This window comes from Rhodanobacter sp. sgz306013 (assembly GCF_057031145.1).
Genome location: NZ_JBXCIJ010000006.1, coordinates 57,672 through 115,342, shown reverse-complemented (window position 1 = coordinate 115,342; position 57,671 = coordinate 57,672). Strand labels below are relative to the sequence as shown.

Below are 57,671 nucleotides of genomic sequence, written 5' to 3'. Positions count from 1 at the left end.
GTACCGCAGGAGGCGCTGGTCACCACCATGGAGACCAATCAGAAATTCGTGCCGGTGTTCGACGCGGACGGCAAGCTCACCGAACATTTCATCGGCCTCGCCAACGTCGAGTCGAAGCAACCCGCCGAGATCCGCAAGGGTTATGAGCGGGTGATCCGTCCGCGCTTCGCCGACGCGAAATTCTTCTGGGACGAAGACCTGAAGGTGCCGTTGGCGAGCTACCAGGAACAACTCAAGAGCGTCACCTACCAGCAGGCGCTGGGCAGCCTGTGGGACAAGAGCGTCCGCGTCGCCGAGCTGGCGCGCATCATCGCCAGCCGCGTCGGTGTCGATGCGGGTGCCGCCACCCGTGCGGCCAGCTTGGGCAAGTGCGATCTGCTCACCCGCATGGTGGGTGAGTTTCCCGAACTGCAGGGGGTAATGGGCCGCTATTACGCCAGTCACGACGGGGAGCCCGCAGAAGTGGCTATGGCGCTGGACAGCTACTACCAGCCGCGCTTCGCGCGCGATGGCATCGCGGCCGACCGGCTGGGTCAGGTGCTGGCCGTGGCCGAGCGCCTCGACACGCTCGCCGGCATCTTCGCGGTGGGCATGAAGCCCAGCGGCAACAAGGATCCGTTCGCCCTGCGCCGCGCTGCGCTGGGCCTGGCGCGAACCCTCATCGAGGGCGGCCTGGAGCTGGATCTGCGTGGCATGTTCGTCGAGGCACTGGAGCTGCTGCCCGAGGCGGCCCTGGTGGCCGGCGTGAAGCCCGGCAGGGACGGCACGCCGCCCGTGGTCGATGTCGGCCTGCGGCGCGCGGGTTTGGCCATCGAGCTGGTCGACTTCGTGCTGGATCGACTGCGCGGCTATTACGCGGAGCAGGGCTGCCCGGCCGAGGCCTACGAGGCCGTGCTCGCGGTGCGGCCGGACACGCTGCCAGACTTCGACCACCGCCTGCGCGCCGTGGTCGAGTTCGGCCACTTGCCGGAAGCGGCCAGCCTGGCCGCGGCGAACAAGCGAGTGGCGAACATCCTGCGCAAGCGGGCCGAGGAGGAGGGCGGCGAGTCGATGCCGATGCACGACGTGGTGGATCCGGCCCATTTCGAGGGCGATGCGGAACGTTCCCTGGCTGATGCGCTCGCGGCGGCGGGCACGGAGACCAGCGAGGCACTGGCGCGCGGCGATTACACCAGTGTGTTGAAGCGGCTGGCGCAGCTGCAGGCGCCAGTGGACGCGTTCTTCGAGCAAGTGCTGGTAAATGCCGAAGACCCGGTGGTTCGGCGCAACCGGCTCGCGTTGCTGGGGCGGCTGAAGGCTGCGTTCGGTGCGGTGGCCGACATCGCGCTGCTGCGCGGGTGATTCCGCGACCACCCTCGAGCGGGCGATCAGGCGATCAGTCGCCGATGGCCGCACTCTTTCTCCAGGGACAAAAAACGCGGCGATCCGTGCGGATCGCCGCGTCGTGATGCGCGCCGGGACACTCAGGCGGTTTCGCGCGTCCTCGCTTGGCGGATGCGCTCGGTCAGCTGACGGTTGAACTTCAGCATGGCAGTGGCGTCCACGCTCGATCCGTCGACGCCCAGGATCTCGTAGAGGTGGCTGAGCATGTCGGTGTTCTCGGCCAGCGTCAGCGGGCTGTTCGCCAGCTCCAGTTCCGATTGCAGGATCTGCATGGCGGTATTCAGCCGATTCGGATCGACCGCGGCATCGGCATGAGTTGCCATGCGCTGGGGGGCGTGGCCGACACGGCCCCGTGCACGTTGTGGCGAGATGGTCTCGGAGCTGTATTGCGGGTCGTCCCCGCCGCCGGCCTTCGGGTCGACCTGCAGGGCACCTTCACCGGCGACGAGCCAGACCAGCGAGATGCCCAGCGTGCGGGCCAGGGTGACGCAACGTGCGCGGGAGGGGTCGGTATGGCCGTCGCGCCAGCTGCGCACCACGCCTTCGGAGAAGCCGCACATCCGTGCGATCTCGGTGGCGCTGCCCACGCGCTGGATCAGCAATTTGATGCGATCGGCGAAAGTCGACTGGAGTGGATCGTGCGGAAGTTTCTGCGTATTCATGCTGATGCCCGTGTTGCAGGGAGGGTTGATCGCGAGTTTGCGCACTTTCTTGTCGAAAGAGCGTGGCGATGGCGTGAAGGAGACGTCTGGCTGCGGTGGATTCTTGCGATCACGGTCTGCCCCTGCATGCCCGACCAAGCGCTTCCGAACGACGGCTCGGGACGAACGCTCCCGTGGAAAATGATAAGCGCCGCCAAGAAGTTTCGGTTGACGGGTACCATTCAGCCGTTTCGTATACGTTCACGCAAAATTGTGGGTAGACCGGCTTGACTTTCCCGCGGCCCCGCCTTTTGGGCTATGCTCGGCGTTTCCCCCGCGATGAAACCGAGGCGCCCCACGCTGTCCGGTTTCCGTGTTCGATCCAACTCAGTAACGAGGCTTACCCCCATGCGCAAGATGGTTTTGTCGGTGATGTCGTTGGCCGCGCTGGCCTTGGCCGGCTGCGGTTCTTCGACGTCGTCGCAGACGGAGAATGGCGCCGCCAGCGCCAGTTCGACAGCGGTCGCCACCGCGAGTTCCGTGAGCGGCACGATCACGGTGCGCGGCCCCATCCAGCCGTCGCCGAACGCGCAGCTGGTGATCAACCTGGTCGACGTGTCCTCCACCCAGGCAGGCTCCGCTCCGTTGGCCAGCAAGACCGTGTCTTCGGGTGCCACCTTCCCCTATTCGTTTGAACTGAACTTCAAGCCGGGCGAGATCAACCCGGCGGACCTGTACGTGGTGAAGGCCACTCTTACCGACGGTGCCCGCCACTACTCGATGCCGATCCAGGCGCCGGTGCTGACCAAGGGCAACAAGAACCAGGCCACGATCGAACTGGTCGCCGAGCAGACTCCGGCCGAAAAGGACCTGGCCGACTTCAACACGCTGATCAAGCAGATCGGCGGCATGAAGGTATCCACCGGCACCAAGCTGGATCCGAACGCCTCGCGCGGCTGGCAGGTATTCCGCCAGAACGGCGAGACGAAGGTCATCCGCGAACTGGTGGATTACGGCGACAAGGGCTTCACCAGCACCGATTTTGCCTACCGGAACGGTGCGCCGTGGGTGGCCGTGCAGCAAAAGAAGGCAAGCAAGGACGCCGCGCCCACTTCGATCGAGCGCGCCAGCTGGACCGAGAACGGCATGGTGGTGCTGCACGAGCAGCAGACCGGCAGCAAGAGCGGCGAGCTGGATGCCGACGCGGCAGGCAGCCTGCGCCAGCAGGCGCTGACGATCTACAACCTCGCCGGCGGCAACAGGAAGAAGTAAGCCGCCGCATCCGCGACACGAAAAAGGCCGGCATTGCCGGCCTTTTTCGTGGGTGACTCGCTGGTTGCGATCATCCGGATCGAGAGGATCGGACGAACGGTCATCCATGGCCACATTTCTCAGAAGGCGTACTTCAGGCCCAGGTTGACACTGTTGTACTTCTGGCTGTTGTCGCTGAAGCGGCCGCTGTAGCCCACCCAGCCGCTGAAGCGCGAATTGAACTGCGCGGACAGGCCCAGGTCGGCAGTGCCCCAGGTCTTGTCCGGCACGTAGCCGGTCAGCGCGAAGCTGCCGTTCATGCTGTTGAGCCCTGCGGTGATGTCGCGTGCGTCGGCCTTGTTGTCGTGGTTCCAGGCGATCTCGGCGTACGGGGCCAGCACGGTGCTGCCGGCCTGCCAGTGGCCTTGCACACGCCAGCCCAGCGTGCCGATCAGCGCGTCGCGCTGCTGGCGACCGAACCACATCGCGGTGCTGTCGTTGCCGTCTTCGCTGTAGCCGTTGACCTTGATCGTCTGCCATTCGAGGTTGGCGAACGGCCCGGTGCGCACGCTGCCGAGATCGAACCACCAGCCGCCGGTAAGGCCCGCGCCCAAGTGCGAACCGTCGGCCTTGCCGGTCTCGCTGCGCGAGGTGGTGCCGAGCGCGAAGCGGCGATCGATGTTGCTGAAGTTGGACTGGCCGAAGTCCGCGTAACCGCCCACATAGCCGCCGGCCTGGTGCCAGGTGACGTAACCCAGGCCGCTCACGTCCTGCAGCTTGTAGCCGCCGCCGCCGGCGAAGTCGGCATTGTGCTGGCCCACGCCCAGCGCGATGCCGGCGGAGAAGTTGTCGCTGGCGCGCACATCCATGCCGAGGGTGAGGTTGACGTTGTCGCTGGTGGTCTTCGGCGAGTTCGCCTGGCCATCGAAGCGCTGGTGCGCGTAGTCCACGTTGACAAAGGCGCGGGTATCGCTGCCGTTGCCGTCGGCCAGCATCTCGTTGCGGATCGCGCGGGTCTGCGCGGTGCTGGCCGCCAGCGGCGCTTCGCCCAGCAGCGAGACCTGGCCCGGGGCGGCGATCTCGGACAGCACGACCTGGGCCAGCATCGCGTGCGTCGCGGTGGTGGGGTGCACGCCGTCGGCGAACAGGTAGCTCTGGTCGGTGCCCGCTGCGTAGCTGTAGGGCAGTCCCGAACCCTGCGGGCCGCACTGCACCGAGCTGCCGCTGCAGGCGGGAGTGGTGACATTGCTGAAGCCGTAGGCCGAGGGATTGGCGATCACCTCGTTGAGCAGGGCGTAGGTATTCACCGGAATCACGTTCAGGCCTTGGCCGCTGAGCTGCGCCAGGCCCGTGTTCAGGGTGCCGTTGAACAGCACCGACAGCTGGGTGGCGCCTGCCGAGGCGGCAGCGCCGCCGGCCATGGCCTCGGGGGTCTTGCCGATGTTCGGCAGGTTGTAGACCACCACGTACTTGGCGCCGCTGGCCTGCAGCTGGCCGAGCAAGCCGAGCTCAGTCTTCGCCGCGTTGACCGTGCCGGCGGCGAGTGCATTCGGATCGGTGGTGGTGCCGGTCAGGTAGAAGATGTCGTTGGCACCACCCCAAACCTGGTACAGCGTGCTCGAGTCGGCATGCCCGCCATTGGCGGCCAGATACATCTGGAACTGCAGCGGCAGCGTCGGCACGGGGGCCACGCCCTGAACCACGCCAGCACCACCGAAGGCGTAGTCGGTCCCACCCAGCAGGGAGGCCTGGATCGGACTGCCCAATCCCGCGGCGACCAGTTCCGCTGCTGTCTTGCCCGGGTTGGTGGTGAAGCGCAGCGGCACAGGCGAACCCTGCGAAAGCGACAGGTTGCCGGCGTCGCTGAGGCTGTCGCCGAACACGACGACCTTGCTGAAATCCGTGGCGCTGGCCGCGCTGCTGAACAGCAAGGCGGCAGCGATGGCGCCCACCAAGTGACGGGTACGAAGCATGGAAGTACTCCTCGGCCGGGATGGCCTTGTTAGATGGGTGTTACGGTACGGTATTCCATACGGAACCGCATGCTGCAGCGCATCGCTGCCGCATGCGGCCCGGACAGCGGGGGCTTCAACGCTTGATCGCGCGCGCCAGCGCGTCGGCAAAGGCGCTGTTGGCGGGGGCCTGCTTGGGCGTGGCGGCGGGGCGCGGACCGCGGCCATCGCGCTGGCCGGGACGCGCATCGCCGCCGGCCGGCTTGCCGCGTGCCTGGCCCGGCTCGTCGTCAAGGCGCATGGAAAGGCCGATGCGTTGGCGCGGGAGGTCCACCTCCATCACCTTCACCTTGACGATGTCGCCGGCCTTCACCGCGTCGCGCGGATCCTTCACGAAGGTGTGCGACAGCGCGGAGACGTGCACGAGGCCGTCCTGGTGCACCCCGATGTCGACGAAGGCGCCGAACGCGGCGACATTGGTGACGCGGCCTTCGAGGATCATGCCGGGACGCAGGTCCTTCACGTCCTCCACGCCCTCGGCGAAGCTGGGCGCCACGAATTCCGGGCGCGGGTCGCGGCCGGGTTTCTCCAGCTCCTTGAGGATGTCGCGTACCGTGGGCACGCCGAACTTGTCGTCGGTGAACTGCTCGGGCTTGAGACCGCGCAGGAAGCCGGTGTCGCCGATGATGTGGCGCACCTCGCGGCCGCACTGGGCGATGATGCGCTCGACCACCGGATAGGCCTCCGGATGTACCGCGCTGGCGTCCAGCGGGTTGTCGCCACTGGGAACGCGCAGGAAGCCCGCGCACTGCTCGAACGCCTTGTCGCCCAGCCGTGGCACCTTGAGCAGCGCCTTGCGGTTGGCGAACGGCCCATTCGCGTCGCGGTGCTTCACCACGTTCTCGGCGACCGAGGCGGTGAGGCCGGCCACCCGCGAAAGCAGGGCGGCCGAGGCGGTGTTCACGTCCACGCCCACCGCGTTCACGCAGTCCTCGACCCTGGCGTCCAGCGCACGCGCCAGCTTCACCTGGTTCACGTCGTGCTGGTACTGGCCCACACCGATCGCCTTCGGCTCGATCTTCACCAACTCGGCCAGCGGGTCCTGCAGGCGGCGCGCGATGGAGACGGCGCCGCGCAGGCTGACGTCGAGGTCGGGGAATTCCCTGGCCGCGGTTTCCGAGGCCGAGTACACCGAGGCGCCGGCCTCGCTCACCACGACCTTCGACAGCTTGTGCTCCGGATGGCTCTTGGCCAGTCCCTTGATGAGCTCGCCGGCCAGCTTGTCGGTTTCGCGCGAAGCGGTGCCGTTGCCGATGGCGATCAGGTCGACGTGATGCTTTATGCACAGCCGTGCCAGGGCGGCCAGCGATTCGTTCCATTGCCGCCGCGGTTCATGCGGATAGATGGTGTCGGTAGCGAGCAGCTTGCCGGTGGCATCGACCACCGCCACCTTGCAGCCGGTACGGATGCCGGGGTCCAGGCCCAGCACGGTCTTCGCGCCGGCCGGCGCCGCCAGCATCAGATCCTTGAGGTTGTCGCCGAACACGCGGATGGCCTCGTCCTCGGCGCCTTCGCGCACGCGGCCGAACAAGTCCAGCGTGAGGTGCAGGTGCAGCTTCACACGCCAGGTGAGGCGCACCGTCTCGCGCAGCCAGGCGTCGGCGGCGCGACCGCGGTCGTGGATGCCGGCATGCGCCGCGACGCGGCCCTCGCCTTCGGCGTGGCCTTGTTCGGCGTCCAGTGCGGGCTGCAGGTCCAGTTCGATGATGCCTTCGTTGCGTGCGCGCATCAGCGCCAGCAGGCGATGCGAGGGGATCTTGGCAATGGCTTCGACATGATCGAAGTAGTCGCGGAATTTCGCGCCTTCGTTCTCCTTGCCCTCGACTACCTTGGCGCGGATCTGGCCCTTGTCCCACAACCAGTCGCGCAGCTCGCCCACGAGGCGGGCATCCTCGGCGATGGACTCCATCAAGATCGCGCGGGCGCCGTCCAGCGCGGCGCGCACGTCGGCCACGCCCTTGCCCGCATCGACGAAAGCTTCGGCGAAGGCCTCGGGCGAGCGCGTGGGATCTTCGCGCAAGCCGCTGGCCAGCGGTTCCAGGCCAGCCTCGCGGGCGATCTGCGCCTTGGTGCGGCGCTTGGGCTTGTACGGCAGGTAGAGGTCCTCAAGGCGCGCCTTGGTGTCGGCGGCGAGGATCTCGTTCTTCAGCTCGTCGCTCAGCTTGCCCTGTTCCTCGACGCTGGCGAGGATCGCCGCACGCCGTTCCTCCAGCTCGCGCAGGTAGCGCAGGCGCTCCTCCAGCGTGCGCAACTGGGTGTCGTCCAGCCCGCCGGTGACTTCTTTGCGGTAGCGCGCGATGAACGGCACGGTGGCGCCGCCGTCGAGCAATTCCACCGCTGCGCGCACCTGCTCGGTCTTGGCGGCGATGTCGTGGGCAATGCGTTGTTCGATGCTGAGCATGGGTGGATCGTTTTCCTTGCGGCGAAACGGGCCGGCGTTCGCGGCCGGGCCGGCGATAATAGCAAGCCACCCTGATGCTCCGGCCAATCCGGAAATGTCTCGTCCTCCGCGGCGGCGGCAGCGGCATGCAGGTTTCGCGTCCTGCGCTTTTCGCCGGTGGATTCACAGGGACTCGTCAGCCGTTCCGCGCCAAGCTGAGGTCGCGCTGCAAGGCAAGACAGTCGCGGAACCCTTCGTCGATCGCCTGCCTCAGGTCGGCGACGGCTGTCTTGCGATCGCCTGCGAGAGCGGCCGGCCCCGCCTCGGGATAGACCAGCGATGGCGTCGCCACGCCGCTTTCATGCAGGCGCGCATATTCCAGGCCCAGTACTGAGTGGGTGGCCATGGCGCTGCGTGTCGCCAGGCGGCAGCAACGCCGCCCAGTTGGTGAGCTGGCCCAGGCATGCCTGCAGGTCGATGAAGTTCAGGAACGGGCTGCCGTCGGCGAAGCGGCTGCGATGGGGAGGCTGCGCGGCCTCTGATTGTCCGTGAAGGGCCGGTGCCTGGGCGGGCTGCTGTGCTGCGGGTTGCCGGGCGTCGGGCCGGACAAGGCGCGACCGTGCGTTGAACGCGGCGGCCGTCCCGCGCCGCCTGCAGCCACGGCGAAAGGCCGCCCGCCGCGGGCGCGACCGCTTCGCCGGAGCGGTCGGGATCATCCCGGCCGCGCATCCGGCGACCTGCGGCTTGCATGGGCGAACAGGGTGTACTGCGGGAGGGCGGCCGTTGCATCGCCCGGCCGCCCTCCGGGTGGCTCAGGCGCGGAAGGCGCTGCCCGACGCCGCCTGGTTCGACTTGAACTCGCTGGCACGGCCGTTCAGCACCAGAGTGCCGGCGATCAGGTCGTGCAGGCCCTGCTTGCGGCGGGTGAAGGCCACCATGATGAAGCCGATGCAGAGGATGATCGCGCTGAGATACTTCGCGACGTAGCGGCCCAGCGCGCGCGGAAAGCCGATGCGCGCGCCCTGCTGGTCGGTGACGCGGATGCCCAGCGCCAGCTTGCCCACGGTGGCCTGCCAGGCCGAGCTTTCGCAGCAGGCGAAATAGAGCCAGGTGAGCGCCGTGGTCAGCAGGGTGTAGACCCACATGCCGCTGTAGAAATGCTGGTAAGCCTGCATGAAGGGTGTGCCGGCGAGCATCTCCTGCTTCATCGCCTCCTCGGCTGCCGACACACCGAAGAAGGTGCCGATCACCCGGAACACGATATACAGCAGGATGGCATCGAGGATGTAGGCCGCCACGCGCTTCCAGAAGCCGGCATGGTCCTCCAGCGCCGCGGCCGTGGTCTGCGGCAGGTTCTCCATCGGCGCGGCAGGTGCCGAGTAGGGGTTGCCGGGGGGAGGCACTGCGTTGCGCACCTCATCGGGGAACAGCGCCGACAGCGGCTGCCAGTCGGCCAGGCCTTCGTGCCATGCGAGGTCGTCGCGGCTCACCTGGCCGCTACGCAGCCAGGCGCGCACGTCTTCTTCCTTGTACGGGCCATGGCGTTCACCGTCCCGTCCGATCCATATTTCCATCGTGCCCACTCCTCGTGCTGGTGAATGCGGGCATCATGCCACGGCGCGCGGCGGTGGGGCGCGCCACGGCGCCGTTCGCCGCTCAGGCGGCGTGGCGCTTCAGGTGCACCAGCAGCAGCGAGATCGCGGCGGGGGTGACGCCGCTGATGCGCGCGGCCTGGCCGAGCGTGGCCGGTCGGCTGCGCTTGAGCTTGAGCAGCACCTCCGCGGAGAGGCCGCGCACGGTGTCGTAATCGAAGCCGGCAGGGATCACGGTCTGCTCGTGGCGACGCTGGCGGGTGATCTCGTCGCGCTGGCGTTCGAGATAACCTGCGTACTTGGTTTGCACTTCGACCTGGGCGGCCACGTCCTCGCGTGCTACCGCAGGGCCGAGTCCGGGCACGGCAGCGAGGCCGGCGTAATCCAGCTCGGGACGACGCAACAGGTCCAGCGCGTTCGTTTCCCGGCTCAACGTGATGCCGAGCCGACGTTCGATCGCCGCGCCCAGCGCATTGGTCGGCGCGGCCCACAGCCCGCCGAGACGCTGCGTCTCGCGTTCCACCGCCTCGCGCTTGACGCGCAGTGCGTCAACGCGCGCCTGTGGCACCACGCCCAGCGCATGGCCCTGCTCGGTAAGGCGCAGGTCGGCGTTGTCCTCGCGCAGATGCAACCGGTACTCGGCGCGCGAGGTGAACATACGGTAGGGCTCGATCGTGCCGTTGCTGGTCAGGTCGTCGATCAGCACGCCGATGTAGGCCTCGTCGCGGCGCGGGTACCACGGTGCCTTGCCCTGCGTGGCCAGCGCCGCGTTGAGGCCCGCGATCAGGCCTTGCGCGCCGGCCTCTTCGTAGCCGGTGGTGCCGTTGATCTGGCCGGCGAAATACAGGCCGGGGATGGCCTTCGTTTCCAGCCAGGGGTTCAAGCCGCGCGGGTCGAAGTAGTCGTACTCGATCGCGTAGCCGGGGCGGGTGACGTGGGCCTGCTCGAAGCCCTTGATCGATCGCACCAGCGCCAGCTGCACGTCGAACGGCAGCGAGGTGGAGATGCCGTTCGGATAGATCTCGAATGTGTCCAGGCCTTCGGGCTCGATGAAGATCTGGTGCGAGGCCTTGTCGGCGAAGCGCACCACCTTGTCCTCGATCGACGGGCAGTAGCGCGGGCCCACGCCCTCGATCTGGCCGGTGTACAGCGGCGAGCGATCCAACGCGCCGCGGATGATCTCGTGGGTGTGCCCGCTGGTGTGGGTGATCCAGCAGCTGACCTGGCGCGGATGCTCGTCGCGCGCGCCGAGGTAGGAGAACACCGGTGCCGGTTCGTCGCCGCGCTGCTCTTCCAGGCCGCTGAAGTCGATGCTGCGGCGATCGATGCGCGGCGGCGTGCCGGTCTTCAGGCGGTCGGCTGCCAACGGCAGCTCCCGGAGCCGCGAAGCCAGCGCGCTGGCCGGCGGATCGCCCGCGCGGCCGCCGGCGTACTGGGCGGGTCCGACATGGATCTTGCCGGCGAGGAAGGTGCCCGCCGTGAGCACTATGGACCCGGCACGGAAGGAAACGCCCATTTGCGTCATCACGCCCACTGCACGGCCGCCTTCGAGGATCAGGTCGTCCACCGCCTGCTGGAACAGGTCCAGGTTCGGCTGGCTTTCCACGATGTGACGTATGGCGGCACGGTACAGCGCCCGGTCGGCCTGGCAGCGGGTGGCCCGCACCGCGGGCCCCTTGGAAGCGTTGAGCGTGCGCCACTGGATGCCGGCCAGGTCCGCCGCGTGGGCCATGGCGCCACCCAGCGCGTCGATTTCCTTCACCAGGTGGCCCTTTCCGATGCCGCCGATGGCCGGGTTGCAGCTCATCGCGCCCACCGTCTCGATGCTGTGGGTGAGCAGCAGGGTGCGCGCGCCGGTGCGCGCGGCCGCCAGCGCGGCCTCGGTGCCGGCGTGGCCGCCGCCTATGACAATCACGTCGTAACGAGTGGGGTGGAGCATGGTCGCGGACTGGTCAAAAACCCGGAGTTGCCATGGTACTGCGCGAAGCCGGGGTGAAGTGCTTGGCATGCAACCTGCATCGCCTCCCCTGCACTTTCATGGGCAGCGGCGGTGCGGAAGCGCACGCCGGGATCGGGAGGACAGGGGCCTGATCGCGTGCCGTGGAAGGAAGCAGGACGGCGCCCCTCGGGGCGCCGTCGTTTTTTTGCCCGGCGAAAAGCACGAACCCCCCGCAGTGCGGGGGGTTCGTCGTTCAGATCTGGCGCCCGGCGGTCTCAGGAACAGGGGGAATCCAGGATGACCGTATTGCCGGGCGCCAGAAACCGGGAAGCTGGGAGGCCGTGGCCGTCTTTGCCGCCAGACCGTGGGTTGATATTCACCGCATCCATGTGAACACGCGGTGACTGAAAGGGGACTTTTTGCCGGCCGATGGCAGTTGCTGACGCCGTGCGTCAGTTCGGCAAATCGGGCGGGATTGGCAATGTGATGCAAATCACACTCTGGCACGACCGATGCATCCCCCGGGCAAACAGGACACCGGGAGACAACGCCATGGGCATGAACATCGATTTCGAGAAGTTCTTTCCGCATCACGACCTGCTGATCGAGATCGGCCGGATCGAAATGGCGATGGAGACCCTGCAGGAGCGTGCCGAGAACGAGCGCGCGATGCTGCAGCCGCGGCTGGAATCGCGCATGGTGCGCCTGCGCACCGCGTTGAAAAGCCTGCCGGCGTGAGCGACGGCCGAAAAGGGCGCAATGCCCTTTTCGGGTCGCCGGGTCCGGCACCCTGTCGGACCCGGCTTGGGCGAACCGGCCGCCGGCACGCCTGATCCGCCCGCGGCTTCCGCGCAGATGGCCCTTCGACCGAGGGGTTATGCGGCGCCAGATTAGCCCTTGAGCATGTTGCCCACGATCTCGCCGAGGTTGCGCGACAGCTTGTCCTGGCCGGCCAGTCCGGCGAGTGCGGCGCGGGCCGCCTCGCGGCGCCTAGGTTCCAGCCGCTGCCAGCCGTTGAACGCGGTGGCGAGGCGGGCGGCGATCTGCGGATTCAGCGCATCCAGCGCCAGCAGGCGCTCGGCGTACAGCCGGTAGCCGGCGCCGTCCACGCGGTGGAAGCCGGTGGGATTGCCGCTGGCGTAGCTGCCCAGCAGGGCGCGGGCGCGGTTCGGATTTTTCAGGGTGAAGGCCGGGTCGGATTCCAGCGCCTGCACGCGGGCCAGCGCGCCCTCGCCCGGCAATTGCGCCTGCAGCGCGAACCACTTGTCCAGCGCCAGCGGATCGTCCGCGTAGCGGGTGCGGTATTGCGCCAGTGGCCCGGCGCTGCGTGCAGCGCCGTGGCGTGCCAGCACGGCGAGCGCGCCGAGGCGGTCGGTCATGCCGGGCGCGTCACGGTACTGCGCATCGGCGTGGTCGCAAGCCTGTGCCGGATCGACCAGGGCCAGCAGCTGCAGCACGCGCTGTTTCAGGCGACGGTTGGCTTGGCTGGCGGCGTCGAGCGCGGCGGTGGTCTGCGCGGCGAGCCGGCGGTAACGCGCACCCAGCCGGTCGGCACCCAGCCGTGTGGCCAGGCGCAATTGCAGCTGCTGGCGCAGCGCATGGATGCGCCCCGGGTCGACCACGGATTCGCGCTCGGCCAGTTCGATCTCGCCGGGTGGCGTGAGCAGGTCGGCGAGCAGCGCGGCGTCGAGCCGCGCGTCGTCGAACAGCGCGGCCAGCGCGTCGCACCAGGCCGTGACAGCCTGCGGTCCGCTGCTGTCGCGCAAGGCATCGCACGCGCGCAGGGCGAGCTGCTGGCCGGCCTCCCAGCGGTTGAAGCCGTCGGGGTCGTGGGCGAGCAGCAGGGCGAGTTCGGCCGGCGCGTAATCGCATTCCAGGATCACCGGCGCGGAGTAGCCGCGCAGCAGCGAGGGCACCGGGCGCTCGGCCACGTCGCGGAACACGAAGCGCCGCTCGGCTTCCGCCAGCACCACCACTGCCTCGGTCGTGGGGGCCTGGCCGTCCAGATGCAGCGGCAACATGTGGCCGGCGGCGCCGAACAGCGCCAGCTTCACCGGGATCGGCACGGGCTGCTTGTGGGCCTGCCGCGCGGTGGGCGGGGTGTGCTGCGACAGGGTGAGCGCGTATTCGCGGCGGGTCGCGTCGTATTCGCCGTGTGCCCTGAGCCGCGGCGTGCCGGCCTGGCCATACCAAGCGAGGTAGGGCGAGAGATCCACGCCATTGGCCTCGCCCAGTGCGGCAAGGAAATCCTCGATGGTGGCGGACCGGCCGTCGTTGCGGCTGAAGTACAGGTCGGTGCCGCGGCGGAAGCCGGCCGCGCCCAGCTTGCCGGCCAGCATGCGTACCAGCTCGGCGCCCTTCTCGTACACGGTGGCGGTGTAGAAGTTGTTGATCTCGCGGTATTCGGCGGGGCGTACCGGATGCGCCAGCGGGCCGGCATCTTCCGGGAACTGCGCGCGGCGCAGCAGGGCCACGTCCTCGATGCGCTTCAGCGGCGCCGAGTTCATGTCGGCCGAGAAGCTCTGCTCGCGGAACACGGTGAAGCCTTCCTTGAGGCTGAGCTGGAACCAGTCGCGGCAGGTGACGCGGTTGCCGCTCCAGTTGTGGAAGTACTCGTGCGCGATCACCGCCTCCACGCGGCGGTACTCGTCGTCGGTGCTGGCGTCGGGATCGGCCAGCAGGCACTTCGCGTTGAAGATGTTGAGCCCCTTGTTCTCCATCGCACCCATGTTGAAGTCGTGGGTGGCGACCACGTGGAACACGTCGAGGTCGTAGTTGCGGCCATAGGCCTGCTCGTCCCAGCGCATCGAGCGTTCCAGCGCGTCCATCGCGTAGTGGCAGCGCGCGATCGCGTCGGCCTCGGCCCAGATCTTCAGCTGCACGTCGCGGCCGTCGGCGGTGCGGTAGTCGCGCTCGATCTTCTCCAGCTGGCCGGCGACCAGGGCGAACAGGTAGCTGGGCCTGGGATGCGGGTCGACGAAGCGCGCCCAGTGGCGGCCGCCTTCCAGCTCACCGGTACCGTCGGGGTTGCCGCCGGCGAGCAGCACCGGGAAGCGCGCGCGGTCGGCGCGCAGGGTGACGGTGTAGCTGGACTGCACGTCAGGGCGGTCGGGGAAATACGTGATGTGGCGGAAGCCCTGTGCCTCGCACTGCGTGAGCAGGAAGCCGGTTTCGCGCGAGCCGGAGAGGTACAGGCCCTCCAGCGCGGTGTTCGCGGCGGGATGCACGCGCACCCGCGTTTCAAGCACGCTGCCGTCGCGGGCGCCGTCCACTTCGAGGCCGCCGTCGATCAGGCGGTACGCGTCGACGGGCAACGGCCGGCCGTCGAGCGCGATGGACAGCAGTTCGAGGTTCTCGCCGTCCAGGCGCAGCGGTTCGTCTTGTGCGGGATCACGGCGCAGCCGCAGCTTCGCGGCTACCTCGGTGGCGTCGATGCCCAGTTCGAAGTCCAGCTCCACCTGCTCCACCCGCCAGGCCGGCGCCCGGTAATCGACGAGGCGGATCGGCTGGCGGGCGGCATCGGGGCGGGCGTTCATGCGTGGGTACATCGTGGCGTGGGGATGGATCAGGCTAACATGCGGGATCCCTTGCCCGCCTTCAACTTATCCCTTTCGACTGGAGCTTGCGATGACGCGTTTCCACGCCGCCGAGGCCACGTTGGGCACGCAGCCCGTGGTGCTGCTGGAGGATGCCGTGGGTGGCCGCCGCGTGCGCATCGCCCGGCTCGGCGCCGCACTGCTGAATTTCGAGGCGAACGAGGGCGGCACGTGGCACGACTACGCCGACGGCTACCGCGACGACGCCGAGATCGCCGCGCACTCCGGCTCGCGGTTCGCGATCATGGTGCCGTTCGCCGGCCGCATCGCCGACGCGCGCTACAGCTTCGACGGCGAGGCGCAGGATTTGCAACCCGGTGTGGTCGGCGCCGCGCGCGCCAGCCGCCACGGCTTCGTGCGCGGCACGCTGTTCGAACGCGCAGCGCTTGATGCGGACGAGCGGCAAGCGCAGGTGACGCTGGCCACCACGGCGATCCGCCCACGGCCCGGCTACCTGCACGCGATCGATCTCGCGGTGACGTTCACGCTGGACGCCGCCGGCCTCACGCTGGAAGCCGCGATGCGCAACGTGGGGGACAGCGTGGCGCCGTGCTTCTTCGGCTGGCACCCGTATTTCCGTCTCGCCGACGCCACCCTGGACGGCTGGGAGCTGACGATCCCCGCCGAGACCCTGGTGCGCACCGGCGCCGACCTGATCGCGTTGCCGGGCGAGGCCGCCTACCTGGCGCTGGACGACGCGCCCGCGCTGGACTTTCGCGAGCCGCGCGTGATCGGCGACTGCATCATCGACCAGGGCTATACCGACCTGCAGCCCGGCGCCGACGGCCGCATCCGCACGCAGCTGCGCGATCCGGCGAGCGGCCGCACCCTGCGGGTGTGGCAGGAGCACGGCCTGATGCACGCCTTCACTTCCGACACGATCAGCCGCGACGTACGCCGCGCAATCGCGCTGGAGCCGATGGAGTGCATGGCGAACGCGTTCAACCGGCCCGAATGCGCGGACGCGATCCGGCTGGAACCGGGCGCGGAACGGCGCTACCGCTGCGGCGTGGAGATCATCGCGGCATGAACGCGCTGCCCGACATCGACGCCATCCGCGATGCGGCCGCGCGCATCGCGCCACATGCCGTGGTGACGCCGGTGCTGCGCAGTGCGGTCCTGGACGCGCTGGCCGGTGCCGAGCTGCATTTCAAGTGCGAAAACCTGCAGCGCGGCGGCGCGTTCAAGTTCCGCGGCGCCTGCAACGCGGTGTGGTCGTTGACCGACGACGAAGCCGCGCATGGCGTGGTCACGCACTCCTCCGGCAACCACGGCAATGCGCTGGCGCTGGCCGCCGCCACGCGAGGCATCGCGGCGCACGTGGTGGTGCCCGAAGGCGCGGTGCAGGCCAAGCTCGACGCCATCGCGCGGGCAGGCGGAACGCTCCACCGCTGCGCACCCAGCCAGGCGGCGCGCGAGGCGATGTGCGCCGAGGTGCAGGCGCGGACCGGCGCCGTGCTGGTGCATCCCTATGCCGACGCGCGGGTGATGGCGGGGCAGGGCACGATCGCGCTGGAACTGCTGCGGCAGGCGCCGACGCTGGGCGCGCTCGTCACGCCGGTCGGCGGTGGCGGCCTGGCCGCGGGGGTGGCGATTGCCGCGCATGCACTGCAACCCGGGTTGGCGCTGTTCGCCGCCGAGCCGGCCGGCGCCGACGACGCGGCGCGCTCGCTGGCCGCTGGCTCGCGCACCGCGGCCATGACGCCGGACACCGTATGCGATGGCCTGCGCGCGCTGGTGGGCGAACCCAACCTCGATGCCATGCGCAAGCAACGCGTCGAGGTCGTCACGGTGACCGACGCGGAGACCATCGCCGCGATGCGCCTGCTGTGGGGCGAGCTGAAGCAGGTGGTGGAAGTGTCCAGCGCCACCGTGCTGGCCGCGATCCTCAAGCAGCCGCGGCGTTTCACCGGCAAGCGCGTGGGCGTGGTGCTCACCGGCGGCAACGTCGATCTCGACGCATTGCCGTGGTTCGCCTGATTCAGGCGGTCGCGGATTCCTCGACGGCCACGGTGTCCGCCACCCCATCCGCCGGCGCGGTGCCCAGCCTGCCGGGCTGGTGGTGCGCCAACGCATGCAGGTCGAGCTGGTCTACCGGGACCGGACGCAGGCTCACCGGATCGAACGCCACCTCGCCCGGTTTCCAGCCTTCCGGCCGGAATACCGTGCACAGGAAGCGTTTCGTCGACGCCCAGTGCAGGCCCAGCAGGCCGTGGTTGTTGTCCGCGTCCACCACCGGGTCGCCCACGCCGGTAGGGCGCAACGGTTCGCCGTACAGCGCGGTGCCGAAGATCACGTCCCAGATCGAGAACACCTGGCCATAGTTGCAGTTGTGCAGTTTCGGCCGCTCGGGGTCTACCAGCATGTGGTGCAGGCGGTGGAACTTCGGGTCGACGAAGACACGCTCGAACAGCCGGCCGAAGCCCAGCCGGGTGTTGGTGTGCGACAGGTTCTGCACCAGTTCGCCCAGCAGCATCAGCCACGCGAACTCGTCCGGATCCACGCCCATCACCAGGCCCACCACGGCGAGGATCATCGACTGGATGAAGCCATCGATCAGGTTGCCGCGGTCGTTGGTCCAGCAGCTCATCTGCCGTGTGCTGTGGTGCATGCTGTGCAACGCCCACCACCACGGCAGCGCATGCTGGGTGCGATGCATCCAGTAGTAGGTGAAGTCGTACAGCACGTAATACGCGGCGAACAGCAGCCAGGGATGGCCGTTGAACCACGGCACCAGTGCTGTCAGCGCCAGCGGCGAGCCGGTGCTGGAGGTCGCCGCGTCGGCGCCGCCGAACAGATGGCTGAAAGGCATCAGGATCAGATAGGTGAACAGCGGGAAGATGCCCATCAGCATCATCACCGTGTAGTTGCGGTCCACCAGGGTGAGCTTGCGGTCGGTCCACTTTTCCGCGGGAAAGAAGGTTTCCAGCGGGCGGAACAGCAAGCCGATGATGCCGATCTGCAGTGCCGCGATCAGCAGGGAGGCGGCGATGTCGCGCGGGTCGCCGGACAGCTTGCCCAAGTGCAGCAGGTCGAGTGCGGGCGCCACGGCATGGCTGCTCAGCCAGTCGACGAGGTGGGACCAGAGTTGGGGCAGGGATAACATCGGCGTGTCGGCGGGGAACGGCAGCGCGAATGATACCGCCGCGGTCTTGCCGGCGCGCTGAATGCGCGGCGCGCGAACTTGCGCTCCTACCGGCGGCGCAGCCGCACGCCGCTGACCGAGCACAGGCCGAGCAGGATGAAGCCGATGCCCAGCCATTCCATGGCGCGCGGTTGCTCGTCGAGGATCAGCCACGCCAGCAGCACGCTCATGATGGGTACGCCCAGGCTGCCCACGCTGGCCAGCGTGGTGGGCAGCCGCCGCAGCACGATCGACCACAGCCACCACGCGAGGCTGGATGCCATCAGCACGCTGTAGGCCAGGCCCGCGACGAAGGCGCCGTTCCATGCAATCGCACGCTGTGGCACCGCCAGCGCCACGATGCCCAGCGCCACGCCGCCAGCCAGCATCTGCCATGCAGTGAGGCTCAGCGCGGACACGGCATGCCGGCGGAACAAGCGCTTGCTCAGCACCGCGCCGCCGGCCCAGGCCACGCCGCCCGCGATCGCCAGTTCCGTGCTCGTCGCGTTGCCCAAGCCGCGCCACGGCTCGATGATGCAGACGAGGCCAAGCGCGGCCAGTCCCAGCCCCAGCCAATGCCGGCGAGAGGGCCGTTCGCGCAGGATCAGCCAGGCCAGCAGTACCGCCCAGAACGGCATCGTGTAGGCCAGCAGCGCGACGTGGCCCGCGCCGCCGCTGAGCAGCGCCCACTGTTCCAGTCCCTGGAACGCCGCGGTCTGGCACAGGCCGATCAGGAGGGTGGGCAGCAGCGGCGGCGGTTGCAGCGACTGCCGCGCCAGCAGCATCGCCGCAAACAGCACCGCCGCGCCCAACAGGTAGCGCAGCGCCGCGAAATCGAACGGTCCCGCGTACGCCAGCACCTGCTTCATCACCACCCAGCTGTAGGCCCACAGGACTATCGTGGCGAGCAGCGCCAGCACGGCGCCGCGTTGGAGGTTGGATGACGGGGTCATCGGCGGCGCAAAGGCGGAAAGGCGCGAGTGTAGTCGCTCCGCTCCTCCGCCGGCTTGCGGGAACAGGCCGGGAGGGGGTTCACTACCGCCCTTCGCGCGTACCGCGCCGGACCGGGATCTCCGCATGCATCGTTGCCACTGGGCCAGCGCCGACGACGCGCTGATGTGCGCCTACCACGACACCGAATGGGGTGTACCGCTGCACGACGACAACGGGCTGTTCGAGTTCCTGTGCCTCGAAGGCGCGCAGGCGGGGCTGTCCTGGCGCACCGTGCTGGCCAAGCGCGACAATTACCGCAAGGCCTTCCATGGTTTCGACATCGCGCGCGTGGCGGCGATGAAGGACCGCGAGCTGGAGAAGCTTCTGCTCGACCCCGGCATCATCCGCAACCGGCTCAAGGTGACCGCGGCGCGCGACAACGCTGTCGCCACGCTGAAGGTGGCCGACGAGTTCGGCAGTCTGGACGCCTGGCTGTGGTCCTTCGTCGACGGCAAGCCGTTGCGCAACCGCTGGAAGGGCAAGGGCGAGGTGCCCGCCAGCACGCCGCTGTCCGATCGCATGAGCAAGGAGTTGAAGCGGCGCGGCTTCCGCTTCGTCGGCACCACGATCTGCTACTCGCTGATGCAGGCCACTGGCATGATCAACGACCACCTCGTCGGCTGCTTCCGGTATCGGCAGGTGTGAGTGCGTGACGGCAGGTGCGTGAAACGTGAGCCGCGTCACGCAAGTTCTTGCATCCTGAATGCAACGCACACTTTCCCGGGAATGCCCGCTGAATCCGTCGCATTTCCGCGCTTGCGCAATAACGGAACTTGGCGAAATCTAGCTTCGGCGCTGCGGGGGTTTCTACGCTCTCCCATCCACGCCGGCGAAGGAAGCCGCGGAACGGCGGGGCGGGATGCTCCCAGCGCACATGCCTACAGGGGGCATCACTTTCGGGAGAGATCCATGAACACGCGTCACTTCACGTTCGCGTTGCTGGCCGCCAGCATCGCGACGGCGCTGGCCGCCGTGCCGGCGCTGGCACAGACCAGCGGCACGACGACCACGAGCACCACGACGGTCAGCACCACCACAACGAGCCACGAGTCGACCCGATTGACGACGGAGTTCACACCGTTCGCCGGCTCCGACGCCAACGCGCAGGCGCTAGTGAGCGGACTGCGCAACGGCAGCGTGGTAACGCTGACCGAGACCGTCGCCGGTACCAATGGCGGACCCAGCACCACGACCACGACCACGTTCACGCCGGACACCGGCAAGATGGGCTACGGCAACGTGAAGATCGCACTGTCGCTCGCCGAGGCCAGCTTGGCCAAGGCCGGCATCACCGACCCCACCGCGGCTGAGGTGGCGGCCGCGCTCAACGGCGGCAAGCTGGTGATGACCGACGGCAGCACGGTCGACCTCAAAGGCGTGCTCGCGGCGCGCGCCGCTGGCGAGGGCTGGGGCCAGATCGCCAAGGACGTGGGCTTCAAGCTGGGCGACGTCATGCGTTCGCCGAAGCATGCCGGCGAGCTTGCCGAGCACGACCATCACGACCACGACAAGGTCGCCCGTGTCGAACTGGCGCACGACCACGGCCATGACATGGACAACCATCCGGTCCATCCCGAACACCTGAGCAAGGTCGATCGCCCCGAGCGGCCGGAACGCCCGGATCGCCCGGATCGCCCCGAACATCCGGACCACCCGGACCATGTCGGCCGCCCCGGCGGCTGAGCCGGACCGCATTCTTTCGCGGGCCCGGTTCGCACCGGGCCCGTTGTCTTGCTTCCACACCAGGATTCTCCACACATGAGCAACAAACCCTTCTGGATGCTGGCCGGCGGCCTGCTGCTGGTCGGCGCGCCGGCGGCGCATGCGGCTGGCAACACGGACAACGACCAGTTCAGCGTTTCCGCGGGCGCCAACTACAGCAGCGGCAAGTACGGCAGCACCTCCACCACCGACATCTGGTCGGTGCCGGTCACGGGCGAGTACGACACCGGCAACTGGACCTTCAAGCTGGTCGTGCCCTACGTCAATGTCAGCGGCCCGGGTGACGTGATCCCCGGCGTTGGCCACGTACACAACAAGAATCCGAAGTCACGCGGCCACGGCAACGGGAACGGAGGCACGGGAGGCACGGGTGGCACGACCACCGTCACCAATGGCTCGGCCTCGGGTCTCGGTGACGTGGTGGCCTCGGCCGGCTACCAGGTGTTCACCAGCAGCGACCAGAGCTTCGGCGTCGACCTCACCGGCAAGGTGAAGTTCGGTACCGCCGACGAGAACAAGGGCCTGGGCACCGGCAAGAACGACTACGGCCTCTCGCTGGACACCTACAAGGTAATCGGCAACTGGACCGCGTTCGGCGGCGTGGGCTGGATGAAATACGGCAGCTCGCAGTACATCCAGCTGAAGAACGGCTTCAACGCCACGCTAGGCGCGCAGTACAAGTTGAGCCACGACGACAGCTTCGGCGCCTACTACTACTATCGCGAACGCATCGCCACGGGCGGCGCGCCGCAGAGCGAGCTGACCGGCTACTGGAACCACAAGCTCGGCGACAGCTGGCGGCTGCAAGCCTACGTGATGGGCGGCTTCGCCGACGGCAGCCCGGACTACGGTGCGGGCGCCACGCTGAAGTACACGTTCTGAGCAAGCCCGCGGCGCGGTACATGGCGTCGGCGTACGCAGCAAACGGCCGGCTCGTCCGGCCGTTCTGCTTTGGCGGCGCTGCGGCGGGACGTCGCTTCGTAGCGTAGCGGGCACGGTTCGCCGCAGCGCTGGCGCGCGCGGCGAGGCGCCGGGTGCAGTGGACCTGCCCATCCGCCAGGGAAGTCCATCGAAGAAGACCGGTTTACCCACTCGCCGCCGCTGGCCCGCCTTGCTGCGACACTGTCCAACCGCGACAGCCTGCTGCGCCTGCACGACGGTGCGCCGTTGCGCGCCAGCCGGACCTACGTGGACGCCTTGCGTGCGGCGTTGCTGGCGGCCGGTGCCACTGCCTGAGTGCCGCTGGCCTGCATACGTATTCAAGGGGACGGCGCGACGCCGGCGCGGCAAGAATCGGAGCTTGGCAGGCGGTTACGCCGTGGGGAGGGCAGCGATGAGCGCAACGGGCAGCGTGGCGGAGATGGACGGGCAGCGCGCGACGGCGCGGGTGGTGCTGATTGCTGCGGCGGCGGCGCTGGGCGGTTTCCTGTTCGGCATGGACACGGCGGTGATCAACGGCGCCGTGGACGCGGTGCGCGCGGGCTTCGGGCTGGGCGCGGGCGAGATCGGCTTCGCGGTGTCCTGCGCCCTGCTGGGCTCGGCGCTGGGTGCCTGGTATGCCGGCCTGCTCGCGGACCGCTACGGCCGCGTGCGCACCATGCAGGTGGCGGCCGTGCTGCTGGCGGTGAGCGCGCTGGGTTCGGGCCTCGTGCACGGCGTGTGGGACCTGGTGCTGTGGCGGCTGGTCGGCGGCACCGGCGTGGGCGTGGCCTCGGTGATCGCGCCCGCCTACATCGCCGAGGTGTCGCCCGCGGCGATCCGCGGCCGGCTGGGTTCGATGCAGCAGCTGGCGATTGTGCTGGGCATCTTCGCGGCGCTGCTCAGCGACGCCTGGCTGGCCGGCGCGGCGGGCGGGGCCGGACACAGGCTGTGGCTTGGACTCGAAGCGTGGCGCTGGATGTTCCTCGCCGCGGTGGTGCCCGCGCTGGTCTACGGCACGGTGGTGCTCGGTGTGCCGGAATCACCGCGCTACCTGGTGGCGCGCGGCCGGCTGGCCGAGGCGAAGGTGGTATTGCGCGAAGTGCTCGGCCTCGCCGACGAGGCGGCGCTGGACAGCAAACTCCACGACATCGGGCACAGCCTGCGCACGGAATACCGCCCGCGCCTCGCCGACCTGCGCGGCAAGTGCGCGGGCCTGCTGCCGGTGGTGTGGGTCGGCATCGCGCTGTCGGTGTTCCAGCAGTTCGTGGGCATCAACGTGATCTTCTACTACTCCTCCACCTTGTGGCATTCGGTGGGTTTCAGTGAAGCCGACTCCTTCAGCATCACCGTGGTCACCTCGGTGGTGAACGTGCTGGTGACGCTGGTGGCGATCGCACTGGTGGACCGCATCGGCCGCAAGCCGCTGCTGGTGGTCGGCTCGGCGGGCATGGCGGTCACCCTGGCGCTGATGGCGTGGTGCTTCTCGCAGGCCACCGGCAGCGGCGCCTCGCTGGTGCTGCCGCACGGCGTGGGCCTGCTGGCGCTGGTGGCGGCGAATGCCTACGTGGTGTTCTTCGGGGTGAGCTGGGGGCCGGTGGTGTGGGTGCTCCTGGGCGAGATGTTCCCCAACGGCATCCGTGCGATCGCGCTGGCGGTGGCGGCGGCGGCGCAATGGCTGGCCAACTTCGCGATCACCAGCAGCTTCCCTGCACTGGCCGAGCTGGGCTTGCCGTTCGCCTACGGCCTGTACGCGGCCTTCGCCCTGCTGTCGCTGCTGTTCGTGCTGGGCGCGGTGCGCGAGACGCGCGGCCTTGAGCTTGAAGACATGCATGCGTAAGGTCTTGCGCGACGCGACACGGTAGGATGCCGGGACGGGCGGCATGGCGCCGCCCGCGCCATGCATCGGGTCGCGGATGAAGGGAAAAGCCACATCGTTCGACATCGCGCATCTTGCCGGGGTCTCCCAGTCCACGGTGTCGCGCGCGCTGCGCGGCAGCCCGCTGGTCAGCGAGGAGACGCGCCGACGCATCCAGTCGGCCGCCGACACGCTGAACTACAAGGTGGACAAGAACGCCTCCAACCTGCGCCGCCAGCACACCGGCACGCTGGCGCTGCTGCTGTTCGAGGACCCCACCGCCGACGACTCGCACATCAACCCGTTCTTCCTGTCCATGCTGGGTTCGATCACCCGCGCCAGCGCGCAGCAGGGCTATGACCTGCTGATCTCGTTCCAGCAGTTCTCGCGCGACTGGCATGCCGACTTCGCCGGCTCGCAGAAGGCGGACGGCCTGATCCTGCTCGGCTACGGCGACTATCAGTCGCACCGCGACAAGCTGGAGAAGCTGGTCGCGCAGGGCACCCGCTTCGTGCGCTGGGGTGCGGTGCTGCCGGGCCAGCCCGGCGTGTCGATCGGCTGCGACAATTTCGCCGGCGGCCGGCTGGCCACCGCGCACCTGCTGGAACAGGGCTGCCGCCGCATCGCCTTCCTCGGCGACGCCACTCCGCACTATCCGGAATTCCACGAACGCTACCGCGGCTACGCCGCCGCGCTGCGCGAAGCCGGCCTGGCGGTGGACGAGGCACTGCAGGCCGACGCCGAGACCACCGAGCGCGCCGGCTACGAGGCCGCCGAGCTGCTGCTGGAGAGCGACGTGAGGTTCGACGCGGTGTTCGCCGCCAGCGACCTGATCGCGATCGGCGCCATGCGCGCCCTGGCCGAGCGCGGCCTCGTGGTGCCGCAGGACGTGGCGCTGGTCGGCTTCGACGACATCCCCATGGCCAGCTTCGTCAACCCCGCGCTCACCACCGTGCGACAGGACACCGGCAAGGCCGGCGAGGTGCTGGTCGACGAGTTGTTGCGGCTGATCCGCGGCGAGGGCGGCGACAGCGCGATGCTGCCGGCGGAACTCAAGGTGCGGCGTTCCAGCCTGCGCCGGTAGCGCCAGCGCGCCGCAAGATCATGCGGGTTTCGCCTTCGCATTTTCACATTGCGGGGTATCCGCGGCTGGCATAACCTGCCCCTGCCGTCCACGCAATCGCGCGACAGGATCGCGTAACCCATGGGGCGCAGCCAGTTCGAACAGGGGTCCCTGCACGTCTTCGAACGCGTCACCGACGCGTGCGTGGCGCTGGACCGGAGCTGGCGTTACACCTACCTCAATGCACAGGCCTGCGCGTTGCTCGGCCGTCATGCCGAGGAGCTGGTCGGCAAGCAGATCTGGACGGAATTCCCGGAAAGCGCGGGCCCGTTGTTCCGGCAGGCCTGCGAACAGGCGATGGCCGAGCAGCGGCCACGGACCATCGAGGCCTGGTATCCGCCGCACGAGCGCTGGTTCGAGAACCATATCTATCCGTCGGCCGACGGCCTGACGATCTATTTCCAGGACGTCACCGCGCGCAAGCAGGCCGAGCAGCAGCTGCGGCAACAGCAGCGCCTGCTGGACCAGGCTCAGCAGCTGGCCGGAGTCGGCAGCTGGAGCTGGGAAGTCGCCGCCAATCAGGTCAGCTGGTCGAGCGAGCTGTACCGCATCTACGGCATCGACCCGGCAACCCACGCGGCCACCTTCGAGGCCTATCTGGAACGCGTGCATCCGGACGACCGGGAACGCGTGCGCGGCGTCGTCGAGCACGCGCTGCGTTGCGGCGGAACGTTCGAGTTCGAGGAACGCATCGTGCGACCGGACGGCGACGAGCGCGTCCTCCACAGCCGCGGCGTGGTGGAGGCCGATGCGGCCGGCCGCGCCGTGCGCATGCTCGGTGCCTGCCAGGACATCACCGCACGCAAGCGCGAGGAGCGGGTGGCCGCCGGCCAGCACGAAATCCTGCTCGGCATCGCCGCGCAGCAGCCGTTGGCGGAAAGCCTGCGGCGCATCGCGCTGCTGCACGAGTCGCTGAATCCTGGCGCGCTGTGCTCGCTGCTGCTGCTCGATGCGGACCGCCGACACGTCTTGCACGGCGCCGCCCCCAGCTTGCCCGAAACCTACAATCGCGGCATCCACGGCCTGGAGATCGGCGAGGGCCACGGCTCCTGCGGCACGGCCGCCTGGCGCGGAGAACGGGTGGTGGTGGGCGACATCGCCACCGACCCGTACTGGGTGTCTTATCGCGAACTGGCGCTGGAGCACGGGCTGCGGGCGTGCTGGTCGACGCCGGTGCACGGCAGCCACGGCGACGTGCTGGGCACTTTCGCGGTGTACTACCGCACGTCGCGCGAACCGTGTCCGGCCGAGCTGGCCGACATCGATCGCATGCTGCCGATCGCCAGCATCGCCATCGAGAGCGAGCAGCTGCTCGCCCGCCTGCGCGAACGCAACCGCTTCTTCGAGATGGCGCAGGAAGTGTTCTGCATCCTGGATCCGCGTACCGGCCGGCTGGTGCAGTTCAACGCGTTCCTGCAACGCCTCACCGGATGCAGCGCCGACGAGTTGCGCGGGCGCGACTACCGCGAGTTCCTGTTGCCGTTGCCCGGCGAGGATCCGGTCGCTTCGATCCTGGAACCTACGGGCGCCGGCGCGCAGGCGCGCGAGACGGTGACCCGTTGCGTGGCGAGGGACGGCAGCGAATACCTGCTCGAATGGACTGCTTTCGCCACGCCCGACGGCCTGCTCTACGCCGTGGCCCACGACATCACCGCCCGCCGCCGCGCCGAGCAGGACTTGCGGCACGCGGCCAGCCACGACGCGATCACCGACCTGCCGCGCCGCCCGCAGCTGGAACGCTCGCTGACCGCGCTGCTGCAGCTCGGCGAGGGGCGGGCGTGGGTGGTGATGGTGGGCCTGGACCGTTTCCAGCTGGTCAATGAATCGGTGGGGCACGTCATCGGCGACGATGTGCTGCGGCGCGTGGCCGGCCGCCTGCGCGCGGCGCTGGACACGCAATGGCAGATCGCCCGTATCGCCGGCGACAAGTTCGCGGTCGCATTGGGCGGCATCGACCGGGAGGCCGCACTGGAACTGGCCGAGCGCCTGCGCAGCGTGGTGGCGCGACCGATCGAGGGACAGGACTACCGCCTGCTGCTTACCGCGAGTGTCGGCGTCAGCCACTCGCCCGAGCACGGCGGCACGCCGGCGGAACTGCTGCGCGGCGCCGAGGCGGCGATGATCCAGGCCAAGCGCGACGGCCGCGACCGCGTCGGTGAGTTCAGCCTGGCGCAGAGGCGGGCGCTGGAGGAGCGCGTACTGCTGGGCAGTCGCCTGCGCGACGCGGTGCGCGACAACGAACTGGAGCTGTACTATCAGCCACAGTACAGCGCGCTCGACCACGCGCTGACCGGTTTCGAGGCACTGCTGCGCTGGAACTGCCGCGAGTTGGGCCGGGTGATGCCGATGCGCTTCATTCCCGTTGCCGAAGCGCTGGGCCTGATGCCCGAGATCGGCGGCTGGGTGTTCGCGCAGGCGGCACGGCAATTGCGTGAATGGCTGGATCGCGGCCACCGCGGCTTCACCCTGGCGGTGAACGTCTCGGCGCAGCAGCTGCTGCACCCGCACATGGTCGAGCAGTTGGCCGGCGCGCTGCAGCGCCACGCCGTACCGCCGGCGATGCTGGAGATCGAGATGACCGAGAGCGCGCTGATGGAGAACGTGACGCGCATCCGTACCACCCTGGCCGGCCTGAAATCGCTGGGCGTACAGCTGGCGCTGGACGATTTCGGCACCGGCTATTCCAGCCTCGCCTACCTGAAACAGTTCCCGATCGACAAACTGAAGATCGACCAGAGCTTCGTGCGCGAGCTGCCCGACAACGCCGGCGACGGCGCGATCGCGCAGACCATCATCGAGCTCGGCCACCAGTTGCGCATGCTGGTCGCGGCCGAAGGCGTGGAGACCACGGCCCAGGCCGTATTCCTCGCCGGGCTGGGCTGCGATGAGTTGCAGGGCTACGGCCTGGGTGCGCCGCTGCCCGCGATCGATGCCGAGCGCTTCTTCGCTGCGGCGCGCGGCGCGTTCTCGGCCTAGCGGCCGTCGTCCCAGCCCAGGAACAGCGGCAGCATCTTCGCCCATGAGGCCTGGTTGTGCTGGCCGCCGGGCAGCAGGTAGACGGCGACGTCGGCGTGGCGCTCGGGATGTGCTGCGTAGTCCGGGTTCACCGTGTAGCCGAGCTGGTGCAGGCCGCGCAGACGAAAGCCGCCCGGTGCGCGGTAGCCGTCGACCAGGTCGCGGATGTCGCCGATCACGTCGATCACGCCGTCGTGGTGGCGGTCGTTCGTTTCCTCGGCGGTGCCGGCCGCGAACCAGAAGCGCAGGCCGGGCCGCTTCGGTCCGCGGTCGACCATGCGCTGCGCCAGCCGCGTACGCTCCACCGCGGCGTCGCTGCCGCGGTCGGTGGCAAGCCAGAACGAGGGCGAGAAAGCGCCCACGCGGCCGAACACCTCGGGATACTGCCAGCCCAGGTTGAAGGCGTTCAGCCCGCCCAGCGACCAGCCGAGCATGCTGCGTGCGGCGGCGTCGCGGCGGGTGCGGTAATGCGCGTCGATCCACGGCACCAGCCGCGTGGCGAGCCATTGCGAGTAGGCCTGCGCGCGCTGGCCGACCGGACCGTACTTGGTGTCGGCGGACAGGCTGCGCCCGCTGGCGCGGTCGGACAGGCCGTAGGTACCCATGCGCTCGTGCAGCATCCGCACCGCCACCACGATGGGTACCCGGATCGCGTGCGCGCGGCACAACGCGGTGAGCGTGGGCAGCAGGCCGGCCGCGGGCATGTCCTGGCCGTCGTCCGCGTACAGCGTGCGATAGGAATGGCTGGAGCGCGCGTAGTCGCCGGGCAGGTAGACGTCCACCGTGATGCGTTCCGGCGCGAACGCGGGGGTGTCGAACTGCAGCGTGCGTTGCGTGGGCGTGCAGTCGGCGGCGGCGAGCGCGTGCAGCGGCCAGCAGGCGAACAGCAGTGCGAGCAGCGCGCCGCGGCACGGCGGGTGTCTCATGCCGTTTCGCCCGCGGCCGGTGCCGGCTCGCGCGGCTCGTGCACGCGCAGCGTGCACAGCCCTGCGAGCAGCAGGCTGGCGCCGCCCAGCGCCAGCGCCCAGATCGGCTGGTCGTGGAAGAACCACTTCAGCAGGACGCCGAGCACGCTGGCGGCGAGAAGTTGCGGGATCACGATGAAGAAATTGAAGATGCCCATGTAGATGCCCATCTTCGCGGTGGGCAGGTTGTCCGACAGCATCGCGTAGGGCAGCGAAAGGATCGAGGCCCAGGCGAAGCCCACGCCGACCATGGACACGATCAGCCAGTGCGGATCGCGGATGAAGAGGAACGACAGCAGGCCCAGACCGCCCAGCCACAGGTTGATCAGGTGGCTCCAGCGCAGTCCGCAGGCGCGCACCAGCAGCGGGATCAGGATCGCGGCCAGCACGCCCACGCCGTTGTAGGTGCCCATCAGCACGCCGGCCCAGTTCGCGCCCTCGTTGTAGGCGGCCGAGGTGGTGTCGGTGCTGCCGTAGAAGTGGCCGGCCACGGCGGGCGTGGTGTTGATCCACATCGCGAACATCGCGAACCAGGAGAAGAACTGCACCCAGTTCAGCCGGCGCATCTCGCGCGGCATGCCATACAGGTCGCCCATGATCTGGCGCAGCACGCCCTGGCGCCGGGTGCGGGCCAGCCACGCGAACAGCGCACCGGCGCCGACCAGGCCGCCCGCCAGCAGGTAGAGTTCCTCGCGCAGTGCGTAATGCCGGATCAGCGCCAGCAGCAGCAGGCCCAGCAGCAGGAACAATGCGCCGGGCTTCCACGCGCCGGCCACGTCCGCGGCTTCCGCCACAACGTGATTGTCGGCGAAGGCTTCCAGCTGCTCGGGCGGGTACTCGCGCGTGGTGCAGATCGTCCACAGCATCGCGCCCAGCAGCACCGCCGCACCGGCGTAGAAGGAATACATCACCGAATGGGGCACCGTGCCGGCGGGCGCGGTGTTCGCCACGCCGAAGCGGGTGAGCAGCCAGGGCAGGAACGAGGCCACCACCGCGCCTACGCCGATGAAGACGCCCTGCATCGCATAGCCCAACGGGCGCTGCCTCGGCGGCAGCTGGTCGCCCACGAAGGCGCGGAACGGTTCCATCGACACGTTGAACGAGGCGTCCATGATCCACAGCAGGCCCGCCGCCACCCACAGCGCGGGCGAGTTCGGCATCGCCAGCAGGGCCAGCGTGGCCAGCACCGCGCCCGCGAAGAAGTACGGCCGGCGGCGGCCGAAACGGTTCCAGGTGCGGTCGGAGCAATAGCCGATCAGCGGCTGCACGATCAGCCCGGTGAACGGCGCGGCGATCCACAGCACCGGGATCTGGTCCACGTTCGCGCCCAGCGTCTGGAAGATCCGGCTGACGTTGGCGTTCTGCAGCGCGAAGCCGAACTGGATGCCGAGGAAGCCGAAGCACATGTTCCAGATCTGCCAGAACGACAGCTCGGGTTTGCGGGTCATGGGGTGGTCTCTGGGCTTGCGTGGCAGTGGAAGAGGCCCGCTCCCTCGATGGTGAGGCAGGGGAAGTGGGTGGATCGGCCTTCAGCCCGGCATGAAGGATTCAGCCCGTCGCGCCAGGCCGGGCGGGCTGATTGCCGACCCGGGGGCGTGGTCCGCCTGCCGCCGAGGCGGGAACCGTGAGGCGGGATCGACGCGACGCCGATCGCGTCACGGAGGGTTGTCCGCCGCCAGCGGCACGATGCGCAGCGCGCCCACGTCGGCGTCGTTCAGCGGCCCGCCGATGCCACCCGCCTCGCCGGTGTAATGCGCATTGCCGGCGAGATAGCTCATGTTGAAGCCCTGCTCCAGCGCGAAGCTGCAGCGCGCGCCCGCGGCGGCGTCGAATTGCGCGGTGGTGGACAGTTGCTCGCCGGTGCTGTGCGGCATCACCACCGGCACCGTCTGCACCGGGCTGTCCCCGCACCGGATGGTGACCTGCTTCACCGCGGCGGTGATGCCGGTGTTGATCGGGCCGTGGTCGTTGCGGTAGCGCAACGACAGCTGGTAGCGGCCGGCGGCGGGCGCGGTCCACGTGCGCGGCCACGCGCCTTCGACGCGGGTGACCGGGCCTTCGCATTGCGGCGGGCTCTGCAACGACTCGAGTCCGGCGGCGCCGGTCTGGGTGAGGCTGAAGCATTGCAGCGCGTCTGCGGTGGGCACCGCGAGCGTGCCGTTGATAGCGCCCACGCGCCGGCCGTTGAGATAGAGCACGCCGGGTGCGGCGGCCTGCACCTGCCAGTCCGCACCTTTGCGCGTCACCTGAGGCGCGACCGGTGCCGGCGGCGCGAACGGGGGCACGGTGCTGCGCAGCGACAGCTCGGCCGCCTTGACGCCCTTCAGCTGCACCACGCTGTCGTTGCCGCGCTGCTCGATGCGGTCGGTCACCAGCAGGTTGCCCGTCAGCTTCTTCGGCCGCTGCAGCGTGATGCGCCGTCCGGGCAGTTGCAGGCTGATCGTGTCCTTGTTGCCGAACAGCATGGGCACCAGCGCGACCGGAAGCTTCGGCTCGATGCGGCCGTCGGCCTCGAGGCCGAACACGCCTTCGCCCACCATCGCGAGGTAGCCGGCCACCGACCACAGCTGGCGCGGCGAATCCACCACCGGGCCGCTGAGCTTGCCGTCGTCCACGTGGGTGGCTTCGGTGGTGAGCTCGTAGTTCTCCATGTTCGAGCCCGCCAGCGCGGCGCCGCGCATGATCGAGGTGATCTCGAACGCGATGTGCGCGGGGTCGTCCAGCCGGCGCGCAGCGCGCAGCGCGTAGGCACTGACGAACGGCCAGATCGCACGGTTGTGGTAGATCGGCTGGTCGGCGCGCTCGGGCCAGATCACCGGGCTGCCGGCCGGCCACACCGGGTAGTTCGCCAGCGATTGCCGCGCGCGCCCGCTGTCGGCCACGCCGCTGTCGATCGCCAGCGCGAGGCCCAGCAGGTCGTAAGTGTCGTAGGGTGCGCCGTCGCCGCCGAGGTAGCTCATGTACATGCCGCGGTCTTCGCGCCAGAAGCGCGCGTTGATCGCCGCCTTCAGCGCCTCGGCCTGGCTGCGGTACTCCGCCACGCGCGCGTCGTGGCGCTGGTCCGCCATGCGTGCGGCCAGTTCCAGCGCCTGGTAGTGCAGCACGTTGGTGGACAGCGCGTAGGACTGCGCGATCGGCACCACATCGTTGGCCATCCACGCGGGATAGCTCTGCTCGCGCCAGTCGAGGAAAGAGGTCTCGCCGCGGTACAGGCCCATGCCGGCGTCGAAGGCGTAGCGGCGGTCCTGCGCCAGCGTGGCTGTGAGCGCCCGCCAGGTGGTGTCGGCGAAGGCGGGGTCGTCCAGCAGGTGGCGCGCGGCGAGGAACCACGCCACGCGGTCGGTGCTCACCGGCCAGCTGCCGCCCGAGCCGGTGTCCTGCACCGCGAACGGGCCTTGCGGCGTGCCGGGCACGCGCGAATCCGACAGTTTGAACCTGAGGCCGTTGCGCGCGCGCGCGGCGTCGAAGCGCCACAGGCCCAGGTCAACCGCGTAGGACAGGTCGCGCGTCCACACGTAATGCCACTTGTCGCCGGTCTCGAAGCAGGTGCAGGGAATGGGCTGGTCATGCTCGTAGGCGGCGTCGTGGATCGAGGTGACCGAATCCTGGCGCAGGTCGTCCTGCGCCATCGCGTACAGGCCGTCGAACAGCGGGCTGGCGGTCTGTACCGCATACGGCGGTGCCGGGATCGCGCGCCTGTCGTGGGTCGCCTGCAGCAGGAAGCCACCGCCCGGCTGTACCTGCACGCTGGCGTGCTGGCCGCGCCATTGCAGGCTGTCGTGCCAGAGCGGGCCATGCGCGCCGGCGGTCAGTGCCAGCATCAGGCTGCTGAAGATGCTCATCATCGCGATGTTTCCTCGATCGGGCCGGCGGGCCGCGGCGTTATGCGCCTGCCCGTCGTCTGCGTGCCGGTGGCCCCCCGTGGCCGGGCCGCCGCAGCTGCAGGCATGCGGTCGGGTCCGGGGCCAGTGTACGCAGATGTGTCCGTGCTTTCAGGAACCTTCCGCCACGGGTGGGAAGGGCTTGGTTCATTGCGCCAGGATCGCGCCGTAGTGGCCCTCTACGTTCAGCGTGACGTTGCCGCCGCTGACGGTGTACTTGTTGCCGGTGATGAGGTCGGTGACCTGGCTGCCGTTGGTCATGCTTTCCTCGTACACCGGCACCGTCACCGTCTCGGTATTGCCGCTGCCGTTGAGCACCACCGCGATGCGGTTGTTCCGGTCGAAGCGGGCGAACGCGTAGATGTCGTGGGTGTCGTCGGTGAGCAGGGTCATGAACGAGCCGGTGCGCAGCGCGGGGTACTGATTGCGGATCCGGACCAGCTGCTGCGTCAGAGCCACCGCGGCGTTGCCCGTGGTGGCCTGGCTCCAGTCGAAGCTGCGGCGGTTGTCCGGATCGGCGCCGCCCTGCATGCCGTACTCGTCGCCGTAGTAGATGGTCGGCGTGCCGACGTAGGTCATCTGGAAGAACAGGCCCAGGTAGGTTTTCCAGATGTCGCCTCCGCAGCGCGTGGCGAAGCGCGAGGTGTCGTGGCTGCCCAGGAAATTGGTCATGGTCTGCTGCACGTCGATCGGCAGGTCGGCGCGCGTGCCGTGCAGCCAGCTGTCGAGATTGCTCGGTGTCAGCGAGGCGCTGTTGCCGCTTTCGTCCACGCCACAGATCCACTCGGAGACCGGCTGGGTGAAGCCGTTGTAGTTCATCGCGCCGTCCCATTCGGCGCCGTCGTCCAGCCAGGACGAGGCGTCGCCCCAGTACTCGCCCACGATCGCGGCGTTGGAGTTCATCGACTTCACCTCCGTGCGCAGCTCCTGCATGATCTGGTGGTTGGTGGCGTCGCTGCCGTTGTTGCCGCCGGCGTCGAGGTATTGCGCCGCATCCAGCCGCCAGCCGTCGATGCCGTAGGGCGGCGCCAGCCAGGTCTGCACCACCGAGCCGGCATTGGCGTAGATCTGGTTGCGCGTGGCCGAGCCGCTGGCGCCGTAGTCCAGCTTGGGCATGCTGGAGATGCCGAAGAACGTGGAATAGCTGCCGGGCCAGTTCTGGAAGGTGTAGTAGCTGAAGTACGGGCTGGACTGCGACTGGTGGGCGCCTTGCTGCGGGCAGCTGAACGTGCCGTAGCTCTGCGCGCCGAACCAGCAGTTGCTGTCGCCGCTATGGTTGAACACGCCGTCCAGGATGAGATAGCTGTGCGGTCCGTTGCTGCTGCTGTGCACGTCGGTGATCAGCTGCTGCAGCGTGGCATTGCTGCCGAAGACGGGGTCGACCGTGTAGTAGTCGGCGGTGTCGTACTTGTGGTTGGTGGGCGACCTGAAAATCGGGTTGAGGTAGATGATGTCGGCGCCCAGCGTGTTCTTGATGTAGCCCAGCTTCTGGTCGACGCCGGCGAGATCGCCGCCGAAGAACACCTCGCTGTTGCAGCCGCTGACGTTGGCGGTGACGCCGGTGCCCCAGGCGTGCTGCTCGGTGGCGCAGCCCGCGTAGGTGTACTGGCCGTTGGTGACGTCGTTGCTGGTGTCGCCGTCGTAAAAGCGGTCTGGGAAGATCTGGTACATCACGCCGTTCTTCATCCAGCCCGGCGTCGTGAAGCCGGGGACGATGAAGAAGTCGCCGGACGACGGTTCGCTGCTGGTGATGCCGGCCGCGTTGTACCAGGCGGTGGCGCTGCCGTCGTTGATCTGGAAGCGGTAGTACTTCTCCGACGAGCTCGCCGGGATGGTGCCCTGCCAGAGGTCGTAGGTGCCGGTGGCGTCGTTGGCCACCCAGTGCATCGCCACCCAGTGGTACAGGCCGTCGGCGCTGTCGTAGTACTTGATGTTGGCGCTGGTGATGTCGCCCCTGAAGGTGCGGAAGGTGAGCGTCACCGCCGTGCTCGCGGTGGGCTCGGCGTTGCTGTCGTACACCGGCCCCTGGTCGTGGAACAGGCCGGCCCATTCCACGTTGTTGTCGTTGCTGGCCGCGCGTGCGGCGGTACTCCACAGCGCTGCGCCGGACCAGGCCAGTGCCAGGCACAGGGCAAGCGGCAGCCGGTGCAGGCCGCGCGGTTCGCGCTTCATCGGATGACTCATCGAAACCCCTCCCGTTCGGACTGGGCAGATGCCGTCGCGCTCGCCGGGCCCAGGGCCGGCAGCTCCTCGCGTGGCGGTGTTGGTGGCCATGCCTGGCCGCGAAGCTCCCTGGCTCCTCGCGCCACGCCATCCCGGCACGGCGCGATCCATGCTCAGTGCGCGGCGGCAGCCGCCTGCAGCGTGAGCGTGCGCACCGTGCCGGCATCGAGCTTGAGCACGGTGAGCGGGCCGTAGCGGTCGCTGCCAGCCACCCAGCCCTCACCGGGCGCCGCGGCCAGTTCGGCCGCTGTCGCGTACTGCCGCAGCGCTGTGCCGCCGGCGGCGATGCTGGCCGCCGCCACGCCGTGCACGCGCACCAGCCAGTGGCGCAGCGCGGGGTGGTAGCTGCCCTCGGGTGCCGCGGTGCTGAAGTTCACCGTATCGCCGTTGCGCTGCGTGGCCAGGCGCTGGCTGAAGTACGCGCCATTCGTGTAGGCGTAGGTTTCGCCGTCGTCGTCGTAATAGTCGAAGTGGCTGGCCTGGGCGGCGGGGAACACGTCCACGCTCACCGTGGTGACCGGGTGCTGGCTGCTCCAGTCCATCACCGGCTGGGTGGGGATGATCGCGCCGGCCCGGACGAACAGCGGGATGTCGCGCCAGGTCTTCGCGTCCGTCGCTACCGTGACGGTCTGGCCGCCGGAGTAGACCTTGCCGCTGGCCCAGTCCGTCCAGGTGCCTGCGGGCAGATAGATGCGCTTCGTGGTCTGGCCCTGCTCGACCACAGGCGACACCAGCATCCAGTCGCCGAACAGCCAGGCATCCACGTCGTTGCGCGCCTGCAGGTCGTGCGGCCACACGAAGGCCAGCGGCTGTACCAGGCCCACGCCTTGCGTGCTGGCGCGGTGCTGATAGCTGTAGATGTAGGGCAGCAGTGCGTAGCGCAGGCGGATCGCACGGGTCGCCGCCGCCTCGGCCACCGGGCCGTACCGCCACGGCTGGCGCTTCTCGCCCTCGGTGCCGTGCACGCGGAATACCGGCGTGAACGCGCCGAACTCGATCCAGCGCGCATAGTTCTCGTCCGAGGGATGGCCCACGAAGCCGCCGCCGTCCATGCCCCACTGCATCTCGCCCACGTCGATCGCGCTGAGCATGCGCGGACGCTGCGCGGCCATGCTGGCGAAACCGGTCTGGATGTCGCCCGACCACAGGGCGTAGGCGTAGCGCTGGGCGCCCAGCCAGAAATCGCGGTTGATCGACCACACGCGCAGCTTCGAATACGCGCGCTGGCCGTCGTAGATCGCGCGCTGCATGTTGAGGAACTGGGTGTCGCTCTTGGTGGTGTCGGCCTCGTCGTTCCACCAGCCCACGATACCGGTGTCGAAGCTGTGCTTCAGCGCGGCGTTGAAGAACCAGGCGCGGGTGGCGGGCTTGTCGAAGTCGAGGTCCTTCACCGGCTTGTGCGAGAAGTAGTCGGGGCTGGCCTTCTCGCCGGGCAGCCACAGGTCGTGCGCGGTGGCGTAGCGACCTTCCACGGTGTCGACGTGCACGCGCGGCTTCATGATGCCGGTCATGTGGATGCCCAGCGCATCCATGTCGGCCTTCAGCTTGCCGGTGGGCCCGTCGGGGAATTTCACCGGGTTCCAGCTGAATTCGCCCCAGTCATTGCTCCAGTTCTTCCAGTCGAAGTCGAAAGTGAAGACGTCGATGGGGATGTGCCTGGCGCGGTAGGTGGCGACGATCTGGCGGAACTCGCTTTCGTCGATGCCCCACTGGCTGTTGATGAAGCCATTCGCCCACCGCGGGAACAGCGGCGCGTGGCCGCTGAGGTCGGCCAGCTCACCGAACAGTTGCGGCGGATCGCCGGCCATCAGGTAGACGTCCACCGCCGGTTTGGACAGGCCGGCGATGTCGATGCGGCCACCGTTGAGCGTGTACTGCGCGCCGTCGCTGTCCACCAGCACGCCGTAGCCCGCCGTGCTCCAAACGAACGGCGCGCCAGCATGGCCCTGCTCGCCGGCCTTGGCCACCTGCCTGCCCGTGCGCAGCAGGCCGGCGGAGGCGTCCTGGTCCTTGTCGTAGCCGCCGATGCCGTACAGCGCATCGCCGGGCGCGTGGCTCAGCGCCACATGGCCCTGGGCCAGTGCGGCAAGGTCGAGCGTGAGCAGGGGGCGGTGCTGCGCGTCTTGCAGGTCCAGCGTGTTGGCCTGCTTGTGCCAGACCGCGGTAAGCCGGTCGTCGGCGAGGGTGAGCGTGGCGCCGTCGTCGTGCGCATGCGCAACGGCAGCGGGCTTCGCGTGCGGATCGAGCACCAGCGTGTGTCCGTCCGCGCCGCCGGAGGGCAGCGCCTGCACGTGCACGACGCCGGCGCCGTCGAGACGGATCGAAACCTGGTCGGCGCCCAGGCGGAAGGCCGCGCCTTGCGCGTCGACGCGCGCAGCAGTCACCACCGGTGCAGTGGCGGACAGTGCCGGCACGGAAACCAGCAGGGCGGAAGCCAGCGCGCTGGCGAGCATGCGCCGGGCCATCACTGCAGCACCACGCTGGTGTAGGCCGGCACGCTCAGCGTGTCGCCGCGGATCGCCGCGCCGGGGCCGGTCTGCTTCAGCACGCGGCTGAAGTGCGGCCTGCCGGGCACGTCCAGCGCCATCGTCTGCGGCTGGCCGGAGAGGTTGTGCACCACCAGCACGGTACCGTGGCCGTCAGTGCGTTCCCAGGCCGCCAGGTGGTCGCTGGCCTCGGGGTAGGCGCGGAAGCCGCCGTCGCGCAGCGCGGGCACTTCGCTGCGCCAGTGGATCAGCCGCGTGTAGACATGCAGCAGCGAGTGCGGGTCGGCCTGTTCGGCCGCGACCGAAACGGCTGCGCCGTTATCGCCGTCGACAGCTTCCCAGGTGGTCTCGCCTTGGGCCTTGGCGGAGCGGTTCCAGCGCATCGGTTCGCGCAGGGCCGGGTCGGGCTTCTTGCCCAGCGTGCCCAGCTCCTCGCCGTAGTAGACATACGGTTCGCCGGGCAGCGTGAGCAGCATCGCGGCGGCCGTGCGCATGCGTTGCGGATTGCCGGCTAGCTGGCTCATCACGCGCTCCTGGTCGTGGTTGGAAAGGAAGGGGGCGTCCTTGATGGCCTTGCCGCCGACGGCTTCGTAGGCGGCGTAGCTGCGGTCCAGGGTGGGGCCGAGTCCCTGGTTGCGCTCGCTCTTAGCGGCTTCGATCAGCTGCGCCGCCAGCGGGAAGTTGAACACCGCGTCCAGCGGCTTCAGGTAGGGCGCGAGCAGGGTGGCCGCAGGCTGGGTCACCTCGCCCACCAGGTAGGTGTGCGGGTTCACCGCGGCTAGGCCGCGGCGGTACTCGTTCCACCAGGCGAGGTTCTTCGCCAGCGCGGCGGGATCGTCCACGTCCCAGCGGAAGTTCTCGTAGATGTGCCGCGCGGCGTCGAGGCGGAAGCCGTCCGCACCCTGCTTCAGCCAGAACTGGCCGGCCTTGATCATCGCGGCGCGCACGGCCGGGTCGTCGTAGTTCAGGTCGGGCATCTCTGCCGCGAAGATGCCCAGATAGTGCTGTCCGGGAGCCGTCTGCCTGCCCGCCGCATGCCAGGCGCGGTCGCCGGCGGCGCTGGCGCTTTCCAGGTCGGTGTACTTGTGCGCCCAGGTGTACCAGTCGTGGTAGGGGCTCTTCGGATCCAGCGCGGCCTTGAACCACGGGCTTTGATTGCTGGTGTGGTTGATCACCATGTCGATGATGACCCGGATGCCGCGCTTGTGCGCCTCGTCCGCCAGGCGGCGGAAGTCGGCCAGCGTGCCGTACTGCGGGTTCACCGCCTCGTAGTCGGTGACGTCGTAGCCATGGTAGCTGGGCGAGGGATTGATCGGCATCAGCCAGATGCCGCTGACGCCCAGCGACTGCAGGTAGTCGAGCTTGGCGGTGACGCCGTTGAGGTCGCCGATGCCGTCGCCGTTGGTGTCGTACCAGCTGCGCACGAAGATCTCGTACCACACGCCGGAGGGTGCCTGCGCCGTTTTTGCGGCGGTGGCTGGCGCGGCGGCCCGTGCCGGCAGCGTCGGCAGCAGCAAGGCTGCGGACAGCAGGAAAGCGAGACGACGGGGATGTTTCATGATGCCTCCGGCAGGGACTGGCGGCCTGTGTTCATCAGGCCTCGGCGGGTGTGGGGGTTCCGCAGTGGCGCGCCACGAACTCGTGGTGCGGCGGCAGCATGTGCACCGCGCGGCCGACCAGGGTGCGGATGTCGGCAAGGAAGTGGTCGAGCTGCTGTTCGCCCAGTTCGTCGGCCAGCGGGTGGTGGCGGGCCGGCTCGATGCGCTGGCCCAGCAGCACCTGCAGCCAGCCGGTCTCGGTGAACAGCTCGTCGCCCTCGCGGAAGATCATGCCGGTGCGCCGGAACAGCTCGATGCGCCGGGCCAGTTCCGGCGGTACCGCCATCGCGCCGCAGTGCCGCCAGAACGGCGTGTCGGTACGCTCGGTGGCCTTGTAGTGCAGGATCAGGAAGTCGCGCACACGCTCGTATTCGAAGCGGGTCTGGCGGTTGTACTCGTCCGCCAGCGCCGGGTCGCAATGGCGGTCGGGAAACATCGCCAGCAGGCGGTTCACGCCCGACTGCACCAGGTGGATGCTGGTCGATTCCAGCGGTTCCATGAAGCCGGCGGCGAGGCCGAGCGCGACGCAGTTGCGGCTCCACGCCAGCTTGCGCATGCCGGTGACAAAGCGCAGCGGGCGGGGATCGCCCAGCGGCTCGGTCTCCAGGTTCGCCAGCAGCTGCGCGGCAGCCTCGTCGTCGCTGATGAAGCGGCTGCAGTACACGTGGCCGTTGCCGGTGCGGTGCTGCAGCGGGATGCGCCACTGCCAGCCCGCAGTACGCGCGCTGGCCTGGGTGTACGGCCGCATCGGGCCGCCCGGCGCGCTGCCCACCGCCAGTGCGCGGTCGCAGGGCAACCAGTGCTGCCAGTTCTCGTAGCCGGCTTTCAGCGCGCCCTCGATCAGCAGGCCGCGGAAGCCGGAGCAGTCGATGAAGAAGTCGCCCTCGACCGTCGCGCCGCCATCCAGCAGCAGCGACTCGATATGGCCGTCCTCGGCGTGCAGGCGTACGTCGACCACCTTGCCCTCGATGCGCCGCACGACGCCGGGCTTGATGTGCCCGCGCAGGTACTGGCCGTACAGTGAGGCGTCGAAATGGTAGGCGTAGCGGATGCCGCCCAGCGGGCTGTTCGGCACCGTGTCCATCCGCGCGAAGCGGCTCTGGGCGGCGGCGACGGCATTCAGCGAATGCGCCCACAGGCTCTGCGCGCCGGGCCGGCCGCGACTGCGCAGCCAGTAGTGGTGGAACGGCGTCAGCCCCAGCGGCAGGCCGAAGTCGCCGAAGGCGTGGATGTAGGAATCGCCCAGCCGCCCGAAGTCGTTGAGTTGCACGCCCAGCTTGAAGGTGCCGTGGACGGCACGCAGCATGTCGTCCTCGTCGATGCCGAGGAAGCGGTTGATGTGCAGGATCTGCGGGATCGTCGCCTCGCCCACGCCAACGGTGCCGATCTCGGCCGATTCCACCAGCGCGATCTGCAGCTGCGAGCCCAGCGCACGGGCGAGCAGCGCCGCAGTCAGCCAACCCGCGGTGCCGCCGCCCACGATCACCAGGCGCCGAATGCGTGCATCAGTCATGTCGTCACCCTAGCCGATTCCTCCGCCATCCGTGGAACCTTCCGCGCGCGCCGGCACCGTGGAAAAAAAGTCCCCGCTGGTTTGCACGCAGCGGGGCACGGGGAGTCACACGGGTCTTGCGGGTTGCCGCTTACTGGAACTTGTACGAGGCGCCCACCGAGTAGGTGCGGCCGTAGCGTTCCCACATCAGCACCTGGCGCGGGTCGTTGTTCTGGAACGTGGTGAACAGGTGGTTCGACAGGTTCGAGCCTTGCACGATCAAGGTCAGGCCCTTGAAGGTGCCGCTGCCGAAGGTGTAGCTCACCTGGGCGTCGTAGGTGCTGCCGCCCTTCAGCGTCTGCTCGATGCGGGTGGCGCTGATGCCCGCCACCTCGCCCAGGAAGTTCGAGCGGTAGCTGTCGCTGATGCGCGCCTCGAAGCCATTGTGCTGGTAGTAGATCGTGCCATTGGCGACCCACTTGGACAGGCCCGGCACGGTGATCGGTGCGGCATTGCCGGGATAGACCAGCGAGCTCTTGTTGCGGTTGGCGGTGAGGATCGTGCCGAAGCCGTCGAGCACCGGGGTGATCAGGTTGAACGGCAGGTTCAAGGTGCCCTGGATGCCCTTCACGTAGCCGCGGCCATCGTTTTTGGGGCCGCTCACGATGCCGTAGGGGGTGCCCAGCTGGCTTACCTGCGACGGGCTGAGGGTGAACGGCAGGAAGGGGCTGAAGTCGTACAGGAAGGATGCGTTCGGGTTGATGTAGTCGTGCAGGCCGATGAAGTAGCCCGACACCGAGAAGTAGCCACCACCGCCGCCGCTGCGGCACAGGTCCGAGTTCTTCTGGTCGGCGGAGTTGCACTGGTAGCCCGATGCCGGCGCCGAGAAATAATGCTCGTAGCTGACATTGAAGTTGTCCGCCATGATGGGCGTCAGCTTCGGATTGCCGCCCGAGGCACTGAAAAACGATTGGTTCGGATCGGTGTTAGGCAGTTTGGTGAAATCACCCTTCAGGCCGAGGCTGGCGTTCATCTGGTCCATGCGCGGGCGGGCCAGGGTGCGGGCCGCGCTGAGGCGCAGGTCGTCGTTGTCGGTGAAGCCGAAGATCAGGTTTGCGCTGGGCAGGTAACGGGTGTAGCTGGTGCTGCCGGTCACCGGGATCAGCGTGATGGCGTTGCCGGTGATGGCGCTGCCCGGCGCCACGCGCTCGCCGGTCGCACGCTGCGCGGTCTGCTGCACCTGCATGCCGAAGTTGCCGCGCAGGCTGATGCCACCCAGGGTGGTGTCGATGTTGAACTGGAAATACGGCGTGAAGACGTTCTCGTGCGTTTTCCAGTCAGGCGGCGTGCCGGTATTGGAGCCGAACGTGGGCACGTTCACCAGGCTGCCGTTGTCGATCAGGGCAAACGGGTTGTAGCAGAGCTGAGGACCGATGCCCATCCACGACAGCGGATCACAGCTGCTGCCGCCCTGGATCGCCGCAGTCGTGACGGCATTGCCGCCGCTGATGGTGCCGCCGCCCAGGGTCAGGAAGGCCTGGTCGATGTGGTAGGTCTTGTTGCGGTTGCTGTTGCTCACGCCGAACTCCATGCTGGAGAACGGGCCGCTGGCGAAGCTGCGCTCAACTGCGATACGCACGTTGGCGAGGTAGTCGACGGTGCGCGGCGCATTGATGAAGCCGGCCTGCACCACGTCGTTGCCACCACCCCAGCCCTGCGGGTCGGTCAGCACCACGCCTTGGGTGTTGTCCAGCGACGGGTCGACGTAGAGCAGGCCATTGCCGAGCTCGCTGAAGCCGATGGTATCGGTGGGGCCGCTCTTGTTGAAGCCGAAGCCCGAGTAGCTTTCCAGGTTCACGTCATGGCGTGTGGCGCGCGAGTAGTTCGCGTCGACGTCCACCGACCAGTTCTCGTTGATCGTGAACTTGTTGTCCCAGTTGAAGTTGTAGACCCGGGCGCTGGTGCTGTTGTAGTCGTTGCGGATCACCGGCGACACCCCGGTGTAGGTGCCGCTGGTGTCGAAACCGTTGGATGCCGTGGCCGACGCTAGCGGGGCGCCGCCCCACCACAGCGGCAGCTCCATGCCCTTGGCCTGCTGCACTTCCTTGAAGTTGTCGTAGGTGAGGTCGATGGTGCCGGTGTAGAACTCGTTCGGCTGCCACTGCACGGTGGCCAGCACGCCGTTACGCTTCATCGAGTCGGTGATGCCGTAGTTCTTCGCGCCGCCGACCACGAGATTGCCGTTGTTGTCGTTGGGATAACCCCACGGCGCCTGGTGCTGGATCTGCGAGGGGTTGTCCTCCAGGTCCACGCCCAGGGTCACGCCGACGGTATGGTCGGCGAACTGGTCCACCCACACGCCGTTGAGGTCGCGGCCGGTATTGCTGACGCCCTTGCCATCTGCCAGCTGGGACATGTCGTTCCAGATGTACTTGGCGTTCACCGCGGCCTCGGGGCCGCTCTTCTCCAGCGGGCGGATCGTGTGCATGTCCACCGTGCCGGTGAGGCCCTGGCCGATCAGGTCGGCCTGCGGCGAAAGGTGCACTACCACGTTGTCGAACCAGCTCGACGGGTACTGGTCGAACTGCACGTCGCGGTTGTTGGAGGTGGAGACCTGCTGGCCGCCGTTGATCAAGGCGGTGGAGAAGTCGGGACCGAGGCCGTGGATGGTCAGCACCTGCGGGCGGCCGTTCAACGTCTGCACCGCGAGGCCGGGCAGGCGGCCCAGCGTGTCGGCGATGGAGGTGCCGGGCAGCTTGCCGACCTGCTCGGCCGAGACCGCCTCGACGATGGAGTCGGCGTTCCTCTTCAGCGCGGTGGAGTTCTCGATGCTGCTGACGAAGCCGTTCACCTGCACGGCCTGCATCTGCTTTGCCTTGTCCTTCTTGTCTCGCGGAGACAAGGGATTCGTGCTGGTGGTCTGGTCGCTGGCTCTCTGCTGGGTGTCCTGCTGCTGCGCGGCGGGCGCCGGCGCGGTGGCGGCGTTGGCCACGGCACAGGTGCCGAAGCAGGCCGAAGCGATCGCCATGGCCAGCAGCTTGTGTTTCATCAACATGTCTCGTCTCCCCACGAAATGGTCGGTGTCTGTCGTAGTCGCGGCGTGAACCGTCCGGCGATTCCATCGACGGCGGTCGTAGGCAGCCGGCTTGCGTCTGCGCGCCCCGTCGCGTGACTGCATGTTAGGCCGGCGTTTTCGACGCAAACGAAACGTGCATACGTATTCATGGCGTGGCATCCGCGCCTTCGCTGCGGTGCAGCAGCGCGCCGTGCCGCGGCCCGGCGCATTGCGTCCTGCGTGGTGCGGAACCGCGATGCGCCTGCATCGGCGCGTGGTGCCGGTGCAGGCACGAAATCGTCTGGAAGTCCATTTGTTGCAGGTGCATGACGCGCATGCAGCATCCATGAATACGTATGCAGCACTGTGCGGGATCGCCATGCCCTGCCACTAAGCTGGCTGCCGTTCGACGACAGGCGACTAAGGAGCCTGGGCGGCAGAAACCATCCGGGCTGCAAAGCCCGCCATGCGGCGCGTCTTTCCGCCGATTCCTGGCCCACTGAATCACCATGGACCGGCGAATCGTCGAAACCCGCACCGCACGGCGAGCTTCGATCAGCCTTGCTGGTGCGAGGCACTCCGCCTCGAGTGTTTCTGCCACCCAAGCGCCACGGAGAGCCGCCTGCCTCACGTCATGGGGCCCAGCAATGACCGACACACCGTGGTGGCGCGGAGCCGTCATCTACCAGATCTACCCGCGTAGCTTCCTCGACACCGACGGTGACGGCGTGGGCGACCTGCCCGGCATCATCCAGCGGCTCGACTACGTGGCCGGACTGGGCGTGGACGCGATCTGGATCGCGCCGTTCTTCCGTTCGCCGATGGCGGACTTCGGTTACGACATCGCCGACTACCGCGACGTCGACCCGCTGTTCGGCACGCTGGCGGATTTCGACGCCTTGCTGGCGAAGGCGCACGCACTGGGCCTGAAAGTGATGATCGACCAGGTGCTCAGCCATACCTCGGCGGAGCACGCCTGGTTCCGTGAAAGCCGACAGAGCCGCGACAACCCGAAGGCCGACTGGTACGTGTGGGCCGACGCGCGCGAGGACGGCGGGCCGCCGAACAACTGGCTGTCGCTGTTCGGCGGCAGCGCATGGCAATGGGAACCGCGCCGCGGGCAGTACTACCTGCACAACTTCCTCGGCTCGCAGCCCGACCTCAACTTCCACCATCCCGACGTGCGCAGCGCGGTGCTGGACAACGTGAAGTTCTGGCTCGACAAGGGCGTCGACGGCCTGCGCCTGGATGCGATCAACTTCTGCTTCCACGACGCGCAACTGCGCGACAACCCGCCCAAGCCCAAGGCCGAACGCACCGGGCGCGGCTTCAGCGCCGACAATCCGTACGCCTTCCAGTACCACTACTACAACAACACGCGGCCCGAGAACCTTGCGTTCCTCGGCGAGCTGCGCGCGCTGATGGATCGCTATCCCGGCAGCGCCACGCTGGGCGAGATCTCCTCGGAGGATTCGTTGGCGACGATGGCCGAGTACACCAGTGGCCACCGCCTGCACATGGGCTACAGCTTCGAGCTGCTCACCGACGATTTCAGCGCCTCCTACATCCGCGAAACGGTGCGTGTGCTGGAAGCGAAGATGACGGAAGGCTGGCCGTGCTGGGCGATCTCCAACCACGACGTGGAGCGCGTGCTCAGCCGCTGGGGCAATGGCCGCGGCTCGGCGGCCATGGCGAACCAGCTCACCGCCCTGGTCTGCTCGTTGCGCGGCTCGGTCTGCGTGTACCAGGGCGAGGAACTGGGCCTCACCGAGGCCGAACTGCCCTACGAGGCGCTGCGCGACCCCTACGGCATCGCATTCTGGCCCGAGTTCAAGGGCCGCGACGGTTGCCGCACGCCGATGCCGTGGAGCGACGGCGAGCATGCCGGCTTCAGTAGCGCCATGCCCTGGCTGCCCGTGCCGGCCGAGCACCGCGTGCTGGACGTGGCGCGCCAGCAGGCCGATCCCGCCTCCGCACTCAACGGCTATCGCCGCTTCATGCACTGGCGCCGGGGGCAGCCCGCGCTCCGCCATGGCTCGATCCGCTTCCTCGACACGCCGGAGCCGGTGCTCGCCTTCGTGCGCGAACTGGGCGAGGAGCGCGTGCTGGTCGTGTTCAACCTGTCCGCGGCGCCGGTGGAGTTCGCGTTGCCGCTGCCGGGATCGCTGCTACCGCTGGACGGGCACGGCTTGCTGGCGGGTACGCTGGATGGCGAGCGCCTGCGCCTGCCCGCCAACGGCAGCTTGTTCGCGCGGATCCTCTAGCACCGCGGCGCAACCCTGCTGCCAGCCGCTGTCAGCAGCAGCGACCCGGCGGGGTGGGCTTCGCGCGTTGGCGCAGGCATCATGGCGGCCCGTCCCTTCCGGTCATCGTCCGTGTCCGCGCATACCCCCCGCGCTTCGGTGCTGCTCGCGGTCGGCATGCTGCTGGTCAGCATGGGCTCGTACCAGTTCGGTGCCGCTCTGGCCAAGCAGCTGTTCCCGGCGATCGGCGCGCAGGGCGCCACCGCCTGCCGGCTGGGCCTGGGCGCGCTGATCCTGTTGCTGGTGCGGCGGCCCTGGCGTACCTGGCGGCGTGGCCGCGACCTGCGCGCCCTGTGGGGCTACGGCCTGTCGATCGGCGTGATGAACCTGGTGTTCTACATGTCGCTGCGCACGATTCCGCTAGGCATCGCGGTGGCGCTGGAGTTCACCGGGCCGCTGGCGCTGGCCCTGTTCGGCTCGCGCCGCCTGCAGGACTTCATCTGGATTGCGCTGGTGATTGCGGGGCTGCTCCTGCTGCTGCCGCTGCGCGGGCAGGTGCATGCGCTCGATCCGGTCGGCGTGCTGTACGCGCTGGCCGCGGGCGTGGGCTGGGCCTGCTACATCGTGCTGGGCCAGCGCGCGGGCGGCATGCACGGCGGCGACGCGGTGACCTGGGGCACCTCCATCGCGGCGCTGCTGGCGATCCCGGTCGGCGTGGCGCACGCCGGCAGCGCGCTGTTCAATCCGTCGCTGCTGCCGCTCGCGCTGGGCGTGGCCGTGCTCAGTTCCGCCCTGCCGTATTCGCTGGAGATGGTGGCGCTGACGCGCCTGCCGACGCGCAGCTTGGGCACTTTGCTGAGCCTGGAGCCGGCGATCGCGGCGCTGGCTGGCGTGGCGTTGCTCGGCGAACGCCTCAGCCTGCTGCAGTGGCTGGCGATCGTGGCGATCATCGTGGCGGCGGCGGGGACGGCGCTCAGTGTGCGGCGGCCGGTGGCGGAGCCGCTGGTGAATTGAGCGCGCGGGGCGCGCCACTGTTTCTTCCCTTTTCCGCCTGCGGGACTCGCTAGTCTCTCCCTCGCCTCCAACAGGTGGAAGGTTGGGGCGAGGGGTTTTTTGTCTCTGCGTTCGCGCGGGTTTCGAAGCGGTTTCGTCTGCCTGCCGGCAGCCGAGCTACTTTTCTCTTGCGTGGCCAAGAGAAAAGTAGCCAAAAGAGAAGGCCACCCCGCGGCGTCGCTTGCCGCCCTTCCATGGACGGCAAGTCCGTGAGGCGTGGCCGGGCTTTTCGAGCGGGCTCCTGCCCGCGCGAAAAGGCGAGACCGTCCGTGGTCTCGCCCGCTGCGCGGCCTGCTCGTCCCCACCTCACCGCCGCCGAGGGGCCCCAAAGGCAGGCGCGCATCGTGCGCGCCAGAAGCAACAGCAGAGCGTTGCAAGCTCGCAGCTGATCGCCCGCCCCTGCATGCAGAGGTGGGTTGGGGTGGGGTGCTCTTGCTTCTGCGCGCCGGGAGCGCGCTGGTCTACCCGGGGCCCCTATGGCGCGGCGGGCGGGCGAAGGAAAGTCCGCAGGATGGCCGGCAGGGATACCGGCCAGTTTTTCGCCAGCACAGGAGTTGCCGTCGAAAAGCCCCGTAGCCCGCCCGCGCACTCGCAGGGCAGGAGGCCCGGAGGGCGCGCCATCGGGGTGGCCTTTCTCTTGGGTTACTTTCTCTTTGGCCACGCAAAGAGAAAGTGACTCGGGCGCCGACAGGCGCTCGAAACCGCTTTGTTCCTTGCGGCGAATTCACGCCGCTTGCGACCAACGCAACATCAACCAAGCCAGGTGGCAAACATCAGAACGGATACCCGCGCCCACGGGCATGACGCCATGCGGAGTGGACCTCAGCGCCGCCGTGATCCGCGCAAACTGCTCAGCGAGAAACTGGCCATCTCGCCGCCGCCGGGGAGGCGCCGCGACTGGCCCGGCGGCGGACCCCAGGCGTGGGCGGTCACCACTTCCCAGGTGGCTGGGATGCGGCCGTCCACGCGCATCGCCTCGTAGGCGGCAAGCATGGCGCGGTAGTGCGACTTGCCGGTGAGGTGGCGCTCGCGGGCGGCGTCGGCATGGGTGGCGCCCAGGCCGCGCAGTTCCTCCAGCAGCTTGCGCGGTTCGCTGTAGGTAAGCGTGTAGCGTTCCACGTCCAGCACCGGGTCGCGCAGGCCGGCATTGATCATCGCGTCGCCGATGTCATGCATGTCGAGGAAGCGGCTGACGTGGGAGTGGCCGTCCACCGCGGCCCAGGCGGCGCGCAGCTCCTTCAGCGTGTCCGGGCCGAAGGTGGAGAACACGAGCAGGCCGCTGGGTTTCAGCACGCGGCAGCATTCGCCGAACAGCGCGGCGAGATCGTCGATCCACTGGAAGCACAGGTTGGAGTGCAGCAGGTCCACGCTGTGGTCGGGGAAGGGCAGGGCGGTGGCCTCGGCGCAGACACGGCGGAACGGCTTGAGCCAGCCGCTGTGCGCCTTCGCCGCGCGCAGCATCGGCAGCGCGAGGTCGACCGCGATCACTTCGGCCTTGGCGTAGCGCTGCTTCAGCAGCGCAGTGCCGCGGCCCGTGCCGGCGCCCACGTCCAGCACCCGTGCAGGCGTTCCCAGGTAGAAGTCCAGCCGGTCCAGCAGCGACTGCTGCACTTCGCGCTGCAAGGCGTCGTGCTGCTCGTAGCTGCGCGCAGCGCGGCCGAAGTTGCGGCGCACGCGCTCGCGGTCCAGGCGGAAATCAGTCATCGAAACGGTCCAGCAGCGGTTGCAGCGCCTGCGCCACGTCGTCGGGGTAGGTGAAGAACGGCGCGTGGCCGGCGCGTTCTATTTGCGTGAAGCGGCCCTGCGCCTGCTGCGCCGACCATTCCATCGCCTGCGGCGGTACCAGCCGGTCGCGGCGACCGGCGATCCAGGCGTTCGGCTGGCGCAGCCCGGGCAGGCGCGCGCGCAGATCACGGGTCTCCAGGATGCGGATGCCTTCCTGCAGCACGCGCAGCTCCGGTTCGCCGCGCGCGAAGGCGAGTTCGCGCAGGTGGCGCAGCTCGGCGCGCGGATCGGGGCTGCCCATCGCCTCCAGCGCAAGGAAGCGTTCGATGGTGGCGTGGTAGTCGGTTTCCAGATCCAGCGCGAGCTGGTGCACCAGCGTGGCGTCGCTGCCCCACGGCCAGTCTTCGTCTCGCGCGAATTTCGGCGTGGCGCAGAGCATGGCGAGGCCACGCACCTGCTCGGGCTGCTCCAGCGCGGCCGTCAGCGCGATCAGGCCGCCCAGCGACCAACCCAGCCACAGCGCCGGCGGCGTGGCCTGCGCAATGGCGGCCGCGCAGGCGGACGGCTCCAGCGGCAAACCGCAATGGCGCGAGTAGCCGTGGCCCGGCAGGTCCCCCACGTACATCGTGCAGCGGTCCGCCAGCGCTTCCACCAACGGCGACAGCACGCCGCCGTGCATCGCCCAGCCGTGCAGCAGCACCAGCGGCACCGGGCCGTGGCCCAGCGTTTCGATGTGCAGGCTCATGCCCCGCCTTTATGAAGCGAGGCGCTTCTTGCATTCGCTTCCTCTCCCCGCCGGGGTACGCGGGGATGCGCCATGGATGGCGCCGGCTTTGAGGAGCGAGGAGAGGATTGAGGTGAGGGGCGGGTGCTTGCGACGGTATCGCTCAGAGCCGGCCCTGATGCAGGTTCATTGCAAGACTGCCCACCCACCCCAGCCCTCTCCCCGGCGGGGAGAGGGAGGAGATCCGGACCCACCGCGCCGCGTCCGTCGAACACGAAGCAGTCTCCCTGCCAGTGCGCGCCGTCGGTGAGTTCGAGGTACTTGAGTATCCCGCCATCAAGCTGGTGCACGCGCTCTATTCCAAGCGCCTGCATGTGCAGCGCGGCCTTCTCGCAGCGGATGCCGCCGGTGCAGTAGGACACCACGGTCTTGTCCGCGAAACGCGCACGGTCGGCGGCCACGGCAGCAGGGAAGGCGGTGAAGCTGGCAAGGCGATAGTCCACCGACGGCACGAACCTGCCCACCTCGCACTCGTAGTCGTTGCGCGTGTCCAGCAGCAACAGTTCGCGGCCGTCGTCGTCGTGGCCCTGGTCCAGCCAGCGCTTCAGCGTGGGCGCGTCCACCGTCGGGGCGCGACCGCCGCCGGGGCGGATGGCCGGCTGGTGCATGGTGATGATTTCCTTCTTCAGCCGCACGCGCAGGCGGCCGAACGGCACGGCGGCGGAGAACGACTCCTTTGCTTCCAGATCGGCGAAACGCGGATCCCCGCGCAGCCACGCCATGAACGCGTCGACCGCCTCGCGCGGACCGGCGAGGAACAGGTTGATGCCCTCCGGCGCGAGCAGCACGGTTCCCTTCAACGCCAGCGCGGTGGCACGTTCGAGCATCCGCTCGCGCAGCGCGGGCAGGTCGTCCAGCGCGACGAAGCGGTAGGCGGCGAGGTTGAGGATGTTCATGGGGAAGGATGCGTAGAGCAGCGCGCCATTATACGGGGCCGTCCATGCCGGCCGGTTCCGGCAGCATGGCCAGCGCGTCGAGCAGGCGGTCGACGTGTTCCTCCGTGTGGGTTGCGACCAGCGTGATGCGCAGCCGCGCCTGGCCCTGCGGCACCGTGGGCGGACGGATCGCGGTGACCAGCAGGCCGCGCTGTTCCAGCGCCCGTGCGGCATCCAGTGCGGCCTGCGCGTCGCCCAGCCGCAGCGGCTGGATCGCGCTGGTCGATTCCATCAGCGGCAGGCCGAGTTGCCTGGCGCCGGTGCGGAAGCGGGTGATCAAGGCCTGCAGCTTCTCGCGGCGCCAGCTTTCGCGGCGCACGATCTCCACGGCGGCGAGCGCGGCGGCGGCCAGCGCCGGCGGCATCGCGGTGCTGTAGACGTAAGGGCGCGCGAATTGCAGCAGGCCGTCGATCAAGATGGCGGGGCCGGCGACGAAGGCGCCGCTGCAACCCAGCGCCTTGCCCAGCGTGGCCATCAGCACCGGCACCTCGCGCTGGCCCAGCCCCGCGGCGGCCAGGCTGCCGGCGCCGTCCGGGCCGAGCACGCCCAGGCCGTGCGCGTCGTCCACCATCAGGGTGGCGCCTTCGCGCGCGCTCAGTGCGGCGAGTTCGGCGAGCGGCGCTACGTCCCCGTCCATGCTGAACACGCCGTCGGTGGCCAGCAGCGCGGCGGCATCCGGGCGGCTCGCCAATTGGCGGCCTGCGGCGGCGGAGTCGGCATGCGGGTAACGCTTCAGCTCGGCACCGGCCAGCTGCGTGCCGTCCAGCAGGCAGGCGTGGTTGAGCTTGTCCTGCACGCAGAGGTCGCCGCGCGCCAGCAGCGCCTGCATCGCGCCGAGATTCGCCATGTAGCCGGTGGAAAACAGCAGCGCGCGTTCGCGCCCCGTCCATTCGGCCAGCGCCTCCTCCAGTTGCGCGTGCTCGCGGCGATGGCCGCAGATCAGGTGCGCCGAACCGCTGCCGACGCCCTCGTCGTCGGCAGCGCGCTTTAGCGCGGCGATCAATTGCGGGTGTTGCGAAAGCCCGAGGTAATCGTTGCTGCAGAAGCCGAGCAGGCGGCGACCATCGTTTTCCAGCCACGGGCCTTCGACGTGCTCGACGACGCGCAGGCGGCGACGCAGGCTGGCGTGTTCGCGTTCGGCCGTCTGGGCGGCCAGGCGTTCGAGCAAATCAGCGCGGGTCATGGGCATTCATGGCTGAAGGGCGACGCCGCCCGTACCCGTGCAGGGAAGGGGCGAGCCTGCGCTCCTCTCCCTGCCTGCAGGAAGGCTGGGGGTGGTTCACGCCGCCGCGCTGCACCCGCATCCATGGCCGCAACCCGCCGGCGCGGCTTCCATGATGTCCGCATGCACCGTGCCCGCTTCTTCCACCACTTCCATCGCGTGCAGGTCGAGGCGGCGGAACAGGGCGCGGTCGTGCCCGGTGTCGGGGTTGCCGGTGGTGAGCAGTTTCTCGCCGTAGAAGATCGAGCCGGCGCCGGCATGGAAGCATAGTGCCTGCACCGCGTCGTCCATCTGCTGGCGGCCGGCGGAGAGGCGCACGATGGACAGCGGCATCAGGATGCGCGCCACCGCGACCGTGCGCACGAACTCGAACGGATCAAGCTTTTCCGCGTTGCCGAGCGGCGTGCCCGGCACCGGCACCAGCTGGTTGATCGGCACCGAGTGCGGGTGCTCGGGCAGGTTGGCCAGCGCCTGTAGCAGGCCCGCGCGCTGCATGCGTGTCTCGCCCATGCCCACGATGCCGCCGCAGCAGGTCTTGAGGCCCGCGTCGCGTACCTGCTCCAGCGTCTGCAGGCGGTCCTGGTATTCGCGGGTATGGATGATCTCGCCGTAGAACTCCGGCGCGGTGTCGATGTTGTGGTTGTAGTAGTCGAGGCCGGCGTCCTTGAGCTGCCGCGCGTGGCCGTCGCCGAGCAGGCCCAGGGTGGCGCAGGTCTCCAGGCCGAGGTCCTTCACCGCACGCACGATCTCCGCGACCTTGGGGATGTCGCGATCCTTCGGCCCGCGCCACGCCGCACCCATGCAGAAGCGGCTGGCGCCGGCAGCCTTGGCGGCCTTCGCGCGAGCCAGCACATCGTCGACCTCCATCAGTTTCTGCGCCTGCACGCCGGTGTCGTAGCGCGCCGCCTGCGGGCAGTAGGCACAGTCCTCGGGGCAGCCGCCGGTCTTGATCGAGAGCAGGGTCGACACCTGCACCGCATTCGGGTCGTGGTGCTCGCGGTGGACGGAGTGCGCGCGATGCAGCAGTTCGTTGAACGGCAGGGCGAACAGCGCGGCGACCTCGTCGCGGCTCCAGTCGTGGCGGATGACGGCTTCGGGCATGGGGAGGTTCCCTGGCGGAGGCCGGGAAGTGTGGGGAGCGCGCCGCGTTCCGTCAACCGCTGGTCGGATATAGATGGTTGACGGAAGGTTGAAAAACGAAGCCGGCCCGCAGGCCGCCCTCGCAGCCTCCCGCTCGTTACCACTACCTGCCCCGCGCCGCCTTTACCTGGTCGGCGCCGACCAACTTCGCCTGGTTGCCCCACGAGGTGCGCTCATGGTTCGCGATGTCGGCGATGTCGGCATCGTTCAGGGCGGCGCCGAACGGCGGCATCGCACTGGGGTAGCTGGTGCCGTTGATGGCCACGCCGTGCAGGCCGTTGAGGATCGTGGCGATCTGCCTGGCGGGGTCGTCGTTCAGCACCACGGGATCGTCCTTGAGCGGCGGGAACGCGCCGGGCAGGCCCATGCCGGTGGCCTGGTGGCAGGCCATGCAGTTGGCGGCATACAGCGAGGCGCCGCGCGCCGCATCGAACTTGTACGGGCCAGCGGGTGTGGCCGGGGGCTTGGCGGCGGCTTCGGCGGCGGGCGCCCTGGAAATCGGCGGCGCGGCCGCGGCTGCCGCGCCCGGCGCGCCGACCAGCAGCACGCCCTGCGCGCCAAGCACCATGTGCGCCATCGCGTGGTCCACAAACGGATACTTGCCCTGCTCGTCCAGCTTCAGGTCGAACACGGCGCCTTCGCCCGGCCCCACGCTGTAGGTGGAGACGCCATCGATCGCCTGCGCCGGATTGCCCCCGGGATACACCTTGTCGAAGATCGCGCCGATCACGTGGAACGCGCTCCACAGGCTGGGGCCGGCGTTGACCACGTACAGGCGCACCAAGTCGCCGGGCCTGGCGGTGAGCGGATGGTCGCGGTACTGGAAGGCGGCACCGTTGAACACCACCTCGTCGGGGCGCATCGCCTGCATCTTCGTGTAGTCGCCGGCCATCAGCTTGCCGGCCACCTGCTGGGTGTACCACTCGCCCTGCACCAGCACGTAGCTCTCGGCGGCCGGCGGCAGCGGCGTGGCCGGGTCAACGACGATCGCGCCGTACATGCCGTTGGCGATGTGCAGCAGCACCGGCGGCGTGCCGCAGTGGTAGAGGAAGGCGCCCGGCACCTTCGCCACGAACGAGAACCTGATCGACTCGCCCGGCATGATGTCCACGTAGTGCAGGCTGGGCGGCGTGATCGCGGCATGGAAGTCGATCGAGTGCTGCATGGTGCCGTGGTTGGTGAGCGTCACGTTCACCGTCTGCCCCTGGCGCACATGGATGACGGGGCCAGGCACGCTCTTGCTGAAGGTCCAGGCCTGGTACTGCACGCCGCTGGCGATCTCCACGCTCTGGTCGGAGACGGCGATGTCCACGTCGGCCGCGTCGCCCGCCGCCACCGGCGGCAGGCGGGCATCGCGCGCCTGCGCGATCGGCTGGCTGGATGCCAGCGACAGCGGCGTCACCGCCGCCGCCGCCGCCGCGGGGCTCGCCGATCTCACGTGCAGGGCGCTGTGCAGCCCGGCCAGCAGCAGCGCCACCAGCACCAGCACGCCGGCCAGCGCCGGCGCCTGCACGCGCGAGGGCAGGTGCGCCACCTGGTCGGGCGCCGCCGTCTCGTTCCAGTCGGCGAACTTGCGCCAGCCTGGCCAGCGCGCCTCGATCAGGTAGTCGAGGCTGTAGGGGCTGGGGCCGGCACGCAGGTTGATCACGATCAGCGCTGCGAACACCAGCACGTAGCTGATCGCCGCGCCGATGTTGTTCGCGCCCACCGAATAGGGGCCGCCGAAGCCTTCGGCGGTGCTCCACACCAGCAGGCTGAACAGGATGCCCACGATATAGGTGGTCTTGCGCGCGAAACCCAGCAGCAGCGCCAGCGCCAGCGCCGTCTCGGCGATGCGCGTGGCCCACACGAAGAAGCCTGCGTGCGGCGTGACCAGGCCGATCCAGAACTGGAACCACCAGGCCGACCAGGCGGGCTGCCCGGTGGCGGCGTTGTGCAGATAGCCCACGTAATGGCTGGCGAAGTCGGCGGTCCAGGTCAGCGCGGCGCTCACTGCCCAGATAACGCCGAAAGCCACGCGCAGCGCGGTGCCGGCGATCGCCGGCCAGGTCGAAGTGGCGGATTTGCCGCCGTCGGACACGGTCATGCGAAACCTCCTGCAACGGACGAACACTGATGGGCGAGTCGGGTGTCGATGCCCCGGCGATCGACTGCGCCCGAGTGTACGACTGCGGCGTGGGTTTGGCGCGACAGGCTGCGACGCGTTGCCGCTACCATCGGCACAAGAACGGGAGGGTGCATGGACAAGGCGAGCCTGCAGCGACCCTGGCACGTGTTTGCGCGCTGGCTGCTGCCGCTGCGCTGCCTGCTGTGCGGCGCTCCCGGCGGACACGGCGTGGATTTGTGCGAGGACTGTGCCGCCGAGCTGCCACGCAACCGCAGCAGCTGCGCGCGCTGCGCCCTGCCGCTGCCCGTGCCTGCCGCGTTGTGCGGCGAGTGCCAGCGGCACGCGCCGCCATGGGAAGCGGCGTGGGCGCCGTTCCGCTACGGCTGGCCGCTGGACCGGCTGGAGTCGCGCTTCAAGTTCGGCCGCGACCTCGCCGCCGGCCGCACGCTGGCCATGCTGTGGCGGCGCGAGCCGATGCCCTTGCCGAAACCCGACCTGCTGCTGCCGGTGCCGCTGCACCGCGCCCGCCTGCGCCAGCGCGGCTACAACCAGGCCCTGGAGCTGGCGAGGCCGATGGCGCGCCACTGCGGCCTGCCACTGCGACACGACGCGTTGCTGCGACGGCGCGGCACCGCCGCGCAGACCGAACTGGATGCCGTCAGCCGCCGCCGCAACGTGCGCGGCGCCTTCGTCGTGCGCGCGGGTGTTGCGCTGCCCGCGCACGTGGCGATCGTCGACGACGTGATGACCACCGGCGCCACCCTCGCCGAATGCGCCCGCGTGCTGAAGCGCGCCGGGGTGGTGCGGGTGGATGTGTGGGCGCTGGCGAGGGCGCCATCGCCAGGCGGCTGAAGGCGGCCAACGGTGTGTCGCCATGGTCCAGTTGTCCTCGACCATGGGCCGTCGCCGCGTGTTCCCGAAATCCGCAGCATGGTGCGGATGGATCACGCGGGCCACGGGATATCCTGCAACAAAGGGTGCAGTGGCGGAAGGCAGGGCGGCACCATCACGGCGGTTGCGCTTCGGCACCGGCTTGACTTTGAGTTTTTGCACAAGTACCTTTTTTAAAAAAGGTAGTTTGTGAAATGGATGCAGGCAAGTCCGGTGCACTACGCAAGGGGCTGCTGGAGTTCGTGGTGCTGGCCGTCGTCTCGTCAGGACGGGCCTATGCCGCCGACATCCTGCAGCGCCTTGGGGACACCGAGTTCGCCACGAAGGAGGGCACCCTCTACCCGCTCTTGAGCAGGATGCGGCGCGAGCGATTGCTTGAGTACGAGTGGCAGGAATCCGAGGGCGGCCCACCCAGGAAGTATTACCGGCTCACGGCGGACGGCCGCAGGCAGCTGGCCGCATTCCGGGCGTACTGGAAATCCTTGACACGTCTGATCGACGAGCTGGGTACACCACCATGCAAACCGTGATCCATGTCGGCTTGAGCGGCCACCCGACGACGTTTCTGCTGGATGAGGATGGCTACGGGTCCTTGCGTGCTTACTTCGAGCGCGCACGTTCGGGGCTCGGGGGCGATCCCGATCGCGAGGAAATACTCAGCGATCTCGAGCAATCGATCGGCGAAAAACTCGCGGTGCTGCCTCATTCCGGCGAGCGGGTCATTGCTAGCAAGGAGGTCGATGCGGTGCTTGGACAAGTCGGCGCCGTCGATCCCGGCAGCGGCCACCTCCACCACGCGCCGTCGATGCGGCCGCGGCGATTTTTCCGCGTCGAACAGGGCAGGTGGATCAGCGGCGTCTGTGCGGGACTGGCGATCCGTTCGGGTATCCGCGTCGGCTGGGTGCGGACGATCTTCGTGCTGACAGCGGTTTTCACAAGCGGGGCAATGGTGCTGGTCTATCTCGCCCTCGTGTTCGCGCTGCCGGTACTCCGGACGGTCGGTGAATACGAAGACATGTGCCGCTTGTCGCCGTAGGCGAAGCGGTCCCGGACGGGCTGGATACGACCAACACAAGCAGGCAGGCCGGGCGCGGGGCGGGGCTGCGCCCTGCACGTGCGCGACGTCAGTCGGTGATGGAGTGACGGAGGAAGTTCGCCATGTCAATCGCAACGCGGATTCGCAGCTCGCTGCTCGCAAGGGCACTGGTCTTTTTCCTGTTTGCACCGACGCTGGCATTGGCCGCATCGCCGACGCCAGCCGAGATCGCACAGGCAAAATCCATCTTCGCGGATGCGCAAAATCTCTCCGGCAGGGATGCCGGCAGCCTGTGGGGCCTTCCGCTCTACGGCCGGATGCTGCTGGTGATCCCTGCTACGCGGGCGGTGATCGCCAACCAGCCGGATCCCCGGCACCTGCTCCGGTCCGTGGACGGAATCTATGTCGGTACGCTGCCCGAGGACGTGGTCCTTTCCGATGCGCCCACGGAATGGGAGGGCGTGCGCTGGACGCAGCTGAGGTTGCCGGCCCTGCCGCAGGACGCCATGACGCGTTCGATCACTCTGGCGCACGAGATGTTCCATCGCATCCAACCGCAGCTGCATCTCGCTGCGAACGCCACGGCGAACCCGCAGCTCGACACCGAGCAGGGGCGATTGTGGCTGCAGCTGGAGTGGCGAGCACTCGCCGGGGCCCTGATCGAATCAGGCAACGCGCAGACCCAGGCCATCCGTGACGCACTGGCCTTCCGCAACCATCGCCATAAGCTGTTCCCGGGCTCGGTTGCGACGGAGACCGCCATGGAGATCGTGGAAGGCACCGCCCAGTACACCGGCATCGTGGTTGCGGAACCGGACGTCGAGTCGGCGCGCTGGCATGCGGCAGCCGACCTGATCCATCCCGATGGCGAGATTTCCTTCTCGCGTATTTCCGCCTTCATGTCGGGGCCGGCCTATGGCCTGTTGCTGGACGAACGCATGCCTGGATGGCGCAAGACGCTGAACGAGCATTCCGACCTCGGCGCGATGCTGGCATCGACGCTGCATGGCACCACGAAGGCGTCGGTCGAGTCGCGCGCGGCGGCTTACGGTGCGGGCGGGCTGCGCGTAGTGCTGACGGATCGCGCCGCCCGCGAGCAAGCCAAGCAGGCGCGGTACCGCGCCGCTCTGGTCGATGGGCCGACACTCTCCCTGACTGCGTTGGGGCGTTTCAATTTCAATCCCAGCACCGCGGTGGCGCTGGGTGCGGACGGTATGGTCTACAGCACGTTCCACGCCATCGCGCGGTGGGGCACCCTGGATGTGAATGCGGGTGGCGTGCTGGTGTC

At 68.7% G+C, this 57,671-nt stretch carries 41 protein-coding genes (2 of these 41 cut by a window edge); 17 read left to right on the top strand and 24 right to left on the bottom strand.

The annotated features are described in order from the left end of the window. Window positions 1-1,341, top strand: partial view of a glycine--tRNA ligase subunit beta gene (gene glyS, locus AC2EWF_RS17950; RefSeq protein ID WP_483640765.1) — the 3' portion only. Its footprint begins 819 nt before the window's first position; only the last 1,341 of its 2,160 coding nucleotides appear in the window; its start codon lies beyond the left edge, outside the window; its stop codon occupies window positions 1,339-1,341. Window positions 1,342-1,463: 122 nt separating this feature from the next. On the opposite strand, the gene AC2EWF_RS17945 is transcribed toward glyS, so the two are convergent. Beyond that, entirely contained in the window at window positions 1,464-2,183 is a 720-nt protein-coding gene (locus AC2EWF_RS17945) for a helix-turn-helix domain-containing protein (RefSeq protein WP_483640764.1), read from the bottom strand. A gap of 83 nt (window positions 2,184-2,266) precedes the next feature. Next, window positions 2,267-2,581, bottom strand: a complete 315-nt coding sequence (locus AC2EWF_RS17940; protein ID WP_483640763.1) for a hypothetical protein — start codon at window positions 2,579-2,581, stop codon at window positions 2,267-2,269. On the opposite strand from AC2EWF_RS17940, the gene AC2EWF_RS17935 reads away from it, so the two are divergent. Continuing rightward, on the top strand, window positions 2,565-3,296 hold the full coding sequence (locus AC2EWF_RS17935; RefSeq protein WP_483640762.1) for a YbaY family lipoprotein: 732 nt from the start codon (window positions 2,565-2,567) through the stop codon (window positions 3,294-3,296). The genes AC2EWF_RS17940 and AC2EWF_RS17935 overlap by 17 nt on opposite strands. A 119-nt stretch (window positions 3,297-3,415) precedes the next feature. Here AC2EWF_RS17935 and AC2EWF_RS17930 read toward each other — a convergent pair whose 3' ends face one another. The 5 genes from AC2EWF_RS17930 to mnmG form a co-directional block, all read right to left on the bottom strand. Continuing rightward, window positions 3,416-5,248, bottom strand: a complete 1,833-nt coding sequence (locus tag AC2EWF_RS17930; RefSeq protein ID WP_483640761.1) for an autotransporter outer membrane beta-barrel domain-containing protein — start codon at window positions 5,246-5,248, stop codon at window positions 3,416-3,418. Between the two features lie 115 nt (window positions 5,249-5,363). Continuing rightward, on the bottom strand, window positions 5,364-7,688 hold the full coding sequence (locus AC2EWF_RS17925; protein WP_483640760.1) for a Tex family protein: 2,325 nt from the start codon (window positions 7,686-7,688) through the stop codon (window positions 5,364-5,366). Window positions 7,689-7,863: 175 nt separating this feature from the next. After that, the gene (locus tag AC2EWF_RS17920) at window positions 7,864-8,073 is read right to left on the bottom strand and encodes a hypothetical protein (RefSeq protein WP_483640759.1); all 210 of its coding nucleotides are present in this window, start codon (window positions 8,071-8,073) and stop codon (window positions 7,864-7,866) included. A 406-nt stretch (window positions 8,074-8,479) separates the two neighbouring features. Next, complete coding sequence (locus tag AC2EWF_RS17915) at window positions 8,480-9,241, bottom strand: RDD family protein (protein WP_483640758.1); 762 nt, start codon at window positions 9,239-9,241, stop codon at window positions 8,480-8,482. Between the two features lie 82 nt (window positions 9,242-9,323). Beyond that, window positions 9,324-11,198, bottom strand: a complete 1,875-nt coding sequence (gene mnmG / locus AC2EWF_RS17910) for a tRNA uridine-5-carboxymethylaminomethyl(34) synthesis enzyme MnmG (RefSeq protein WP_483640757.1) — start codon at window positions 11,196-11,198, stop codon at window positions 9,324-9,326. A 429-nt stretch (window positions 11,199-11,627) separates the two neighbouring features. On the opposite strand from mnmG, the gene AC2EWF_RS17905 reads away from it, so the two are divergent. Beyond that, complete coding sequence (locus AC2EWF_RS17905; RefSeq protein ID WP_483640756.1) at window positions 11,628-11,936, top strand: hypothetical protein; 309 nt, start codon at window positions 11,628-11,630, stop codon at window positions 11,934-11,936. A gap of 152 nt (window positions 11,937-12,088) precedes the next feature. On the opposite strand, the gene pepN is transcribed toward AC2EWF_RS17905, so the two are convergent. Then, entirely contained in the window at window positions 12,089-14,734 is a 2,646-nt protein-coding gene (gene pepN, locus AC2EWF_RS17900; RefSeq protein ID WP_483640755.1) for an aminopeptidase N, read from the bottom strand. A gap of 91 nt (window positions 14,735-14,825) precedes the next feature. Here pepN and AC2EWF_RS17895 point away from each other — a divergent pair, with 91 nt between their 5' ends. Together AC2EWF_RS17895 and AC2EWF_RS17890 are read left to right on the top strand one after the other, a co-directional pair. After that, window positions 14,826-15,824: an aldose epimerase family protein gene (locus AC2EWF_RS17895; protein ID WP_483640754.1), complete on the top strand. Its 999-nt coding sequence runs from the start codon at window positions 14,826-14,828 to the stop codon at window positions 15,822-15,824. After that, window positions 15,821-16,774 (top strand): pyridoxal-phosphate dependent enzyme, encoded by a 954-nt coding sequence (locus AC2EWF_RS17890; protein ID WP_483640753.1) that lies wholly within the window; start codon window positions 15,821-15,823, stop codon window positions 16,772-16,774. Before AC2EWF_RS17895 ends, AC2EWF_RS17890 begins: the two co-directional genes overlap by 4 nt. A 1-nt stretch (window position 16,775) precedes the next feature. On the opposite strand, the gene AC2EWF_RS17885 is transcribed toward AC2EWF_RS17890, so the two are convergent. Together AC2EWF_RS17885 and AC2EWF_RS17880 are read right to left on the bottom strand one after the other, a co-directional pair. Further along, window positions 16,776-17,900, bottom strand: a complete 1,125-nt coding sequence (locus AC2EWF_RS17885) for a sterol desaturase family protein (RefSeq protein WP_483640752.1) — start codon at window positions 17,898-17,900, stop codon at window positions 16,776-16,778. A gap of 86 nt (window positions 17,901-17,986) precedes the next feature. After that, window positions 17,987-18,871, bottom strand: a complete 885-nt coding sequence (locus tag AC2EWF_RS17880; RefSeq protein ID WP_483640751.1) for a DMT family transporter — start codon at window positions 18,869-18,871, stop codon at window positions 17,987-17,989. 124 nt (window positions 18,872-18,995) lie between these two features. On the opposite strand from AC2EWF_RS17880, the gene AC2EWF_RS17875 reads away from it, so the two are divergent. The 6 genes from AC2EWF_RS17875 to AC2EWF_RS17850 all read left to right on the top strand — a co-directional run bounded on the left by AC2EWF_RS17875 (window position 18,996) and on the right by AC2EWF_RS17850 (window position 27,508). After that, the gene (locus tag AC2EWF_RS17875) at window positions 18,996-19,556 is read left to right on the top strand and encodes a DNA-3-methyladenine glycosylase I (protein ID WP_483640750.1); all 561 of its coding nucleotides are present in this window, start codon (window positions 18,996-18,998) and stop codon (window positions 19,554-19,556) included. A 264-nt stretch (window positions 19,557-19,820) separates the two neighbouring features. Next, entirely contained in the window at window positions 19,821-20,594 is a 774-nt protein-coding gene (locus tag AC2EWF_RS17870; RefSeq protein ID WP_483640749.1) for a hypothetical protein, read from the top strand. A gap of 75 nt (window positions 20,595-20,669) precedes the next feature. Then, window positions 20,670-21,515: a transporter family protein gene (locus tag AC2EWF_RS17865; protein ID WP_483640748.1), complete on the top strand. Its 846-nt coding sequence runs from the start codon at window positions 20,670-20,672 to the stop codon at window positions 21,513-21,515. A 451-nt stretch (window positions 21,516-21,966) separates the two neighbouring features. Beyond that, entirely contained in the window at window positions 21,967-23,391 is a 1,425-nt protein-coding gene (locus tag AC2EWF_RS17860) for a sugar porter family MFS transporter (protein ID WP_483640747.1), read from the top strand. A gap of 76 nt (window positions 23,392-23,467) precedes the next feature. Further along, a complete protein-coding gene (locus tag AC2EWF_RS17855; RefSeq protein ID WP_483640746.1) occupies window positions 23,468-24,493 on the top strand; it encodes a LacI family DNA-binding transcriptional regulator in 1,026 nt (341 codons plus the stop codon). Window positions 24,494-24,613: 120 nt separating this feature from the next. Continuing rightward, window positions 24,614-27,508, top strand: coding sequence for a sensor domain-containing protein (locus tag AC2EWF_RS17850; RefSeq protein WP_483640745.1), 2,895 nt, complete (start codon window positions 24,614-24,616; stop codon window positions 27,506-27,508). Here the strand turns inward: AC2EWF_RS17850 and AC2EWF_RS17845 are convergent. The 8 genes from AC2EWF_RS17845 to AC2EWF_RS17810 all read right to left on the bottom strand — a co-directional run bounded on the left by AC2EWF_RS17845 (window position 27,505) and on the right by AC2EWF_RS17810 (window position 43,247). Next, on the bottom strand, window positions 27,505-28,473 hold the full coding sequence (locus AC2EWF_RS17845; protein ID WP_483640744.1) for an alpha/beta hydrolase: 969 nt from the start codon (window positions 28,471-28,473) through the stop codon (window positions 27,505-27,507). The genes AC2EWF_RS17850 and AC2EWF_RS17845 overlap by 4 nt on opposite strands. Then, on the bottom strand, window positions 28,470-29,960 hold the full coding sequence (locus tag AC2EWF_RS17840; RefSeq protein WP_483640743.1) for an MFS transporter: 1,491 nt from the start codon (window positions 29,958-29,960) through the stop codon (window positions 28,470-28,472). Before AC2EWF_RS17840 ends, AC2EWF_RS17845 begins: the two co-directional genes overlap by 4 nt. Before the next feature lie 207 nt (window positions 29,961-30,167). After that, complete coding sequence (locus tag AC2EWF_RS17835; RefSeq protein ID WP_483640742.1) at window positions 30,168-32,357, bottom strand: alpha-L-rhamnosidase-related protein; 2,190 nt, start codon at window positions 32,355-32,357, stop codon at window positions 30,168-30,170. A 183-nt stretch (window positions 32,358-32,540) separates the two neighbouring features. Further along, complete coding sequence (locus AC2EWF_RS17830) at window positions 32,541-34,577, bottom strand: glycoside hydrolase family 13 protein (RefSeq protein ID WP_483640741.1); 2,037 nt, start codon at window positions 34,575-34,577, stop codon at window positions 32,541-32,543. 152 nt (window positions 34,578-34,729) lie between these two features. Beyond that, window positions 34,730-37,081 carry a TIM-barrel domain-containing protein gene (locus tag AC2EWF_RS17825; protein ID WP_483640740.1) on the bottom strand — a complete coding sequence of 784 codons (2,352 nt, stop codon included), beginning with the start codon at window positions 37,079-37,081 and terminating at the stop codon, window positions 34,730-34,732. Beyond that, the gene (locus AC2EWF_RS17820; protein ID WP_483640739.1) at window positions 37,081-38,661 is read right to left on the bottom strand and encodes an alpha-amylase family glycosyl hydrolase; all 1,581 of its coding nucleotides are present in this window, start codon (window positions 38,659-38,661) and stop codon (window positions 37,081-37,083) included. Before AC2EWF_RS17820 ends, AC2EWF_RS17825 begins: the two co-directional genes overlap by 1 nt. A gap of 34 nt (window positions 38,662-38,695) precedes the next feature. Further along, window positions 38,696-40,213 carry a tryptophan halogenase family protein gene (locus AC2EWF_RS17815; protein ID WP_483640738.1) on the bottom strand — a complete coding sequence of 506 codons (1,518 nt, stop codon included), beginning with the start codon at window positions 40,211-40,213 and terminating at the stop codon, window positions 38,696-38,698. A gap of 130 nt (window positions 40,214-40,343) precedes the next feature. Next, window positions 40,344-43,247: a TonB-dependent receptor gene (locus AC2EWF_RS17810; RefSeq protein ID WP_483640737.1), complete on the bottom strand. Its 2,904-nt coding sequence runs from the start codon at window positions 43,245-43,247 to the stop codon at window positions 40,344-40,346. A gap of 647 nt (window positions 43,248-43,894) precedes the next feature. Here AC2EWF_RS17810 and AC2EWF_RS17805 point away from each other — a divergent pair. Together AC2EWF_RS17805 and AC2EWF_RS17800 are read left to right on the top strand one after the other, a co-directional pair. Further along, window positions 43,895-45,511, top strand: coding sequence for an alpha-glucosidase family protein (locus tag AC2EWF_RS17805; protein WP_483640736.1), 1,617 nt, complete (start codon window positions 43,895-43,897; stop codon window positions 45,509-45,511). Window positions 45,512-45,667: 156 nt separating this feature from the next. After that, window positions 45,668-46,504 (top strand): EamA family transporter, encoded by an 837-nt coding sequence (locus AC2EWF_RS17800; RefSeq protein ID WP_483640772.1) that lies wholly within the window; start codon window positions 45,668-45,670, stop codon window positions 46,502-46,504. Window positions 46,505-47,365: 861 nt separating this feature from the next. Here AC2EWF_RS17800 and bioC read toward each other — a convergent pair. From bioC to AC2EWF_RS17770, 6 genes are all read right to left on the bottom strand, one after another. Further along, the gene (bioC, locus tag AC2EWF_RS17795; RefSeq protein WP_483640735.1) at window positions 47,366-48,247 is read right to left on the bottom strand and encodes a malonyl-ACP O-methyltransferase BioC; all 882 of its coding nucleotides are present in this window, start codon (window positions 48,245-48,247) and stop codon (window positions 47,366-47,368) included. Beyond that, window positions 48,240-49,013, bottom strand: coding sequence for a pimeloyl-ACP methyl ester esterase BioH (gene bioH, locus AC2EWF_RS17790; RefSeq protein WP_483640734.1), 774 nt, complete (start codon window positions 49,011-49,013; stop codon window positions 48,240-48,242). Before bioH ends, bioC begins: the two co-directional genes overlap by 8 nt. Beyond that, a complete protein-coding gene (locus AC2EWF_RS17785) occupies window positions 49,010-49,948 on the bottom strand; it encodes a sulfurtransferase (protein WP_483640733.1) in 939 nt (312 codons plus the stop codon). Before AC2EWF_RS17785 ends, bioH begins: the two co-directional genes overlap by 4 nt. A gap of 28 nt (window positions 49,949-49,976) precedes the next feature. After that, entirely contained in the window at window positions 49,977-51,170 is a 1,194-nt protein-coding gene (gene bioF, locus AC2EWF_RS17780) for an 8-amino-7-oxononanoate synthase (protein WP_483640732.1), read from the bottom strand. 96 nt (window positions 51,171-51,266) lie between these two features. Continuing rightward, window positions 51,267-52,310, bottom strand: a complete 1,044-nt coding sequence (bioB, locus tag AC2EWF_RS17775) for a biotin synthase BioB (protein WP_483640731.1) — start codon at window positions 52,308-52,310, stop codon at window positions 51,267-51,269. A 142-nt stretch (window positions 52,311-52,452) separates the two neighbouring features. Further along, window positions 52,453-54,435 carry a multicopper oxidase domain-containing protein gene (locus tag AC2EWF_RS17770; RefSeq protein WP_483640730.1) on the bottom strand — a complete coding sequence of 661 codons (1,983 nt, stop codon included), beginning with the start codon at window positions 54,433-54,435 and terminating at the stop codon, window positions 52,453-52,455. Window positions 54,436-54,588: 153 nt separating this feature from the next. Here AC2EWF_RS17770 and AC2EWF_RS17765 point away from each other — a divergent pair, with 153 nt between their 5' ends. From AC2EWF_RS17765 to AC2EWF_RS17750, 4 genes are all read left to right on the top strand, one after another. Then, window positions 54,589-55,308, top strand: a complete 720-nt coding sequence (locus AC2EWF_RS17765) for a double zinc ribbon domain-containing protein (RefSeq protein ID WP_483640729.1) — start codon at window positions 54,589-54,591, stop codon at window positions 55,306-55,308. A gap of 233 nt (window positions 55,309-55,541) precedes the next feature. Further along, complete coding sequence (locus AC2EWF_RS17760; protein WP_483640728.1) at window positions 55,542-55,877, top strand: PadR family transcriptional regulator; 336 nt, start codon at window positions 55,542-55,544, stop codon at window positions 55,875-55,877. Continuing rightward, a complete protein-coding gene (locus AC2EWF_RS17755; RefSeq protein ID WP_483640727.1) occupies window positions 55,865-56,383 on the top strand; it encodes a PspC domain-containing protein in 519 nt (172 codons plus the stop codon). Before AC2EWF_RS17760 ends, AC2EWF_RS17755 begins: the two co-directional genes overlap by 13 nt. Before the next feature lie 122 nt (window positions 56,384-56,505). Beyond that, window positions 56,506-57,671, top strand: partial view of a hypothetical protein gene (locus tag AC2EWF_RS17750; protein WP_483640726.1) — the 5' portion only. It continues 154 nt past the right edge of the window; only the first 1,166 of its 1,320 coding nucleotides appear in the window; it begins with the start codon at window positions 56,506-56,508; its stop codon lies beyond the right edge, outside the window.

Excerpts from the sequence above, each read along its gene's own strand:
- AC2EWF_RS17850 (WP_483640745.1), top strand. The coding sequence starts at position 24,614 with ATGGGGCGCAGCCAGTTCGAACAGGGGTCCCTGCACGTCTTCGAACGC.
- AC2EWF_RS17890 (WP_483640753.1), top strand. The coding sequence starts at position 15,821 with ATGAACGCGCTGCCCGACATCGACGCCATCCGCGATGCGGCCGCGCGC.
- AC2EWF_RS17895 (WP_483640754.1), top strand. The coding sequence starts at position 14,826 with ATGACGCGTTTCCACGCCGCCGAGGCCACGTTGGGCACGCAGCCCGTG.
- AC2EWF_RS17905 (WP_483640756.1), top strand. The coding sequence starts at position 11,628 with ATGGCAGTTGCTGACGCCGTGCGTCAGTTCGGCAAATCGGGCGGGATT.
- bioC (WP_483640735.1), bottom strand. The coding sequence starts at position 48,247 with ATGACTGATTTCCGCCTGGACCGCGAGCGCGTGCGCCGCAACTTCGGC.
- AC2EWF_RS17930 (WP_483640761.1), bottom strand. The coding sequence starts at position 5,248 with ATGCTTCGTACCCGTCACTTGGTGGGCGCCATCGCTGCCGCCTTGCTG.
- AC2EWF_RS17815 (WP_483640738.1), bottom strand. The coding sequence starts at position 40,213 with ATGACTGATGCACGCATTCGGCGCCTGGTGATCGTGGGCGGCGGCACC.
- AC2EWF_RS17810 (WP_483640737.1), bottom strand. The coding sequence starts at position 43,247 with ATGTTGATGAAACACAAGCTGCTGGCCATGGCGATCGCTTCGGCCTGC.
- pepN (WP_483640755.1), bottom strand. The coding sequence starts at position 14,734 with ATGAACGCCCGCCCCGATGCCGCCCGCCAGCCGATCCGCCTCGTCGAT.
- AC2EWF_RS17760 (WP_483640728.1), top strand. The coding sequence starts at position 55,542 with ATGGATGCAGGCAAGTCCGGTGCACTACGCAAGGGGCTGCTGGAGTTC.
- AC2EWF_RS17805 (WP_483640736.1), top strand. The coding sequence starts at position 43,895 with ATGACCGACACACCGTGGTGGCGCGGAGCCGTCATCTACCAGATCTAC.
- AC2EWF_RS17765 (WP_483640729.1), top strand. The coding sequence starts at position 54,589 with ATGGACAAGGCGAGCCTGCAGCGACCCTGGCACGTGTTTGCGCGCTGG.
- AC2EWF_RS17845 (WP_483640744.1), bottom strand. The coding sequence starts at position 28,473 with ATGAGACACCCGCCGTGCCGCGGCGCGCTGCTCGCACTGCTGTTCGCC.
- AC2EWF_RS17840 (WP_483640743.1), bottom strand. The coding sequence starts at position 29,960 with ATGACCCGCAAACCCGAGCTGTCGTTCTGGCAGATCTGGAACATGTGC.
- AC2EWF_RS17785 (WP_483640733.1), bottom strand. The coding sequence starts at position 49,948 with ATGAACATCCTCAACCTCGCCGCCTACCGCTTCGTCGCGCTGGACGAC.
- AC2EWF_RS17880 (WP_483640751.1), bottom strand. The coding sequence starts at position 18,871 with ATGACCCCGTCATCCAACCTCCAACGCGGCGCCGTGCTGGCGCTGCTC.
- AC2EWF_RS17755 (WP_483640727.1), top strand. The coding sequence starts at position 55,865 with ATGCAAACCGTGATCCATGTCGGCTTGAGCGGCCACCCGACGACGTTT.
- AC2EWF_RS17865 (WP_483640748.1), top strand. The coding sequence starts at position 20,670 with ATGAGCAACAAACCCTTCTGGATGCTGGCCGGCGGCCTGCTGCTGGTC.
- AC2EWF_RS17885 (WP_483640752.1), bottom strand. The coding sequence starts at position 17,900 with ATGTTATCCCTGCCCCAACTCTGGTCCCACCTCGTCGACTGGCTGAGC.
- AC2EWF_RS17920 (WP_483640759.1), bottom strand. The coding sequence starts at position 8,073 with ATGGCCACCCACTCAGTACTGGGCCTGGAATATGCGCGCCTGCATGAA.
- AC2EWF_RS17830 (WP_483640741.1), bottom strand. The coding sequence starts at position 34,577 with ATGAGTCATCCGATGAAGCGCGAACCGCGCGGCCTGCACCGGCTGCCG.
- AC2EWF_RS17925 (WP_483640760.1), bottom strand. The coding sequence starts at position 7,688 with ATGCTCAGCATCGAACAACGCATTGCCCACGACATCGCCGCCAAGACC.
- AC2EWF_RS17875 (WP_483640750.1), top strand. The coding sequence starts at position 18,996 with ATGCATCGTTGCCACTGGGCCAGCGCCGACGACGCGCTGATGTGCGCC.
- AC2EWF_RS17770 (WP_483640730.1), bottom strand. The coding sequence starts at position 54,435 with ATGACCGTGTCCGACGGCGGCAAATCCGCCACTTCGACCTGGCCGGCG.
- bioF (WP_483640732.1), bottom strand. The coding sequence starts at position 51,170 with ATGACCCGCGCTGATTTGCTCGAACGCCTGGCCGCCCAGACGGCCGAA.
- AC2EWF_RS17825 (WP_483640740.1), bottom strand. The coding sequence starts at position 37,081 with ATGGCCCGGCGCATGCTCGCCAGCGCGCTGGCTTCCGCCCTGCTGGTT.
- AC2EWF_RS17915 (WP_483640758.1), bottom strand. The coding sequence starts at position 9,241 with ATGGAAATATGGATCGGACGGGACGGTGAACGCCATGGCCCGTACAAG.
- AC2EWF_RS17820 (WP_483640739.1), bottom strand. The coding sequence starts at position 38,661 with ATGAAACATCCCCGTCGTCTCGCTTTCCTGCTGTCCGCAGCCTTGCTG.
- bioB (WP_483640731.1), bottom strand. The coding sequence starts at position 52,310 with ATGCCCGAAGCCGTCATCCGCCACGACTGGAGCCGCGACGAGGTCGCC.
- AC2EWF_RS17860 (WP_483640747.1), top strand. The coding sequence starts at position 21,967 with ATGAGCGCAACGGGCAGCGTGGCGGAGATGGACGGGCAGCGCGCGACG.
- mnmG (WP_483640757.1), bottom strand. The coding sequence starts at position 11,198 with ATGCTCCACCCCACTCGTTACGACGTGATTGTCATAGGCGGCGGCCAC.
- AC2EWF_RS17870 (WP_483640749.1), top strand. The coding sequence starts at position 19,821 with ATGAACACGCGTCACTTCACGTTCGCGTTGCTGGCCGCCAGCATCGCG.
- bioH (WP_483640734.1), bottom strand. The coding sequence starts at position 49,013 with ATGAGCCTGCACATCGAAACGCTGGGCCACGGCCCGGTGCCGCTGGTG.
- AC2EWF_RS17835 (WP_483640742.1), bottom strand. The coding sequence starts at position 32,357 with ATGATGAGCATCTTCAGCAGCCTGATGCTGGCACTGACCGCCGGCGCG.
- AC2EWF_RS17855 (WP_483640746.1), top strand. The coding sequence starts at position 23,468 with ATGAAGGGAAAAGCCACATCGTTCGACATCGCGCATCTTGCCGGGGTC.
- AC2EWF_RS17800 (WP_483640772.1), top strand. The coding sequence starts at position 45,668 with ATGCTGCTGGTCAGCATGGGCTCGTACCAGTTCGGTGCCGCTCTGGCC.